General features: G+C 46.4%; 51 protein-coding genes, 1 rRNA gene and 3 riboswitches (1 of these 55 running past the window's edge). Of the genes, 31 read left to right on the top strand and 21 right to left on the bottom strand.

Going from position 1 to position 57671, the window contains the following annotated elements; genetic code table 11:
* Window position 1 precedes the first annotated feature (1 nt).
* A 5S ribosomal RNA gene (gene rrf / locus AC6EJC_RS20690) occupies window positions 2–118 on the top strand.
* 187 nt (window positions 119–305) lie between these two features.
* Here the strand turns inward: rrf and AC6EJC_RS20695 are convergent.
* On the bottom strand, window positions 306–464 hold the full coding sequence (locus tag AC6EJC_RS20695; RefSeq protein ID WP_180984517.1) for a hypothetical protein: 159 nt from the start codon (window positions 462–464) through the stop codon (window positions 306–308).
* 294 nt (window positions 465–758) lie between these two features.
* On the opposite strand from AC6EJC_RS20695, the gene AC6EJC_RS20700 reads away from it, so the two are divergent.
* From AC6EJC_RS20700 to AC6EJC_RS20720, 5 genes are all read left to right on the top strand, one after another.
* Window positions 759–2090 (top strand): extracellular solute-binding protein, encoded by a 1332-nt coding sequence (locus AC6EJC_RS20700; RefSeq protein WP_444955586.1) that lies wholly within the window; start codon window positions 759–761, stop codon window positions 2088–2090.
* Between the two features lie 230 nt (window positions 2091–2320).
* The gene (locus AC6EJC_RS20705) at window positions 2321–3211 is read left to right on the top strand and encodes a carbohydrate ABC transporter permease (protein WP_444955587.1); all 891 of its coding nucleotides are present in this window, start codon (window positions 2321–2323) and stop codon (window positions 3209–3211) included.
* 5 nt (window positions 3212–3216) lie between these two features.
* Window positions 3217–4050: a carbohydrate ABC transporter permease gene (locus AC6EJC_RS20710; RefSeq protein ID WP_444955588.1), complete on the top strand. Its 834-nt coding sequence runs from the start codon at window positions 3217–3219 to the stop codon at window positions 4048–4050.
* 30 nt (window positions 4051–4080) lie between these two features.
* Window positions 4081–5877, top strand: coding sequence for a cache domain-containing sensor histidine kinase (locus AC6EJC_RS20715; protein WP_444955589.1), 1797 nt, complete (start codon window positions 4081–4083; stop codon window positions 5875–5877).
* A complete protein-coding gene (locus AC6EJC_RS20720; RefSeq protein ID WP_444955590.1) occupies window positions 5858–7042 on the top strand; it encodes a response regulator in 1185 nt (394 codons plus the stop codon). Before AC6EJC_RS20715 ends, AC6EJC_RS20720 begins: the two co-directional genes overlap by 20 nt.
* A 70-nt stretch (window positions 7043–7112) precedes the next feature.
* Here AC6EJC_RS20720 and AC6EJC_RS20725 read toward each other — a convergent pair whose 3' ends face one another.
* Complete coding sequence (locus AC6EJC_RS20725) at window positions 7113–8018, bottom strand: LysR family transcriptional regulator (protein WP_444955591.1); 906 nt, start codon at window positions 8016–8018, stop codon at window positions 7113–7115.
* A 161-nt stretch (window positions 8019–8179) separates the two neighbouring features.
* On the opposite strand from AC6EJC_RS20725, the gene AC6EJC_RS20730 reads away from it, so the two are divergent.
* The 6 genes from AC6EJC_RS20730 (at window position 8180) to AC6EJC_RS20755 (ending at window position 14857) form a co-directional block, all read left to right on the top strand.
* Complete coding sequence (locus AC6EJC_RS20730; protein ID WP_444955592.1) at window positions 8180–8770, top strand: UbiX family flavin prenyltransferase; 591 nt, start codon at window positions 8180–8182, stop codon at window positions 8768–8770.
* Between the two features lie 28 nt (window positions 8771–8798).
* Window positions 8799–10217, top strand: a complete 1419-nt coding sequence (locus AC6EJC_RS20735) for a non-oxidative hydroxyarylic acid decarboxylases subunit C (RefSeq protein WP_444955593.1) — start codon at window positions 8799–8801, stop codon at window positions 10215–10217.
* Between the two features lie 40 nt (window positions 10218–10257).
* Window positions 10258–10494, top strand: coding sequence for a non-oxidative hydroxyarylic acid decarboxylases subunit D (locus tag AC6EJC_RS20740; protein WP_444955594.1), 237 nt, complete (start codon window positions 10258–10260; stop codon window positions 10492–10494).
* A gap of 59 nt (window positions 10495–10553) precedes the next feature.
* Window positions 10554–11015, top strand: a complete 462-nt coding sequence (locus AC6EJC_RS20745; protein WP_444955595.1) for a pyridoxamine 5'-phosphate oxidase family protein — start codon at window positions 10554–10556, stop codon at window positions 11013–11015.
* A 165-nt stretch (window positions 11016–11180) separates the two neighbouring features.
* Window positions 11181–12341 carry a serine hydrolase domain-containing protein gene (locus tag AC6EJC_RS20750; protein WP_444955596.1) on the top strand — a complete coding sequence of 387 codons (1161 nt, stop codon included), beginning with the start codon at window positions 11181–11183 and terminating at the stop codon, window positions 12339–12341.
* A gap of 179 nt (window positions 12342–12520) precedes the next feature.
* Window positions 12521–14857 carry an Ig-like domain-containing protein gene (locus AC6EJC_RS20755; RefSeq protein WP_444955597.1) on the top strand — a complete coding sequence of 779 codons (2337 nt, stop codon included), beginning with the start codon at window positions 12521–12523 and terminating at the stop codon, window positions 14855–14857.
* 156 nt (window positions 14858–15013) lie between these two features.
* On the opposite strand, the gene sdaAA is transcribed toward AC6EJC_RS20755, so the two are convergent.
* Window positions 15014–15913, bottom strand: a complete 900-nt coding sequence (sdaAA, locus tag AC6EJC_RS20760; RefSeq protein WP_444955598.1) for an L-serine ammonia-lyase, iron-sulfur-dependent, subunit alpha — start codon at window positions 15911–15913, stop codon at window positions 15014–15016.
* Window positions 15903–16592 carry an L-serine ammonia-lyase, iron-sulfur-dependent subunit beta gene (sdaAB, locus tag AC6EJC_RS20765; protein ID WP_444955599.1) on the bottom strand — a complete coding sequence of 230 codons (690 nt, stop codon included), beginning with the start codon at window positions 16590–16592 and terminating at the stop codon, window positions 15903–15905. The genes sdaAA and sdaAB overlap by 11 nt, the downstream gene beginning before the upstream one ends.
* 209 nt (window positions 16593–16801) lie before the next feature.
* Window positions 16802–16916, bottom strand: a riboswitch (glycine riboswitch).
* A 215-nt stretch (window positions 16917–17131) separates the two neighbouring features.
* On the opposite strand from sdaAB, the gene AC6EJC_RS20770 reads away from it, so the two are divergent.
* From AC6EJC_RS20770 to AC6EJC_RS20800, 7 genes are all read left to right on the top strand, one after another.
* Window positions 17132–18736, top strand: coding sequence for a DUF6359 domain-containing protein (locus tag AC6EJC_RS20770; RefSeq protein WP_444955600.1), 1605 nt, complete (start codon window positions 17132–17134; stop codon window positions 18734–18736).
* A gap of 325 nt (window positions 18737–19061) precedes the next feature.
* Window positions 19062–20093, top strand: a complete 1032-nt coding sequence (locus AC6EJC_RS20775; RefSeq protein ID WP_444955601.1) for an ABC transporter ATP-binding protein — start codon at window positions 19062–19064, stop codon at window positions 20091–20093.
* Complete coding sequence (locus tag AC6EJC_RS20780; protein ID WP_444955602.1) at window positions 20071–20997, top strand: ABC transporter ATP-binding protein; 927 nt, start codon at window positions 20071–20073, stop codon at window positions 20995–20997. Before AC6EJC_RS20775 ends, AC6EJC_RS20780 begins: the two co-directional genes overlap by 23 nt.
* Window positions 20998–21011: 14 nt before the next feature.
* Window positions 21012–21980: an oligopeptide ABC transporter permease gene (gene opp4B / locus AC6EJC_RS20785; protein WP_444955603.1), complete on the top strand. Its 969-nt coding sequence runs from the start codon at window positions 21012–21014 to the stop codon at window positions 21978–21980.
* A 31-nt stretch (window positions 21981–22011) separates the two neighbouring features.
* Window positions 22012–22917, top strand: a complete 906-nt coding sequence (locus tag AC6EJC_RS20790; protein ID WP_444955670.1) for an ABC transporter permease — start codon at window positions 22012–22014, stop codon at window positions 22915–22917.
* 42 nt (window positions 22918–22959) lie between these two features.
* Window positions 22960–24780, top strand: coding sequence for an oligopeptide ABC transporter substrate-binding protein (gene opp4A, locus AC6EJC_RS20795; RefSeq protein ID WP_444955604.1), 1821 nt, complete (start codon window positions 22960–22962; stop codon window positions 24778–24780).
* 88 nt (window positions 24781–24868) lie between these two features.
* Complete coding sequence (locus AC6EJC_RS20800) at window positions 24869–25783, top strand: LysR family transcriptional regulator (protein WP_444955605.1); 915 nt, start codon at window positions 24869–24871, stop codon at window positions 25781–25783.
* 27 nt (window positions 25784–25810) lie between these two features.
* Here the strand turns inward: AC6EJC_RS20800 and AC6EJC_RS20805 are convergent, their stop codons facing one another.
* The 4 genes from AC6EJC_RS20805 to AC6EJC_RS20820 form a co-directional block, all read right to left on the bottom strand.
* The gene (locus AC6EJC_RS20805) at window positions 25811–26461 is read right to left on the bottom strand and encodes an amino acid ABC transporter permease (RefSeq protein ID WP_444955606.1); all 651 of its coding nucleotides are present in this window, start codon (window positions 26459–26461) and stop codon (window positions 25811–25813) included.
* Between the two features lie 14 nt (window positions 26462–26475).
* Window positions 26476–27135 carry an amino acid ABC transporter permease gene (locus AC6EJC_RS20810; RefSeq protein WP_444955607.1) on the bottom strand — a complete coding sequence of 220 codons (660 nt, stop codon included), beginning with the start codon at window positions 27133–27135 and terminating at the stop codon, window positions 26476–26478.
* Between the two features lie 139 nt (window positions 27136–27274).
* The gene (locus tag AC6EJC_RS20815) at window positions 27275–28105 is read right to left on the bottom strand and encodes a transporter substrate-binding domain-containing protein (protein WP_444955608.1); all 831 of its coding nucleotides are present in this window, start codon (window positions 28103–28105) and stop codon (window positions 27275–27277) included.
* A gap of 42 nt (window positions 28106–28147) precedes the next feature.
* Entirely contained in the window at window positions 28148–28885 is a 738-nt protein-coding gene (locus AC6EJC_RS20820) for an amino acid ABC transporter ATP-binding protein (protein ID WP_444955609.1), read from the bottom strand.
* A 329-nt stretch (window positions 28886–29214) separates the two neighbouring features.
* Between AC6EJC_RS20820 and AC6EJC_RS20825 the strand changes: the two genes are divergently transcribed.
* On the top strand, window positions 29215–29679 hold the full coding sequence (locus AC6EJC_RS20825) for a cupin domain-containing protein (protein ID WP_444955610.1): 465 nt from the start codon (window positions 29215–29217) through the stop codon (window positions 29677–29679).
* Between the two features lie 76 nt (window positions 29680–29755).
* Here AC6EJC_RS20825 and AC6EJC_RS20830 read toward each other — a convergent pair whose 3' ends face one another.
* The 5 genes from AC6EJC_RS20830 to AC6EJC_RS20850 all read right to left on the bottom strand — a co-directional run bounded on the left by AC6EJC_RS20830 (window position 29756) and on the right by AC6EJC_RS20850 (window position 37202).
* On the bottom strand, window positions 29756–30460 hold the full coding sequence (locus AC6EJC_RS20830; RefSeq protein WP_444955611.1) for a GGDEF domain-containing protein: 705 nt from the start codon (window positions 30458–30460) through the stop codon (window positions 29756–29758).
* Between the two features lie 53 nt (window positions 30461–30513).
* Complete coding sequence (locus AC6EJC_RS20835; RefSeq protein WP_444955612.1) at window positions 30514–31164, bottom strand: class D sortase; 651 nt, start codon at window positions 31162–31164, stop codon at window positions 30514–30516.
* A gap of 106 nt (window positions 31165–31270) precedes the next feature.
* On the bottom strand, window positions 31271–34894 hold the full coding sequence (locus AC6EJC_RS20840; protein WP_444955613.1) for a collagen binding domain-containing protein: 3624 nt from the start codon (window positions 34892–34894) through the stop codon (window positions 31271–31273).
* A 352-nt stretch (window positions 34895–35246) separates the two neighbouring features.
* The gene (locus tag AC6EJC_RS20845; RefSeq protein ID WP_444955614.1) at window positions 35247–36056 is read right to left on the bottom strand and encodes a transglutaminase-like domain-containing protein; all 810 of its coding nucleotides are present in this window, start codon (window positions 36054–36056) and stop codon (window positions 35247–35249) included.
* 13 nt (window positions 36057–36069) lie between these two features.
* Window positions 36070–36150, bottom strand: a riboswitch (cyclic di-GMP riboswitch).
* A gap of 40 nt (window positions 36151–36190) precedes the next feature.
* Window positions 36191–36270, bottom strand: a riboswitch (cyclic di-GMP riboswitch).
* A 107-nt stretch (window positions 36271–36377) separates the two neighbouring features.
* The gene (locus tag AC6EJC_RS20850; protein WP_444955671.1) at window positions 36378–37202 is read right to left on the bottom strand and encodes an AraC family transcriptional regulator; all 825 of its coding nucleotides are present in this window, start codon (window positions 37200–37202) and stop codon (window positions 36378–36380) included.
* Between the two features lie 679 nt (window positions 37203–37881).
* Between AC6EJC_RS20850 and AC6EJC_RS20855 the strand changes: the two genes are divergently transcribed.
* Genes AC6EJC_RS20855 through AC6EJC_RS20865 form a run of 3 tightly spaced genes read left to right on the top strand, consistent with a single transcriptional unit; the run spans window position 37882 to window position 42424 of the window.
* A complete protein-coding gene (locus AC6EJC_RS20855; protein ID WP_444955615.1) occupies window positions 37882–39138 on the top strand; it encodes a DUF445 domain-containing protein in 1257 nt (418 codons plus the stop codon).
* 30 nt (window positions 39139–39168) lie between these two features.
* Window positions 39169–39369: a hypothetical protein gene (locus tag AC6EJC_RS20860; RefSeq protein ID WP_444955616.1), complete on the top strand. Its 201-nt coding sequence runs from the start codon at window positions 39169–39171 to the stop codon at window positions 39367–39369.
* Window positions 39362–42424, top strand: coding sequence for a hybrid sensor histidine kinase/response regulator (locus AC6EJC_RS20865; protein ID WP_444955617.1), 3063 nt, complete (start codon window positions 39362–39364; stop codon window positions 42422–42424). Before AC6EJC_RS20860 ends, AC6EJC_RS20865 begins: the two co-directional genes overlap by 8 nt.
* Before the next feature lie 78 nt (window positions 42425–42502).
* On the opposite strand, the gene AC6EJC_RS20870 is transcribed toward AC6EJC_RS20865, so the two are convergent.
* Window positions 42503–43666 carry a response regulator gene (locus AC6EJC_RS20870; RefSeq protein ID WP_444955618.1) on the bottom strand — a complete coding sequence of 388 codons (1164 nt, stop codon included), beginning with the start codon at window positions 43664–43666 and terminating at the stop codon, window positions 42503–42505.
* 205 nt (window positions 43667–43871) lie between these two features.
* Complete coding sequence (locus tag AC6EJC_RS20875; RefSeq protein ID WP_444955619.1) at window positions 43872–44546, bottom strand: NAD(P)H-dependent oxidoreductase; 675 nt, start codon at window positions 44544–44546, stop codon at window positions 43872–43874.
* 188 nt (window positions 44547–44734) lie between these two features.
* Here AC6EJC_RS20875 and AC6EJC_RS20880 point away from each other — a divergent pair, with 188 nt between their 5' ends.
* The gene (locus tag AC6EJC_RS20880; RefSeq protein ID WP_442437019.1) at window positions 44735–45118 is read left to right on the top strand and encodes a winged helix-turn-helix transcriptional regulator; all 384 of its coding nucleotides are present in this window, start codon (window positions 44735–44737) and stop codon (window positions 45116–45118) included.
* A gap of 126 nt (window positions 45119–45244) precedes the next feature.
* Here AC6EJC_RS20880 and AC6EJC_RS20885 read toward each other — a convergent pair whose 3' ends face one another.
* Complete coding sequence (locus AC6EJC_RS20885) at window positions 45245–46492, bottom strand: stalk domain-containing protein (RefSeq protein ID WP_444955620.1); 1248 nt, start codon at window positions 46490–46492, stop codon at window positions 45245–45247.
* Window positions 46493–46642: 150 nt separating this feature from the next.
* Here AC6EJC_RS20885 and AC6EJC_RS20890 point away from each other — a divergent pair, with 150 nt between their 5' ends.
* Window positions 46643–46813, top strand: a complete 171-nt coding sequence (locus AC6EJC_RS20890; protein WP_444955621.1) for a hypothetical protein — start codon at window positions 46643–46645, stop codon at window positions 46811–46813.
* 118 nt (window positions 46814–46931) lie between these two features.
* On the opposite strand, the gene AC6EJC_RS20895 is transcribed toward AC6EJC_RS20890, so the two are convergent.
* The 4 genes from AC6EJC_RS20895 to AC6EJC_RS20910 all read right to left on the bottom strand — a co-directional run bounded on the left by AC6EJC_RS20895 (window position 46932) and on the right by AC6EJC_RS20910 (window position 52410).
* Window positions 46932–47681: a YcnI family copper-binding membrane protein gene (locus AC6EJC_RS20895; protein WP_444955622.1), complete on the bottom strand. Its 750-nt coding sequence runs from the start codon at window positions 47679–47681 to the stop codon at window positions 46932–46934.
* Between the two features lie 31 nt (window positions 47682–47712).
* Window positions 47713–49431, bottom strand: a complete 1719-nt coding sequence (locus tag AC6EJC_RS20900; protein ID WP_444955623.1) for a copper resistance CopC/CopD family protein — start codon at window positions 49429–49431, stop codon at window positions 47713–47715.
* 253 nt (window positions 49432–49684) lie between these two features.
* Window positions 49685–51535 carry a bifunctional diguanylate cyclase/phosphohydrolase gene (locus AC6EJC_RS20905; protein ID WP_444955624.1) on the bottom strand — a complete coding sequence of 617 codons (1851 nt, stop codon included), beginning with the start codon at window positions 51533–51535 and terminating at the stop codon, window positions 49685–49687.
* A 281-nt stretch (window positions 51536–51816) separates the two neighbouring features.
* Window positions 51817–52410, bottom strand: coding sequence for a DUF5317 domain-containing protein (locus tag AC6EJC_RS20910; RefSeq protein WP_444955625.1), 594 nt, complete (start codon window positions 52408–52410; stop codon window positions 51817–51819).
* Between the two features lie 202 nt (window positions 52411–52612).
* Here AC6EJC_RS20910 and AC6EJC_RS20915 point away from each other — a divergent pair, with 202 nt between their 5' ends.
* Window positions 52613–53842 carry a multidrug effflux MFS transporter gene (locus AC6EJC_RS20915; RefSeq protein WP_444955626.1) on the top strand — a complete coding sequence of 410 codons (1230 nt, stop codon included), beginning with the start codon at window positions 52613–52615 and terminating at the stop codon, window positions 53840–53842.
* A 52-nt stretch (window positions 53843–53894) separates the two neighbouring features.
* Here the strand turns inward: AC6EJC_RS20915 and AC6EJC_RS20920 are convergent, their stop codons facing one another.
* Window positions 53895–54371, bottom strand: coding sequence for a hypothetical protein (locus AC6EJC_RS20920; RefSeq protein WP_444955627.1), 477 nt, complete (start codon window positions 54369–54371; stop codon window positions 53895–53897).
* A gap of 278 nt (window positions 54372–54649) precedes the next feature.
* Here AC6EJC_RS20920 and AC6EJC_RS20925 point away from each other — a divergent pair, with 278 nt between their 5' ends.
* The 5 genes from AC6EJC_RS20925 to AC6EJC_RS20945 all read left to right on the top strand — a co-directional run.
* Window positions 54650–55216, top strand: coding sequence for a sigma-70 family RNA polymerase sigma factor (locus AC6EJC_RS20925; RefSeq protein ID WP_444955672.1), 567 nt, complete (start codon window positions 54650–54652; stop codon window positions 55214–55216).
* Entirely contained in the window at window positions 55206–55805 is a 600-nt protein-coding gene (locus AC6EJC_RS20930) for a DUF3600 domain-containing protein (RefSeq protein ID WP_444955628.1), read from the top strand. The genes AC6EJC_RS20925 and AC6EJC_RS20930 overlap by 11 nt, the downstream gene beginning before the upstream one ends.
* A gap of 96 nt (window positions 55806–55901) precedes the next feature.
* Entirely contained in the window at window positions 55902–56252 is a 351-nt protein-coding gene (locus tag AC6EJC_RS20935) for a metal-sensitive transcriptional regulator (RefSeq protein ID WP_013308456.1), read from the top strand.
* Between the two features lie 55 nt (window positions 56253–56307).
* Window positions 56308–56508: a copper ion binding protein gene (locus AC6EJC_RS20940; RefSeq protein ID WP_254326865.1), complete on the top strand. Its 201-nt coding sequence runs from the start codon at window positions 56308–56310 to the stop codon at window positions 56506–56508.
* 114 nt (window positions 56509–56622) lie between these two features.
* A protein-coding gene (locus tag AC6EJC_RS20945) for a heavy metal translocating P-type ATPase (RefSeq protein WP_444955629.1) crosses the window boundary here: on the top strand, window positions 56623–57671 show its beginning. The gene runs 1417 nt beyond the window's last position; only the first 1049 of its 2466 coding nucleotides appear in the window; the start codon lies at window positions 56623–56625; the stop codon falls past the right edge of the window.

Here is a 57671-nt window from a genome sequence, read left to right on the forward strand (position 1 = left end):
GTTTGGTGGCGATAGCGGAGGGGTTCCACACGTACCCATCCCGAACACGACCGTTAAGCCCTCCAGCGCCGATGGTACTTGGACCGCAGGGTCCTGGGAGAGTAGGACGCCGCCAAGCACGATAAAAGAGCACAGCCTTAACGGGCTGTGCTCTTTTTCCTATAACCAATCATCGATCATTTATCATTCACATGAAAGATTATCATCATGGACTCGGTCAAAAGCTTTACGGTATCCTGGTTGTGCTTTGTATAGTGCTGACTAGTTAGCTTTTTTAACTGAGGTACAGTATTAACTGGGGGAAGTTAATCTATTTCAACCTGTTCTGTCTGGAGGACACTTAAGGCTTGAAGTTTACGGGTAATTTCCTTTTGCCACTTTGTATCTCCGACTTGTACGGCAAGATTGAGAAGATCCAAATAATCATCAATATGCAGGGAGGTTTTACTAAAAGCTTCTTTCACTGCGGTCCTGCCTCCTTTAAAGTCTATGTGTATTTATCATATAATAATGATAATCATTATCAAACAATGATCTTATTCATATTATGCCTGTGTTCGAGATAAATTGCAAGTTATGATATGAATGAATTTTGAAGCACGCAAATGAGGGCTTGAAAAAACAAACCCTTCTCCTTAAGTTCACACATTGTTCACGTCTTTTCTATGGAACATAATGAAAAGAACAAGCGGGCATTGAGTGTCCACCAATTAGGAGGGCAAATTGCGCAATGCTTCAACAAGAGGAGGAAAAAGATCATGAGCAAAACAAAAATGAAAGCGTTTTCCGTTGTGGTGGCGAGCGCCTTGGCATTGACGCTGACAGCTTGTAATAACGGACAAAGCGCAAGTCCGGGAAATTCAGGAGAACAGGGCGGAGGCACCGAAACGAAAGATGTAACGATTACCTTCCAGAACATTAATCCTGATCCGAGCACCCCTTCGTACAAAATGATTAAGCAAATTGTAAGTCAATACGAACAGGATCATCCTCATGTCAAAATTGAATTGGATTCGCTAAATACAGATCAACAAAAGCTCAAGCTGAAAACACAAGCAGCAGCGAAGGAAGTACCGGATATCACAATTGTAAACCCAGCTGCACAGATGAAGCCATTCGTAGATGCCGGGCTACTGGCCCCATTAAACGATGTGGCTGATAAAGAGGGATTAAAGGATACGTTTCAGGATGGACTCCTTAATTACTATAGCTTCGACGATAAGCTTTATGCTTTTCCGGACGGTAACAATATAGAAGTGGTGTTTTATAATAAAGAACTGTTCGAGCAGTCGGGAATCAAGAAGTTGCCGACCAGCTTTGATGAGCTGATTACGACGGTCAAGACGCTGAAGGCGAAGGGAATTACTCCGATTGCGATTGGGGAAAAGGATTCATGGACCGGTTCTCTCCTTTTTATGAACATTTTGTTGCGTACGAATGAAGGGCCGAATTTTCTCAATGATGTGCTGGAGGGCAAAAAGACGTTTAACGATCCCGCTTTTGTGGAAGCTGTGGAAGCATTTCAGGAATTGGTGCAGGCAGGGGCTTTCCCGGATGGAGCCACATCAATTGACTATAATGCAGGCGGTAATATTTTTAAAACAGGAAAAGCTGCGATGTATATCATGGGTACATGGGAGACGGGGTCTATTGATGCTTCTCCGGTAGCGGGGAAGGTAGGAGCGTTTCAATTCCCTACGGTGAATGGCAAAGGCAATGTGAATGAGTATGTAATTGCGCCGGGCAGCGCATTTGCGGTATCTGCGAACAGTGAACATTTACAGGAGACGAAGGATTTCCTGCACTATTTTATTACAGAGATGCCCAAGATTCAGTTTGATCTGAAAAATGCGATTGGCAGCGGTCAGAAAATGAAAGGCGATCTGAAGGAAGCGGGCTATTCCGAGTTAGCGATTAGTCTCAATGAGCTGTTCAAAAATGTAAAAGGGGGCGACCTCGCTTTTGATAATACGATGAATCCGGCTATTGCGCAGGCGCATCTGAGTAGCATTCAAAACCTATTCGTGCAAAAAGAAGACTCTGCACAAGTTGCCAAGGAACATCAGAACGCTTTTGAAGCGAACAAATAAGTGAGGATTTTGCAAAAATCCAATAAGCGACTTCCAATGAACAATATATAGATCGAAATGGCCTAGTTCGTCTAGATATTGCACTTTGGAGCGACTGGAATCGAATTTTGCAAAATCCTGAAGTAGCAGGTACTAAGGGAGGGAGCGGCTTGTTCCTTCCCTGATTGGGAATCAAATAGGGGTGTGCATCCTCAGAAGATGTTCAGAATCAACACAAAGGAGATTAGAGCATGAATGTACTGAAGGTGCCGGCACGCACCATTGCCGTTTTCGTGCTACCCTGCCTGTTGCTGTATACCTGTATGGTATTTGTTCCGATCCTGGTGTCGGTGTATTGCGGTTTGCTGGATTGGAACGGGATCGCAGAGGCAAAGTTTGTGGGGCTGGCTAATTTTGAGCGGATTTTTACAGCCGATCCAGTGTTCTGGCCGTCCGTGAAGCGGACCATGCTGTTTGCTGTGTTTTCCATGCTGGAAATTCCGCTCTGCCTGCTGCTGGCTATTTTACTCAATCGCTATGTGCGTAAGGCAAATACGCTGGTTACGATGTATTTTCTGCCGGTCATTCTGTCAGTGGTCATTATCGGGCAGCTGTGGAAGACAATCTATAATCCTGCCTCGATGGGTGGGATGCTGAACGGTATTTTGATGGCAGTTGGGCTGGAAAGCTGGACACGCTCATGGCTGACGGAACCGCAGATAGCGATGTACGCTCTCTATTTTGTATCATTGTGGCAGTATTTTGGCTATCATTTGCTTATCCAGTTTACCGGGGTGCAAAATATACCGAATGAACTGTACGAAGCAGCCAAAATTGATGGAGCTGAAGGGTTCAAAGCAGACCGTTACATTACGCTGCCGCTCATTGTGCCTATTTTCAAAATATCAATTGTATTAGCCTTTATCGGCTCCCTACAATCGTTTGATTTGATCTGGGTGATGACGGGTGGAGGGCCGGCCCATGCGACAGATACAGTATCCACGTATATGTACAATATGTCCTTTTTATCTATGAAGTATGGGTATGGCAGCGCATTGGCTTCGTTTCTGGTGGTTATCTGCTTGTCATTTACAGTTGTGATAAATTTTGTTTTCAAACGAATCGAAAATAGGGTAAGCTAAAGGAGATGGAATTGTTGAACGCCTTGAAAAAAACGGGGGTCTTTTCCTTATTGGCAATCTTAATTGTCACGCAGCTGTATCCACTCTTTTGGCTGCTGACCTATTCGTTGAAGACGAATGAAGAGATATTGAGCTCAAGCTTCTTTGCACTCCCTCAAGTGCCCCAGTGGCACAACTATCAGGAAGCCTATGAATCAGGGAGCTACTTGCGTTATTTAGGAAACAGTGTGTTGGTGACCGGGGTTACGATGATTTTCGTCATTTTATTAAGCTCGATGACTGCTTATGCGATTACACGTTTTCGCTGGCGCTTCGGGGCTGTTGTGCTGACCTTGTTTCTGATCGGGATGATGATCCCGATGCAAGCTACACTGCTGCCGCTGATGGTGATGTTTAAAAACGTCCATATTCTGAATACGTATTTCTCACTGATTTTACCCTATATTGCTTTTCAGACACCGATTGCGGTCTTCATCCTATCCGGCTTTATGCGGTCCATTCCCCACGAAATTGAAGAATCCGCTTACATTGACGGAGCAAGCATTTATCGTATCTTCCGCAGTGTAATCTTACCCATCTCGATTCCACCTATCATGACGGTGTGTATTTTAACTTTCATTAACATCTGGAATGAATACATTATGGCTGCCACCTTTATCTCGTCCGAGAAGCTCAAAACTCTCCCTTTCGGCGTATATACGTTCGTCAGCCAGTATTCTGTGAACTACGGTAATATTGGTGCTTTTCTAGTCATGGGAGCCTTACCGGTCATTATTATTTATTTTGTCCTGTCCGAAAAGATCACCAAGGGCATGGTTGCGGGAGCGGTTAAAGGATAGGCGGCTAATGCGAAAGGAGCGCACGGAGGTATGATGCGCCGTTTTCAATCCATTCAATACCGCTTGTTTGTTCTGTTCCTATTGAGCATGTCCGGCATTGTGCTGGCGGTCAGTCTATTATTTTACAACCGTACTACGGTGCAGTTCCACGATAAGGTCAGCGAGCTGGCGCGTAAAAATGTATCCCAGACGGCAGGACTGTTCGAATTGCTGCTTGGCAGCTATAACAGTCTCTCCAAATCGATCAGCAACAATATGGATTTGGTTCGTCTGCTGACGACGGATAGCAGTAATCTGCCTGCTGTCAATTACATCAACGAACGTACGATTACGAATATTCTGGGAGCTATCTATTATTCGCGGGAGGATCTGATCGGCATTCATGTCATCACAGACACAGGCAAGGTATACAACTATGGCAATTATATGAATGTCATTGATACTCATTACGAACATACGGAATGGTATAAGGAAATTCGAAAGTCGGCGGGCAAAATTGCATGGCTGGGCGTTTATCCTCATTCTGTCATTGATCAGGTGGAAACCAGACCTGTGTTTGCATTCGGACGACAGCTCTATGATCTGGATGAACACAAACCGATTGGTATTGTACTGTTTGAGGCTGAACCGCATTCTGTTCTGTCCGCTCTCCACAATTTGCGGCTGGGCACTAATAGTCAGGTATATCTGTTGGGCCATGAAAATCGAATTGTATCGGCTACTTCCTCTTATCCGCCACCAGATTTGCGATACTTAGAACAACAGGTACCGGAGGAGGATGTAATTGTAAATCGGAATAATGAGAAAGTTGTAATCGCTTCCAGGTTGCCGTTTGCCGATTGGTCGGTGATTAGTGTGACACCCAGTGAGGATCTGAATGTCGAGCTGGTGCAAAATCAAAGGTACTTATTTATCGTGGTACCTATACTCATTATTGTGTCGGCGTTAATTGCGTCCATCGTCTCCAGGGGCATTTCCCTTCCGCTTAAGCGAGTCATTCGGGAAATGAAGCGTGTAGAGACAGGAAATTTCCGCCACACGGTAAACATCGAATCCTATGAAGAAATCAACCAGCTGGCTACCTCTTTCAACCATATGGTAAGGCGGATTGCAGAACTGATCGAGCTGGTACGTATATCATCGGTCAGTGAAAAAAATGCGGAGCTGCACGCGCTACAGACGCAGGTCAATCCCCATTTTCTTTACAATACGCTGGATATGATCTATTGGATGCTGGATGAAAAGGGACAGGATCAGCTCGGAGAGGTCGTTCTCTCCTTATCTCATATGTTTCGTTACAGCAGCCATTGGAAAGAGGGGGCCGATGTAAGCCTTCGTGAAGAAGTGGAGCAGGTCGGCCACTATCTCACCATTATCCAAGCCCGGCTGGAGGGCAGGGTATCTGTAGACATCAGCATTGAAGAACGATGGCTGGATATCCGTTTGCCGAAAATGACTTTACAGCCATTGATTGAAAATGCGGTGAAGCACGGACTGGAGCCTCTTCATGCGGATACAGGTGGCAAGCTGCTCGTCAGAGCGGAGGAATATGGCGGTGTATTAAGCCTGCACATCATCGACAACGGTGCAGGGATGGAGTACGAACGATGGGAGGTGGTCCAGGTCGCTTTGGCAGAACCCGGCAAACAGGCGGGCAGCGGGCAGGCGGGAGGCATCGGCCTGCAAAACCTAAATTTACGGCTACGGCACATGTTCGGAGAAGAGTACGGCCTACGGATCTCCAGTGCACCTGGGGCCGGAACGACAGCCACAGTAAGTGTGCCTCTGCCACAGAAGGAGGAGAAACATGAATATTCTGATAGCTGACGATGAAAGTATGATTCGGCAGGGGATTCGGCGTACTATTGGCCAAGCTCTACCAACCTGCGGCATTCATCTCGCTGCTTCCACCGAGGAAGCAGCAGGCATTCTGGCGGAGCATCCTGTAGATATTGTATTGACTGATATCCTGATGCCCGGTATGGATGGTCTGGAATTCATGCGTATTTCCAAGCGAAAGCATCCTCATCTGCAGTGGGTTGTCATTTCGGCCCATTCTGACTTCCAATATGCGCAAAGAGCAGTAAAGCTGGGTGCCAAAGACTACCTGTTAAAGCCGATTGGTAAAAAGAAGCTGCTTGAATGCATTAAAGTGTTGGCAGCCGAAGCGCTTGTGGCCTCACAGCAGGCGAACGAGGGCAGGCTTCTCAAATCCAATATGGTCTATTTGCGTGAAGCCGTTTTCCAACGTTATGCACTTGGACTGGATACGGGAAAGCTGGATATACAGCCTTTCATCGAAAATTATCCGGAATTCCATCTCTTCATGGTTCGCATGGAACCTGATCGCAAGCAGACGCATCTGGAACATTTTATGATTGAAAATGTACTGTCCGAGCTCATTGAGGCAGGAGGCAGCGGCTTTGTCGTCAGTCTAGACCGCCATAGTCTGTTGGGTATTGCAAGGCTAAGGGATGAAGCAGAGGCCGCACGGCTAGAGACGTTGCTCGAATCCCATTTGAAGCGTTATGTGAAGGTGCCCCTGCAAATTACGCGTTCGGGTGTTCACCACAATTTTGCATCCATACCTGAAGAGGTGGCGCGACTAAGACGGACGCCAGAGGAGATTGCAGCCGCAGCAGCGGATACAGGAGAATGTCTCCGCAAAGGTATGCATACGGTAGATGTGGCGTTGCAATACATTCGGGCTCACTTTACAGAGGAGCTGTCGCTGGAGAAGGTAGCTTCAATCGTATTTTTGAATCCGGTGTATTTTAGCCAGTTATTCAAGCAAAAGACGGGACAAGGCTACAAGGATTACGTCATTTCCTTGCGTATGGAGGAGGCGAAGCGGCTGCTCAGTGATCCTCATCTGCGGCTGGCTGATATTTCCGAGCGGATCGGCTATCAGGATATGCGGCATTTTACACAGGTGTTTCGACGAAAATGTGGAATGACTCCGACCGAGTATCGGCATCAGGGAGTCAAGTAGGCGGAATCAATGACGGAATGAAGGAGTCCATCCAGCATCAGGCTGTTTCATGAGTAGAGCGGTAGAGCATCTACTCGGGAACAGTCTTTTTCGTGTCTCCAGCTTGTAGCTGTTCAACCAATTTGCGAGCTGCATTGGATAAATAACGATCCTTGCGCCATACGACGGCAGGCCGTGTGAAGGGGAACGGCTCCTTAATGGAAAGTGTGCGAAATCTGTCCCCGTATTCTTGTCCCAAGCCAGCGTCTGGCATGATGGTAATTCCCATGCCTGTGGATACGAGCGAGAGAATGGTCGATATTTCAGGACAGTCCAGTACGACGTGCGGAATAAGATGATGTTCCTGAAATTTGCGGATGACGGTTTCGTATAGCCCATGTCCTTCTGTTCGGCGTCCCAACAAGAGGTCATAGCTGGCAGCTTCCTGTAACGTGATTTCCCCACTGGGATGACGATCTGCCCATTCACACGGAAGTACCGCAACAAAAGAAACACCCTCCAGTTCAATCGTATGGTACGATTTGTCATCTACCGGGAGCAGCAACAAGGCCAGATCAACTTTATTTTGGTGCAGCAGTTCTTCCAGATGATGTGTGTCTCCGTGTCCTATTTTAACGTAAACCTCCGGATAATCCTGATGAAAGCGGCTGAGTTGTTCGGTAATCAGAGACATACAGACGGATGAAGTGCCTATGGACAGGGTGCCGGTTACGTTGTTTTCGAACTCCCCAATTTCTCTACAGGTGTCCTCCATTTCAGCCAATAATCGCTTGGCGCGGGTATACAGTGCATATCCGGCCTCGGTAACCTCCCACTTCTTTCCTTCACGGTAAATCAGCTTTACGCCAAGCTCGTCCTCCATATTTTTGAGTTGTTGACTCAGGGGAGGCTGGGCCATATTGAGCGTTCTGGCGGCTTTGGTGATTTGCCCTTCCTCCACGATGACGCAAAAGTAATGCAGATGCTTCATATCCATTGGGGGATTCCTCCTTATTTCTACACAACGCTCCGATTTGAATACTTTTAAAGTATGCATTACATATATTATATATATTTTTCGTGTGCAAGGAACAGGCGTATAATTTTTGACAGTGATGCATTGGTGAACATAGACGATGGGGTGGAAGGAGGGAACATATGAAAAAAATCATTATAGGAATATCGGGAGCGACAGGGTCGATCTTCGGTATCCGTATATTGCAACAATTACGTGAGGCCGGAGTCCAGAGCCATCTGGTGTTATCTCCGTGGGCTATTGCGAACATTCCCTATGAGACAGGCTATACGGTGAAGGAAGTGGAGGCCATGGCAGATGCAGTTTATTCATATAAGGATCAGGCTGCACGTATTTCCAGCGGCTCCTTCCGGGTTGACGGCATGATCGTCGCTCCTTGCAGCATGAAGACGCTCGCCTCCATTCGTATCGGTATGGCGGACAACCTGCTCACCCGATCAGCGGATGTGATGCTGAAGGAGCGAAAGAAGCTGCTGCTCATGACCAGAGAAACACCATTAAGCAGTATCCATCTGGAAAATATGCTGGAACTGTCACGTATGGGCGTGATGATCCTGCCGCCGATGCCTGCCTTTTATAATCATCCTGCAAGTATCGAGGAATTGGTAGATCATATTGTTTTTCGCGCATTAGATCAGTTCGGTATCGTCACAACCGCAGCCAAACGCTGGGATGGAATGAAGCAGGCTGACTCCAGACTGCACCAGAATTGAGAAATCGAAAGACGAAGGAGAATGAATGATGGCTTATAAAGACTTTCGCGATTTTCTACACACCTTGGAAAAGGAGGGACAATTGCTCACGATCAGCGATGAGGTAAAGCCGGAGCCGGACCTCGCAGCAGCTAACAGAGCATTAAACAACCTTGGAGATAAGACGCCTGCTCTCTTTTTCAACAATATCTATGGATATACGGATGCTCGTATTGCAATGAATGTGATGGGCTCCTGGCCCAATCATGCCCTCATGATGGGAATGCCAAAAAATACGCCGCTCAAGGAGCAGTTTTTTGAATTTGCCAGACGCTATGAACAATTTCCGGTGCCCGTGAAGCGGGAAGAAAACGCTCCTTTTCATGAAGTCGAGATTACAGAGGATATTAATTTGTTTGATATTTTGCCGTTGTTTCGTTTGAACCAGGGGGACGGAGGATTTTATCTGGACAAAGCGATTTTAGTTTCACGCGATCTGGATGACCCGGACACCTATGGCAAGCAAAATGTTGGCTTGTACCGGATGCAGGTGAAAGGCAAGAATCGTTTGGGTATCCAGCCTGTACCGCAGCATGATATTGCAATCCATATCCGTCAGGCTGAGGAGCGCGGCGAAAATCTGAAGGTCGCTATTGCCCTCGGATGTGAGCCTGTTATTACCACGGCTGCTTCTACGCCGCTGCTGTACGATCAATCCGAATATGAGATGGCGGGCGCTATTCAGGGTGAGCCTTACCGTGTGGTCAAAGCGAAGGATGCAGATCTGGATCTGCCATGGGGAGCCGAGGTCATTCTGGAAGGTGAAGTGTTAGCAGGTGAACGTGAGTATGAAGGTCCATTCGGTGAATTCACAGGTCACTATTCCGGTGGTCGCGCGATGCCAGTCATTCAGATTAATCGTGTATATCACCGTAAGCAGCCTATCTTTGAGCATTTGTACATCGGAATGCCTTGGACGGAAACGGACTATATGATTGGTGTGAATACAAGTGTACCGTTGTTTCAACAGCTCAAGGATGCATTTCCTAATGAAATCGTAGCCGTTAATGCCATGTATACGCATGGGCTGGTGGCTATTATTTCCACGAAAACCCGATATGGGGGCTTTGCCAAGGCTGTGGGGATGCGTGCGTTAACGACTCCGCATGGATTGGGGTATTGCAAGCTGGTCATTGTGGTGGATGAGGATGTCGATCCGTTCAATCTGCCGCAGGTCATGTGGGCTTTATCCACCAAACTGCATCCGAAGCATGATGCTGTCATTGTTCCGGGCTTGTCTATTTTACCGCTTGACCCCGGCTCTGATCCGGCAGGTATGACGCACAAAATGATAATGGATGCGACGACACCTGTAGCACCGGATATTAGAGGCCATTACTCGCAGCCGCTTGATTCTCCGCTGGGTGTAGCAGATTGGGAGAAAAAGCTGAGCCAAATGCTTCGTTAAATATGTTTGAAAATAAAGAAAATTAAAGGAGTGCTGACAGATGCATATTTGTCCCCGTTGTGAGTGTAATCGTTCAGAAGTTGTTTCCCATTCGCCGGTTGAAGGTGTCTGGGAGGTTTTGTTGTGCCCTGTCTGCCTGTTCACATGGCGAACCTCGGAACCGGATAGCATTACTGATCCGGCAAAGTATAAATCGGCGTTCAAGGTAAATCCCCAAGATATCCCGAAGGCTGCCCATGTTCCTCCTATTCCAGAACGGATACAGGGTCGTTCGTAAGCAACCGTAAATTATGGTACTTTGAAGTTATAGGCCAAATGTAAAGGGGATTAAACTTCATGCAGATACCAAGGATCGGTAAGGAGCTGTTCACGCTGCTGGACGGCAAGGGGCTGGAACATAAGCAACATGAAGCAATGATGCTGCTGACGGTCACGGAAGATCAGTGGCCGCACATAGCGATGATTAGCGTGGGAGAGGTTGTAGCGCTGGACGAGAAAAATTTGCGTCTGGCACTATGGCCGGGTACGACCACGACGGGCAACATGATCCGCACTGGGAAGGCGACGCTTGCGGTGTTTATCGGAGGTAAGGCGCATTATGTGCGGTTGTCGCTGGAACATCTGCCTACTTTGCCCGGAGCCAAGCATGTACGTGAGCGATTTGCGGCACAGGTCTTTGCAGCCAGAGAAGATTCGGCCCAATATGCGGATATCTTGACAGGTGTCATGGTTCGTCTCAAGGAACCGGAATCGGTGATCAATCGCTGGAATGAAACGGTGGCAGAACTGTTAATGTAAAGCCATCTGATTATGACAAATAAGCTTGGTAATTACCAAGTTTACCGTTAAAATAAATGCGGGGGAATAAGCGTTTACAAGGAATCAGGTTGAGCTTGTTGGAACAGGAGATTAGAGCGCGAGAGGAAGCTTGTTTCTTTTGAAGGAAAAACAGGAGGGATGTATATGTCTCGTTTTGACAAGGTAGATCAGCTATTGCAACAATTCGTAGCGAATGGGCCGGCAGGGTGTGGTTGTGCCATTGCACAAAATGGTCAAGTCTTGTACGAAGGGTATCACGGATATGCTGATCTGGAAGCTCGAAAGCCAATCACTGAGGATACAGTATATCGCTTGTTTTCCATGACAAAGGTTGTTGTATGTGCGGCTGCACTTATGCTGTACGAACGTGGGCAATTTTTGTTGAATGAGCCTTTGTATGAATATTTACCCGAATATCGTAATGCGCATGTATTCAAAACCGCTCCTAACGGATACACCTATATTGATAAAGCGGAGAACCCCATTTTAATTAAGCATATATTCAATATGAGTGTGGGTCTTCCTTACGCTTCCGAGTCTTCAGATACAGGAAAAGCTATGCAGAAGGTCATAACAGCATTAAAGGAAAAGCAGGGGAAATATGACTTGCGCACAGAAATTAAAGCGCTTTCTGAAGTTCCGCTAGCATTTGAACCGGGAACACGATGGCTATACGGATATGGACATGATCTTGTTGCAGGTCTTATTGAAGTGATTTCAGGAAAATCATTAGGGCAATTTCTAAAGGATGAAATATTTGATCCGCTTGGCATGAACAATACAGGCTACCGCTATCGTGAAGATATTGAATCGCGGATGGCCTCCATTTATCAACGGACAGACGCCGGAGAACTTAAAAAAATTGAGGGTTTTTTGGATGAATATCATCAGCCAGACGCTATATATGAAAGTGGAGGCGCAGGTTTGTATTCGACAGTTAAAGAGTACCTCACATTTTCACAAATGCTGTCGAATGGCGGCATGGTAGACGGTGTAAGGCTATTGGGGAGAAAAACCATTGATTTAATGCGCACAAATCATCTGAATACATCCCAACTATCCGATTTTACGAATTCATATCATACAGGTTATGGTTACGGACTGGGCGTGCGCACGTTAATTGATAAAGCGGCTGGGCATGCAAACAGCTCTATTGGAGAATTTGGCTGGACGGGAGCAGTGGGCACTTGGGTTTCTATAGATCCAAGCGAGCAGTTCTCGGTCGTTTATATGCATCAGCTGGATCCCAATATGGAAGAATACCACCATTTGAGAATTCGTGCAGCAGCTTACAGCTGTTTGTAAAAGTGAGGTTATATTTTACGACTTGATCTTTGTCTCTGTCAGTACTCGACTCTAGTTAATAAGGACCTAATTTTCTTTAAAGCCTAAACTATTCTTTTCCATATGTCGACATAAAATGTAGGTGTAAGGATTTTGCGGAATCCTTAATTTTAAGTTTTGAAATGGGAGGGAGTTAGATTTTGAAGAATAGGTGGTCTGGTTTTCTGGCGTTGGTCATCCTGATCTCAAGTTTTACATCATATGCAGGGTTCGCATACGCGGCTGATCCGGTGCTTTCCAAGATTGTCCTTTCCTCTAACGAGGTAACTGTGCAACAGGGAGATACGGCTGCGTTGACGGCCACAGCTATTTATAGCGATGGGACGACCTCAAATGTAACCGTAAGCACGGATTGGAAAAGTGATAATACAGCTATTGCTACGGTATATAACGGTACCGTTTCAGGTAAGGGCGAAGGGGAAGCAACTGTGGTAGCGACCTATAAAGATAAGATACAATCGGTTCAGGTACATGTAACAAAGAAGGTTAAGGCACTAACATCCGATGTACAAAGCCTGAGCTTGCGTTCAAGCGGCACAGGACAGATTGGTCTAACAGCGACTTACAGTGATAATACAACAGCTCAGGTTTCGGGTGATGCTACCTGGACCTCGGATAACCAGAAGGTAGCAACTGTAGTTAACGGATTGGTTACCGCTCAGGGAGCAGGTACAGCCAATATTAAGGCCGTATACGGTCAACAGACTGTAACCATTACTGTGCAGGTGGAACAGGTCAAACGTTTGGATGTCAGTCCATCGGAGGTTTCCCTTTTGTTGAAGGATACTGAGAAGGTCAAATTGACAGCGACGTTCCCGGATGGAACGGTTCAGGATGTTACAGAGTCTGCTGAGTGGAGCTCCAGCAATGCAGCCGTGGCGGATGTACTGAAAGGTACTATTACTGGCTACAGCGCGGGAAAGGCAACGATTACAGGTAAATATGGTACGATGTCCGCTACCATTTCGGTGGATGTGGATCAAACGAATAAGCTGAAAGCTAGCGAATCGGATGTTTTTCTGCGTTTGGATGAATCCAAGAAAGTACAGGTTTCCGCTGTTTACCCGGATGGGACGGTAACAGATATCACAGATAAAGCTACTTGGACATCAAGCGATGAGAAAATTGTAACGGTGAATAAAGGAACGATTATGGCCATTGGAGCGGGTTCAGCTACGGTGACCGCAAAGTATGGTGATAAGACAGTTTCGATCAAGACAGACGTTGAAACCTCCAGATATCTGGATTTAAGTGAGGACAAGCTGAGCCTGAATGCCAAGGAAACCAAAAAGCTCAAGCTGACCGCTACGTACGTAACAGGTACGGAAGAAGATATTACAGGCAAGGCAGAGTGGAAGTCCAGCAATGAAGATATTGCATTTGTCAATAAGGGCGAGGTAACAGGCTATAAAACAGGTGAGGCAACGATCACAGCTTCTTATGGCGGCAAAACAGCCACAGCGACAGTATCCGTGAATGTGCCTGGTGACTTGGCTTTGTCCTCCAAAACCGCAACGATTGATGTTAATGAAGACTATACTGCAACTTTGACTGCTACTTATGCCGATGGGCGTAAGGAAGACGTGACACAGGATGCGGAATGGACCTCAAGTGCGGAGGATATTGCTTCCGTATCCAAAGGAACGATTACAGGTAAATCAGCCGGTAAGGCGGTTGTTACAGCAACCTACAATGGCAAAAAACTGACAATAAACGTACAAGTAGGCCTTGTAGACCGTTTGGAAACCGAATCGCGCGTAATTGCGCTCGCTGCCCAGGAAACGAAGCAACTGAAGGTAACAGGCGTCAAGAGTGGCGGTACAAAAACAGATGTAACCAAGGATGCCACCTGGACTACCAGCAATGTGAAAGTGGTCGAGGTTAGCGAGGGCTTGATCAAAGCGAATGGCAGTGGCAAGGCAACCGTTACAGCTTCTTATGGCAAGCAAACCATTACGTTTACAGTGGAAGTGGACGTAGCGCAAAAAATTGAAGCGGATACGGTCGCGTTATCACTCAAATCCGGAGATCAAAAAACCATCTCGATTGTTGTTAAATCCAGTGATGGTAAAGAAAAGGACGTTACGACCCAAGCTGAATGGAAAACGTCTAATTATAAGGTAGCCACTGTTAAAAAGGGTCAGGTTACCGCAGTAAGCTACGGTAAAGCTAACATTCAGGCGAAGTTCGGCGGGAAGGTGATCAGCGTGCCCGTGGATGTTGATACGCTTAAATATTTGCAAACGGACGAAGTTGCCTTGAATTTGAAGGCAGGACAACTGGCTAAAGTGACGGCTACAGCCACGTATAAGGATGAGTCGGAGAAGGATGTTTCCAAACCGGCTGTCTGGTCCTCGTCCAGAATTATTGTTGCGACCGTCAAAGACGGTAACATTAAGGCACAGGGCAAGGGCAAAGCTGTAATTACAGTGAAATATGCAGGTAAAATCACGAAGGTACAGGTGACTGTTCAGTAATCTGTATTCGACCGAAAAGAAAAGAGCAAGCATACGTCTAGGGACGACATGCTTGCTCTTTTCTTTATAAGGCGACTGCCTCTCTCCCTAGGAGAATATGGGGTGGCAGTCGCCTTGTTTTTATAGGGTGAAAGTAATAGGTTTACCGCTTGGAAACTAAGACTTATCCTTCTTGGCCGGTGTGTTGCGTGTAAGTGATTCGGTCAAACGCTTGCCAGTTGGCGTCTGGGCCAAGCCACCTTTGGCGGTCTCGCGGTGTTTCGACGGCATCGCGCTGCCGACTTCAAGCATCACGTCAATGACTTCGTCAGATGGAATAGCGCTGCGCACACCCGCCAAAGCCATATCCGCTGCGGCAAGCGCAGTCACGGCTCCCAGCCCGTTGCGCACGATGCACGGAATCTCCACGAGTCCGGCGACGGGATCGCAAATCAGGCCGAGCGTGTTTTTAAGCGCGAGGCCTACGGCGTGAACGGCCTGTTCAGGCGTGCCACCGCGCAGCTCGACCATAGCGCCAGCGGCCATTCCGATGGCTGAGCCAATCTCAGCCTGACAGCCTCCCTCCGCGCCAGAAATGAAGGAGTTGTTCGCGATCACGTAGCCAATGGCTCCAGCGGCGAACAGTCCATGCACCATATGCTCATCATCCCAGCCGAACCGTTCCTGCGCACTGATGAACACACCGGGGATGACCCCGCATGAACCTGCGGTGGGCGTGGCGACAATGCGACCCATGGACGCATTAACCTCCGACACGGAGAGGGCATAAGCCATAGCGAGCGCGGAGGCATCGCCGGAGCAGGTTTCCCCTGCCCGCAGATACTCGGCTAGGCGCTTGCCGTCGCCGCCCGTCAATCCACTGCGGGATACGGTGTCTTGCGTCTGACCGCGATGAACGGCTTCCTTCATCACTTCATAATAATCAGACATTTGGCGGAAGATTTCTTCCTCAGGTGTATTTGTCTCTTGTACCTGCTCTTGAATCATCAGGCGGCCAATCGTGGTGGATTCTTCAGCGCATAAAGCGCTGATCTCATGCAGATGGCTAAACCGCATCGGATTCAGCTCCTTTTTTCAAATTAATCATTTTAATTTCGTACATATGAGGCAAGGACCGCAGCTTTGTGATCAATTCAGCCGTAGCAGGACTGTCCGTTTCGATGGCGGTGAGTGCTTCACCATCCCGGCCTTTGCGATCCACGTGCATATAGGCAATGTTAATGTCAGCCGCGCCGAGCGCTGAAGTCACCGCGCCCAATGTACCAGGCTTATCTGAGTGAAGAAGCACCAGCGTAGGTAGCTCCCCGGTCAGGTTGACTCGGAATTCGTTGAGTTGCTGGACATGGATGCTGCCGCCGCCGATGGAGGAGCCCAGCAGTGTGCGCTGATCCTCGTCCTTCCACAGCTCGAAACGGACGGTGTTCGGATGAGGCGCGGGTAGCCCGCTGACGGCGAATTCCACGGTCATCCCGGCTTGCTCTGCCCATTGCTCGGCATCCGGAATTCGGTGATCGTCTGTATCGTAATTGAGCAGCCCTGCGATGAGCGCTAGGTCTGTACCGTGTCCTTTGTACGTGTCGGCAAAGGAGCCGTACAGTGTCATGCGGGCACGGTCAGGCTGCGCCCCGAGCCAGTGCCGGGCAACGCGTGCGAGCCGCACCGCGCCTGCGGTGTGTGAACTGGAAGGTCCGGTCATGGCCGGGCCGATAATGGAAAATACATCTTTGAAACGCATGGTGTGGCCCCCTGTATGTTCTATACCATAGTATATGGTATAGCCGCGTCTTTGCGCGTATAGACGGTTCCTAATGCTGACGTACAATGTGAGCACAAAAAAGGACAGGATAAGGAAGTTTCCCTTATCTCTGTCCTCGTTACCTGAGAGTTTCGTGCGGTGTCCTTACCGCCTTACCCCTTGGGTGGCTTGCGCTCTCTCCAGAGTTGCGTCAGATGACGATACATGGACCTGAGAGATTATCCGCCAGCCGGGTGCTGGCGTCTTGCTCCTTCGGTGCCGCCAGAGTGTAGGCTCCCTGACAGACTCTCCCGTCATCTTCATTCGCATATACCGTTCTACATGTCTTTCTTAGCGTAATGTATGCCGTGCTCGGTGTCAATCACAGGGTTCAATTTTTACATAAACAGGCGCGTTTCCAATAAAAAAGATTAGATTTTACATAATTATGGATGAAATCAGGAAGGAATTAGAAGATTGATAGCTAATCTGATAGAGGACAATTACATTGATGGAAATAATGGGAGGGATATTGACGTATGGTAAAAGGCTTGCGGTTCACAGGTTCACGCTTGAAAGGAATGCTGCATCTGGCAGCAATCGTATCACTGCTGATCGGGATCTTCGTTCCATTCGGTCAGGCCAAGGCAGAGGGAGCATTGACAGTAGCCGAAGCACTTCAGCGCCAAGGCAGTGGAGGTACGGTGACGGTGGAAGGCTACATCGTCGGACATGCTACCGGATCGAAGACGGCTAACTTTTCTCCCCCGTTTGCGAATGATTTTAACGTACTGATTGCCGATCAGGCAAATGAACGTAATACGTCTAATCTATTGGATGTACAGCTGACATCAGCGTACAGAGGGCAATTTGGGTTATCAGGCCATCCTGAGCTGATCGGCGGCAAAATTCGTGTGACGGGTACACTCGGCGCCTACAATAATTTTGGCGGAGTGAAAAGCCCAAGTGCTGTCGAGCTGGTGAGCGGAAGCGAGCCGGGGGAACCTGGTGATCCGGGCGAACCTGATCCTGGCAACCCGGATCAACCCGGTACTACATTGCCGGATGGAAAAGGCAAAAAGGTGCTGTTCGATAATACGCACGCACAGACCGCTGGTGCAGCAGATTGGGTCATTGAAGGCGCCTTCTCTGATTTTGCCAATGGACTGCGTAATGTAGGCTTTACAGTGGACCAATTGAACCGCCCCATTCCTTTTACTTATGGGGAGCAGGCTATAACGTATGACAAGCTGCGCCAATATGATGTGTTTATCATCGGTGAAGCGAATGTTGCCTTTAAGGCATCCGAGCAGGCTGCCCTGCTGCAATATGTGAACAACGGGGGGAGTGTATTCTTCATCTCCGACCATTATAATGCGGACCGTAACAAAAACCGTTGGGATTCCTCCGAGGTTATGAATGGCTACCGTCGTGGAGCCTATACTAACCTGGCAAAAGGCATGACTGCAGAAGAAGCTGCATCACCGGCGATGCAAGGATTAACAAGCTCCGATTGGCTGGCGACCAACTTTGGCGTTCGTTTCCGTTACAATGCGCTTGGTGACGTGAATGCTACCGACATTGTAGCCGCAGATCAATCTTTCGGCATTACCAAGGGTGTTCGCTCGATTGCAATGCATGCGGGATCTACGCTGGCTATTATTGATCCTACCAAGGCTAAAGGCATTGCTTATATCCCTTCAGGCACGAAAAAATGGGGAAATGCTGTAGACCAGGGAGTTTATAACGGCGGGGGCCGTGCGGAAGGACCTTATGCCGCTATCTCCAAGGTAGGTCAAGGCAAGGCAGCATTTATCGGTGATTCTTCACCTGTAGAAGATGCTACACCGAAATATGTGCGTGAGGAAAACGGACAGTCGAAGAAGACGTATGATGGGTTTAAGGAAGTGGATGATGCCACCCTCCTGGTGCAAACGGTCCAATGGCTTGCATGGAAGCAGGACTACACGAAATTGTCCGATGTGGCAGGTTTGACTCTTGATCAGCCGACGAAGCTTCTGCCGTTCGAGGAGCCTGCGGCTTCCACGGAACCGCAACCTGAGCCTTGGTCTGCTCCGGCAGCAGGCTACAAATGGTACGATCCCAGAACGTTCAAGTCTGGCTCCTATGGAGCAGCTTCGTAATTAACGCCAAGAGTTTAATATGAGCTAGTGCTAGTTAGTCGTTTGATCCCTGTAGAGGGATCAGGCGGCTTTTTTTGTGATGAAAATTAACCTGTGGTTGGTTATTTCATTACATTTTGTGCCAGAAAGGCCGCGCTACTGCTGGATCATTGATTTTTTAAATGATGTTGATAGCATAATCTTAATTGATATATCCATATACTGGTGATAGGATGTATTCAAATTATTCCGACAAAAACGGTATGTAATGTTCATGAGAGGTTTTAAACATCAAACATGGTGAGAATAAGCGGGACAAGACCATGGAGAATGGAGGAAGCGCGCATTGGATACCGAACCCGTGTTGGAAATTAAAGGATTATCCGTCTCTTTTCGCATCAAGGATCAATATCACCCCGCAGTCGACCAACTGGATCTGACGGTCAACCCCAATGAAGTGCTGGCTGTAGTCGGAGAATCCGGCTGTGGCAAAAGTGCGCTGGCGCTTTCGATCGCACAACTGCATGACATGGAGCGCACACGTGTAGAGGGAGAGGTTCTTTTTAAAGGCACGGACCTGAATCGTCTCTCTTCAGGGCAAATGAATAAAATCCGCGGGGCGGGCATTGGCATGATCTTTCAGGACCCGCTGACAGCACTCAACCCGTTGATGAACATTGGTAAGCAGATCGAGGAAAATCTCGATTATCATACGTCACTATCTACGAAGCAAAAAAGGGAACGTGTGCTGGAGCTGCTGGAAAGTGTAGATATACCGAATCCTGTGCGTGTGTATGAGCAGTATCCGCATGAACTGTCAGGAGGGATGCGGCAGCGTGTGATGATCGCGATTGCCATAGCTTGCCGACCTTCTCTTATTATTGCAGATGAGCCGACTACTGCCCTCGATGTAACGATCCAATCGCAAATTCTCGACTTGCTCAAACAGCTTCAACAGGAAACCGGAAGCGGAATTATCCTGATTACGCACGATCTTGGCGTTGTGGCAGAAGTAGCCGACCGCGTGGTGGTCATGTATGCCGGAGAAATCGTGGAGAGCGCCGATGTTTTTGAATTATTCCGGCATCCACAGCATCCGTATACGCGTTCTTTGCTTGCTTCCATGCCGGGATCGCATACCAAGGGGGAATCGCTGCATGTCATCGGCGGCATTGTTCCCTCATTGCAAGATATTCCCCGCAATAGCTGCCGCTTTGCTCCGCGTATTCCCTGGATTCAGCAGAGAGCGCATGAAGATCATCCCCAATTAAATGAAATTTCCCCTAGTCATTGGGTCCGTTGTACATGTTACCAGCATTTTCATTTTGAAGACGAGGCTAAGGGGGAGGCTGCTCATGGCACTACTGGAGTTAAATGATTTGAGGGCCCACTATCCGGTGCGCGGCGGTTTCTTCCAGCGTGTTATCGATCAGGTGAAAGCAGTGGATGGCGTGTCGATCAGCATTGAGGCAGGCCAGACATACGGGCTGGTGGGAGAATCCGGCTGCGGAAAAACGACGACAGGCAGGACGATCATCGGCCTAAATAAGCTGACGAGCGGACAGATTCTTTTTAAGGGAAAGGACCTTGCGGCTCTGAGCCGTAACAACCGTCATCCGCTGCGTAGAGACATTCAGATGATTTTTCAGGACCCGTATTCTTCGCTCAACCCGCGTAAGCGCGTATTGGATGTCATTGCTGAACCGCTGCGAAATTTTGAAAGGCTAAGTAGTGAGGAAGAACGGAGGAAAGTACAGACACTACTGGAAAAGGTCGGCTTGAACGCCGATGCGGCCTACAAATATCCACATGAATTTTCCGGGGGTCAGCGGCAGCGGATTGGGATTGCACGTGCGCTGACATTAAACCCAAAGCTGATCATTGCTGATGAGCCGGTATCGGCGCTGGACGTTTCGGTGCAGGCACAAGTGCTTAATTTTATGAAGGATGTGCAGCGGGAGTTCAATTTGACGTATTTGTTCATCAGTCATGACCTAGGTATTATCCGCCATATGTGCGACCAAATCGGCATTATGTACCGGGGCCGCCTAGTGGAACAGGGGAGCGAGCAGGACATTTATGAGCGTCCACAGCATCTGTACACCCAACGGCTCATTGCAACCATTCCCAATATTGATCCTGCAAAACGGCTGGAAAATGCCCAAAAAAGGCGACTGCTTTTATCTTCCTACAAAACAGAGCTGCCTAAACATCTAGACGCGAGTGGAAAGCCGTTTGAACTAAAATCAGTAAGTCCATCCCATCAAGTCGCGCTACCATAAGGGGGGGATAGAAAATGTGGAAATTTACACTGCGCCGGCTGCTGGTTATGGTCCCTCAGCTCTTTGCACTGAGTGTGCTTATATTTTTTCTGGCTAAGGCTATGCCGGGGGATGCCCTGACAGGACTTATTACTTCGACACCCAATCTGAATCCGGCCGCACTGGAAGAACAGCGGCAAAGACTGGGACTGAATGACCCGGTGTGGGTGCAATATGGCAACTGGCTCGTCCAGCTGGCTCACGGGGATCTAGGCAAATCTTATGTACATAAAATCAGCGTTACCGATTTGATTGGCAGCCGTTTGGGGAACACGTTCTTTCTAGGCGTAGTAATTCTGGTTCTGACGTATCTAATCGCCATTCCGCTCGGTGTACTCAGCGGTCGCTATCAGCATAGCCTGCTGGACAAAACCGTAGTGGGCTATACCTATCTCAGCTTTGCGACCCCCCTATTTATACTCGCGTTGCTACTGCTGTATGTGTTCGGATTCAGGCTCGGCTGGTTTCCAACCAGCGGCAGTGTGGATGTAGGCGTGGAGCCGGGGACATGGGCATATTACGCGAACAAGTCTTATCATCTCATTTTACCAGCGGTGACAGGCGCATTACTCAGTACAACGGCTACGATTCAGTATTTGCGCAATGAGGTCATTGACACACGACTGAAGGATTTTGTGAAAACAGCGCGTTCCAAAGGAGTGCCCGAAGGGAAAATCTATTCCCGCCATATTTTCAAAAACTCTCTATTGCCGATTGCTGCCTTTTTGGGCTACGACCTAACGGGAGTGATTGCGGGCAACATTTTCCTTGAATCTATTTTTGGATATCCGGGGTTGGGCCAACTATTTCTCCAGTCTATCACTCAACGGGACTTTTCCGTCGTGAACGCGCTGGTGATGATTTCCGGATTCTTGGCGCTATTAGGGACCCTTTTATCTGATGTCATCCTAAGCAAGGTCGATCCCCGCATTCGAATCGAATAGCGAACAAGTCTAGAGAAAGGGAGGGATTATGATGTCTGTACAGGTGGAGGAGGTCTTCACGCCGGAAATCATTCGTAAATCACCATCCAGTTGGTCTGTACTGCGTCGTGAGCTGGTGCGTGACAAAACGGCTTTGGTTTCCATTGGATTTGTGGTTCTGTTCTTGATCTTTATATATGTCTCTGTCCTGTTTGTAAATCAGGATGTAGTCACGACGGTGGACTTGGGCGCGATCCGTGAAGCTCCAGGCTCAGTGCATTGGCTGGGTACGGACCGAGCGGGCAGAGATATTTTCGGCCAACTGGTCATTGGGGCCCGCAATTCCTTCACCATTGGCTTTACGATTACATTGCTATCCGCCGCCATTGGCTTGACGTTAGGTTTACTAGCTGGTTTTTATGGGGGACTGGTCGATAACATCATCATGCGGATCATTGATTTTATCCTGGTGCTTCCGTTTTTGATGCTGGTCATCGTATTTGTCAGCATTGTCCCCAAAAGCGGCATAGGGTCCTTTATTTTCATCATGACCGCCTTTCTATGGATTGGAAAAGCACGCCTGATTCGGGCCAAGGTGCTATCAGAGCGGGAACTGGACTATGTACAGGCTTCTAAAACCCTCGGTACACCTAATTGGAAAATCATCTGGTTTGGCGTGCTGCCCAATCTCAGCTCGGTCGTGATCGTCAATCTGACACTCAGCCTTGCGGGAAATATCGGGATTGAGACGGGACTTTCCTATCTCGGCTTTGGCTTGCCGGAATCTACTCCAAGCTTGGGAACACTGGTGAGTTACGCCAATGACCCGGATGTTTTGCAGAATAGCTGGTGGATGTGGTTGCCTGCCTCACTGCTTATTTTGGTGCTGATGCTGGCGATCAACTTTATCGGTCAGGCGCTCAAACGCGCCACGGATGCCAGACAACGATTGGGTTAACCGAAGTTCAAGGATAAGGACAATGACAAGGAGGGGTTTACAATGGTTAAACGCTGGAAAAAAGGAATTCTGGCTGTTCTATCTGCAATTTTGATACTTTCTCTGGCCGCATGCAGCGGCTCGCCTTCCGCTTCGAATGGAGGAAAATCGTCTGATGGTACAGGCGGCGCGGGGTCCGACAGCAAGCAGGTGAATACGACAGCGCTAGCGAAGGCGGTCAAGAACGATAAGGCACCGATTAAGGGCGGCATCATCAATTATGCACTCGTGTCCGATACCCCTTTTGAAGGTATTCTGAATCCTGTATTTTATGATGGCAATCCGGATTTTGAAGTTTTCCAATTTTTCTATCCTTCTTTGTTTTCAATTGACTCCAATCTGAATATTAACGATAAAGGGGCGGCGACGATTTCCTTTTCCCCAGACAATAAGGCGGTGACTGTCAAAATTGATCCCAAACTGAACTGGACGGATGGTAATCCCGTAACGGCGGAGGACTATGCTTTTTCCTATGAAGTGATCGGTCATAAAGACTACGAAGGTCCGCGTTACGATAGCTTTATGACCAACATTGTGGGCATGGAGGAATATCATGCGGGTAAGGAAAAAACGATTTCAGGCATCAAGGTGCTGAATGAGAAAGAGGTTACTATTCATTTCAAGGAACCTAATCCTTCGGTGAAATCGGGACTTTGGTCTACGCCACTGGAGAAAAAGGTATTTCAGAACATTCCCGTGAAAGACATGGCCGGATCTGATCCTGTCCGTAAAAATCCGATTGGCTATGGGCCGTTCAAAATTAAATCTATGGTCACAGGTGAATCTGTGGAATTCGTCAAAAATAAAGATTATTTCCACGGTGAGCCCAAGTTGGATGGCCTTCATCTGAAGGTTGTGAACCCGAATGTCATTACCGAGGCGTTGAAAAGCGGAGAAATTGACTGGGCCAGCTATCCAACCACTCGTTATAATGAGGCCAGTAATCCGAAAAATGTACAGTTTCTCGGTCAGGAGGAATTGTCTTATAGCTATGTAGGCTTTAAGCTGGGCAAATTCGATCAGGCCAAGAGTCTAAATATCATGGACCCGAACGCCAAGCTGGCGAACAAGTCATTGCGTCAGGCCCTTGGCTATGCGCTGAATAATGAGCAGGTCGGCAAGCAGCTCTATCATGGACTTCGAATTCCAGCAACATCCCTGATTCCACCTGCCTTTAAGGGCTATCATGATATAAATGCAAAGGGCATCACGTATGACCCGGACAAGGCGAAAAAGCTGCTGGACGAGGCTGGATATGTGGACACCAATGGAGATGGATACCGTGAGGACCCTAAGGGTAAGGAACTTGTGCTCTATTATGCAGCAATGAGCGGGGATGCGACAGCCGAATCGCTGGCCAAGTTTTATTTGCAAAACTGGAAGGATGTCGGACTTCATGTCGAGCTGGTGGATGGTCGTCTGCTTGAGTTCAATTCTTTCTATGATCGTGTGCAAAAGGATGACCCCGGCATTGATATTTTTGGCGGCGCATGGGGAACGGGTTCAGATGTAAACCCTAGTGGGCTGTATGGACGCGGAGCCAGCTTTAACTATTCGCGTTTTACGAGTGAAGAGAATGATAAGTTGTTAAAGGAAGGTGTGTCGGTCAAAGCCTTTGACGACAACTATCGTAAAGATATATACAATCAGTGGCAGGCGTATATGAGCGAGGAGGCGCCAATCGTACCAACGTTATTCCGGTACTCGCTAGAGGCAGTGAATAATCGGGTAGCCAATTACGATATTACCCGTGGCAAGGAGTACGATGGAGACACGTTTGCGAATATTACGTTGACTGCGGAAAAAGCAGAAGTAGCCCAATAATCTCAAAAAAGCGCAATAACTTTAAAAGAAGCGCGAACCGGAGTGATCCGATCTCGCGCTTCTTTTAACCTTTTAGTGTAACCATTCTGTGGATTTGCGAAGGGAGAGAAGGAAGACGGAAATACGTCAGCTTCAATACTTCATAGCCGTATGCGAGGAACTGCATTTTACGAAAGCTTCGGAAAAGATTGGAATCTCCCAACCCACGCTCAGCTTGCAAATTAAGGCGCTGGAGGAGGAATTGGGGATGACGCTCTTTGACCGTGCAGGCAAGAAAATTAAAATGACAGATGCCGGGAAATTGTTGCTGCAACACAGTGCACATGCGCTCAAGGATTTACAGCAAGCGAAGGCTTCCATTGAGGAGTTGCGCACCGAGCAACGCGGGAGTGTACGGATTGGTATCGCATTACCGGAGCTGGAGGAATCATTGCAAGAAATGCTTATCCATTTTCATCAGTCATTTCCTAAAATCAGCCTGCACATCCGTCCATCATTCGATTTAACAGAACAACTGCTGGGTAACCGAGTGGATGTTGGCATTACGCTACATTCGGGTACGGATGAAAGGCTTGTCCAGCTTCCTCTTCGCACGGAGAACTACTGTCTTATTATTCCGGTGAAGCATGTGTTTTCCAACCGTTCTTCCATTACGCTGGATGAATTGAGGCATTTACCCTGGGCGATGCAGCCAGAGTCTCATCCCGGCAGGAAGCTAATTGAGAAGTGCTTCCGCGATCGCGGGTATCCCTTTGCAACCGTCTTGGAGACAAATTCCATACCTTCAATTCTGCGCTGGGTGCAGGAGGGACTTGCCGTAACCCTACAGACGAAGTCCCTTGCGGCAGAACTGAATCCCTCACACTTTTGCACTGTGCCTATTTTGCATGGATCGCCCCAGGGTAAGCTAGAGTTGACTCATCGGTCTGACCGTTACCAGGGAGAAGCAATGAAACAATTGATTGAAATGATACAAGCTGTGCTGACAGAGCGTGCCAACTAGTGGCAACCCTGATGAGTGATAATGACATTAATGTGTACGAACTTCCAGCCTGCGTGCAATCAGTGACATACTGTAATTGACAGCAAAGTACAGGAAAGCGGCGAACAGCAGAGCTGGAATGACAAATGACTGATTTTGTCCACCGACAATCTGAATGTTATGCGTCAGCTCCGGCAAACTGATAATGACAGCCAGAGAGGTATCCTTGAATAGGGAAATGAACTGACTGACAATGGGTGGAACCATGCGGCGCAGCGCTTGGGGCAGAATGATATGCCATAAGGTTTGAGAATAGCTTAGACCGGAGGAACGTGCGGCTTCCACCTGTCCTTTATGGACCGAATTGAGACCGCTGCGCACAATTTCTGCGATCATGGCCCCCTCGAAGATCGACAGTCCCGTGATGGCTGCCCACTTGAGGGAAATGGAAATACCGATAGATGGTAAAACCATGCCGATGAAGAAAATAATGAGCAATAATGGAAGATTGCGAATCAGATCAATTAAAAAGGCGGCAACCTGTGAAATGACAGGTAAGCGGGTATAGCGCAGGATGCCAAACACAATACCGAGAGCGAAGCTGAATACGATAGAGTAAATGGCGACCTCCAGCGTTAGCAGGAAGCCCTCCAGTATAAAGCGCACATTAGGCCATACAAACAATCCACCGAAATCCATACGGGCTTCCCTCCTTAGGATGTTTTGGATAGACGTCGCTCCATATACAGTACAAGAAAGCTGAGCGGAACCGTCAATATAAGATACAACAACGCCGTGATGGCATAGACTGTGATGGGCAGGAAGGTATCCGAGTTAATTAGATCCGAGTAATACATTAGATCCATTCCGGCCACAATGGCCAGCACGGAAGAGTTTTTGACCAGATTGATGAATTGGTTGCCGATCGCAGGCAGCACAATTTTGATGGCTTGCGGTAAAATAATGCTGATCATCGTCTGGTTGTAACTCAACCCGGAGGACCTTGCCGCTTCAAATTGCCCCTTCGGTACAGATTGAATGCCGGCACGTATGGCTTCTGCAATAAAGGAGGCCGTGTACACAGTCAAACCAAGCGTTCCAGATACAAAGCCGTCCAAGGGGACGCCCAAAGTGGGAAGCCCGAGATAAAAAAACAGCACGACGATCAGCAATGGAATATTGCGAATGACCTCCACATAGACGGTACCGATCCAGTTTAGCCATTTAAAAGGCGCAATTCGGAGGATGGCGATAATAGCTCCAAGAATAAAGCTTCCGATCAAGGCGATGACACTAGCTTGAACGGTATGAAGCAGGCCTTCTCTGAAACGGTCGCTATGATCGAAAAGTACGTTGATATCAAAAGTAAGCATCTGCGAATTTACCTCCTTATCCAGAGCTATAGGGTATTCAAGAGTGGATAGAGTTTCCCGAATTTAGGTTGTACTGTTGTGGTGGGATGTTGCTTAAAGAAAGGAAGGAGCACGCAATTGCGGCTCCTTCACAAGAATACTATTCGGGTTTAACCCCAAGCCATTGCTCGTGGAGCTTATCGTATTCGCCGTTGCTTTTCAGTTCCTTGAGCGTATCATTAATGGCTTGCAGCAGTTCGGGCTGTCCCTTTTTCACTGCAATGCCGTAAGGTTCCTCTGTGAAGTTCCCGCCTACAAGAGTATAATTTGGATCTTGCTGTTGCATGCCGAGCAGAATAGAGTTATCGGTAGTCAACGCTTCCCCTTTACCTGCCTTGAGGGCGTTGAAAGCATCCTGATAGTTCTCGAATTCCAATATCGTTGCTTTGGGTGCTTTTTCACGGATATTTTTTGCTGAGGTAGAACCTTTAACGGCGAGTACCTTGGTATCCGGGGTCAGAGACTCTAGCCCGGTGATCGAGCTTCCTTTTTTCACGAGCAGGGATTGCCCGGCGTTAAAGTAGACGTCGCTGAAATCGACCTGTTTTTTGCGTTCATCCGAAATGGTCATTGTTGCGACAATGGCGTCGATGTCCCCGTTTTGCAGCATTGTGATACGTGTTTTGGACGTGACTTCCTTTAATTCAAGCTTGGTTTCATCGCCAAAAATATGTTTGGCTACAGCCTTAGCGATGTCGATATCAAAGCCTTCTACTTTTCCGCTGGCCGGATCTTTCAGACCGAACAGTTTGGTATCGTATTTCACCCCAACGACCAGCTTACCACGCTGTTTGATCGCTTCCAGCCCGTTGGCTGCTGCCGTCTCAGTCCCCGACGTTGCCGCTCCTTGCTTGCCTCCACAGCCTGCCAAGACGAGTAGACAGGATAAGGCTACCAGCACCAAAGTACTCCATTGAAATCTTTTTCTCATCAGAAAAATCCCCTTTCGATTTACGCTACATTCGTAGTCTGTTTAATGATGAATCAGACGGCTTAGGAACAGGCGAGCCCGTTCTTCACCCGGGTTCTGAAAAAATTCTGCAGGTTGGCTGTCTTCCAAAATTTGTCCTTTGTCCATAAAAATCACGCGATCCGCCACTTCGCGGGCAAAGCCCATTTCATGAGTAACGATGACCATCGTGATGCCCTGATGGGCGAGCGAACGCATGACATCCAGTACTTCCCCGATGGTTTCGGGATCAAGAGCTGAAGTAGGCTCGTCAAACAGCATAATTTTCGGATTCATTGCGAGCCCGCGGGCGATCGCGACCCGCTGCTGCTGTCCACCGGATAATTGAGCGGGATAGCTCTGTGCCTTTTCCTCAATTCCGACGCGTTTCAGATAGGTGAGAGCTGTTTGAGTAGCTTCTTCTTTCGAGATGCCCAGTACCTTCATAGGTGCCAGCACAATGTTCTCAATCACCTTTTTGTGGGGATACAAATTGAAATGTTGGAACACCATCCCGATATTGCGGCGGAAGGCGTTAATATCAATCTTTTTGTCATGTACAGGTATCTCGTTAACGATCAGCTCCCCATCCGATATCGTTTCCAGACGATTGATGCAGCGAAGCAGGGTGCTTTTGCCTGAGCCGGAGGGGCCGATAATTACGACGACCTCGCCCTCCTTAATCTGAAGGTTGATGTCTTTGAGTACATGAAAGTGACCGTAGTGCTTGTTTACATTGCGAAAATGGATCAGAGAGCTCACCCCTTTTAGGCTTGGATACATAGCTTAGTAGACAGACTGACATGATCAAGCTCTATCAGAATTTAAAAATTTCTCTCATGATACTATAAGCTTACAATAAAAAACAAGATTATATGTCATAAAACTTTACGTGCAGTATATTTTGGTATGTTTTTTTACTTGTTAACTGCTATTTATATGATAAAATCGAAATGAATATTCACAATTTAATGTTATTTAATTTGACATGAAATAATAGTGTTCGACATGCCAAGGGAGAAACGTGACAAAAGCAACGCTATGTTTTACAGTAGGGAAGAAGGAATTTAGGGTAAAGGAAGGTTAGTACAATGACGAAAGCTATTTCACCGCTTGTAACGGCATTGGGCATGGAGCCCCATCCGGAAGGCGGTTGGTACAAAGAGATGTGGAAGGCTAATTTTCAAATTCCAAAACCTGTGCTGCCTGATGTATATTCCGGTCCGCGTTTTGCAGCTTCGTCGACTTATTTCTTGCTGCATCCGGGTGAGTTCTCCGAGTGGCATGTTGTGCATTCAGATGAGCTGTGGCTTTATCATAGCGGGAGTCCTGTGGAGTTGAAGCTGGGTGGAAGCGGAGAAGAGCCCGGCGAAGAAACCGTAATTATCGTCGGTGCCGATGTGGAGGCTGGACAGCATCCGCAAGCGCTGGTACCAGGAACAGTATGGCAAACGGCACGTCCGCTTGGGGATGAGCCTGTGCTGGTAACCTGTGTTGTTGCACCGGGATTCCACTTTGATGATTTCAAGCTGATTGCCAAAGGTAAACTGGAATAAGATGTGATTATCGGCGGGTAATCCTGGCTGTATAGGAATTGCCCGCCTGATTGTTGTTACTGGTATCTTTGTGGTCTTAGAGCGCTGCCATCTGTTGTATTCTTTGTATTTTTGTTTTTTTTCGAATACCAGACTTTTTAACCCATGCAGTACCATATGAACCGACGTTTGATCCCCGTTTGATCTTCTGGTATATAGCATAGCGGTTTCTCCCCATTCGTTTGGCTTGGTACATGGCGATATCGGCTTCTTTGAGCAATGAAAGCAGAGACTCCTTCGGAGAAGGATGCATGCTAATACCAATACTTACTGTAACCTGCAGTTCGACTCCTTGGATGTTGTAAGGAACACTGATTTTTTGTAAAAGTAATCCTGCTAGAATTTTGACCTGATTGGAATCATAATTTTTCATAATAAGCAGAAACTCATCCCCCCCGATCCGAAAAGCCTTCTGATCTGAGTTGGTCACCTGGAGTAAATGATGGCTTACCTGCCTGAGCAACATGTCACCTATTTCATGCCCATATGTGTCATTAATGGTTTTGAATCCATCCAGATCAAGATACATAACAGCAATGCCTTCTTTGCTGCTGTTTCTTTTCCGAAATAGTTCAAGTGCATTCCGATTGAGCAGACCCGTTACAGGGTCCTGATAAGCAAGTTTCCGCAGTAAGGATCTCTCCATCATCACGGAACGTAAAACAATAAACGTATATATCCACAGCGCCAGAGTTAAGCCTATTAAAAATAAGGCAGTATAAGAGGTCAAAGATACACTCAAATTGGGTCACCACCAAGATAATTTATTAGGTTATTCCGCTACCATTAGCGGTATTAGGTCAGTTGTTTGGCATGAACGATGAGTCGATGTGTCGGGTTTACAAGAGGATCACATGTAATCAATGTGAGGAGCTTTTGTTTCTTGATGCTTTTTAAAACGGAGACGTTTGTAGGAGTGACAATTGAAATGTTGTAGACCTCGTATACGTATTTTTCACCCCGAGTGTGTATTAGAATCTGATCTCCGATTTTCACCTCATTAAGTCGGTTAAATAAACGTCCAGTCGTTCGTGAACGATGAGCGGCTATAGCAGCATTACCTACCTGGCCCAGTGTCGCGGTTTCCGACATATGTACGGCTGCATATCTCATATGGTCGCGGGTCACCCCTTCTAGCACAGGAAGCTTCAACCCGATACGATCAATGCGGATTGTAGCAATGGGAGCTTCTTCTTGAACCGATGGAGAAGTGGTGGTGTCAGACAATTGTGATCCACCCGCCGTTGCAGAAGTCGTCAGCCAGTTGGACAAATGTGTATAGCCTTTAATCATTTCGGGGGTCAGTGTCGATTTATCTGTTTTTGATAATGATTCAGCTTCTTGCAGTAATTTTTTTTGTTGCTGATTCTCAATCCATTCATTCACGGTAGGAAATAACATGATGATGATTCCTAAAATGATGGTCACGTACGCCAGCTTACGCAATTGAAAAGCCTCCCTATAACAGTAATCCAATGAATGGATCATGTAAAACAATTCCCCTTCCTAGCTAGTAGTGAACTTAGAAGGGGAATTGTTTGATTGTAAAATGTTATTTATTTTTATGCATTCGTCTATAACCCAGGTAGGCCCCCAGAAGAATTAAGGACATACCACTTAAATAGAAGGGAGCAGGGCTGCTTTCCCCAGTCTTTGGTAATGTATCCACCTTGGGTGTATGACCCGGATCACTTGGATCTTCAGGCTCTTCTGCCGGTAAGCGAATTCCTCCCGCAGGTACAGGGTCATCCTCAATCTTCACTGGTGGAGATGTTTCCTCGTGAGGATCGGTATCTGGCGACTCTGGCTGCGGCTCTGGTTGCACCTCTGGTTCTACAGGTGGTTGCTCAATGACGGGAACGCCCAACGGAACATCTTCATCTTCGATGATTTGTGGCTCATTGGTTACGGGTGTAGTAGGCGTCATCGAAGGTTCAGTTATTTCAGGGTCCTTATCACGTTTTTTGCCTGAGCCCGGATTCGTAGGTGTACCCGGATTTGTAGGTGTACCCGGATTTGTAGGTGTGCCTGGATCTGTAGGTGTACCCGGATCTGTAGGCGTACCTGGATCTGTAGGTTTACCCGGACCCGGATCAACAGGAGTCTCCTTTTTGTTGGTGATCACTATTTGTTTAATACCTGAACTTTGTTTGATTGTTGCATCTATTTTGATTTCTGTTTTTGGAGCTGTTATTTTGTAGCCTTCAGGAGCTGTAAGTTCTTCCAGAATGTAATCATCATAGCTCAATGAAGAGAATACGATTTTCCCGTCGGTATTGGTAGTTTGGACGAGAGGGGCTCTTTTCTGATTCTTGTCATAGAGTGCAAAACGTGCCCCGGGTAGTACCTTGCTATGATCGTCCTCATCCACCTTAGTAATCTCAAGGCTTCCCGTAGTGCCTCCGCCTGATCCCGAACCGGAGGAAGTACGTACAATGATTTCTTTACTTGTTTCCCTTGTTTCAGTAGTTAAACGGTCGCCCTCGAAATAAACCTTATTGCTCACTTGTGCTTTGTCTTCGGCTTGAATCAAGGATTGATATTCCAAAACATAACCTGATGATATAGCCTTCGAAAAGGTAAGCTCAAAGGATTGCTGCCCTTGATCATTCGTTGTTATTGTTAACTTATAATCCTGATCCTTGACTAATTCGATATCCTTAACAGCTTCTCCGTTTGCAGATACCTTGGTGGAATATAAATGGAAGGATTCTCCAATCAGAATCTGATTATTGCTGGGCGTATCCACGATCTTCGCGTTGGAGACATAGGATTGTCCTTCGTTGATATGGATGTTCCAATCGATTTTATTTCCGTTCTGGACACCGGATTTCGTCACGTATTCTCCACCGTGGGGTACAGTTACTTTGGCTGCCCACTCCGAATCTACATCTTTTCCATCCATAAGCTGAGCCTCATTATTGATCTCTTTATCAATCAGCGCCCCTTCCAATGTCGTTTGGAAAGTGATCCAATAAGGAGAGTTGATTGATTTGTTAAACCGGATGCTCAGTTCGTTGTTATTATCGGCGGAAGGCAAAATAAGAGTGTATTGGTTCGAAGGCAACTCAGCCCCCTTTTGTACGCCATTCCACCATCCGAGCAGTGTCATATCGTAAACCTTAACAGAGCCTGGAACCAGTCTTTGCCCCTGTAATAATGTATCCCTTATTTCAGCATGATTCAGAGTTTTACGGTTATAGTTGGCCTGAATGTCCCATGTAATTTGCTTGGAGCTGGCATTGTAACTACCTAACTTAGCTCCGTTTTGCTGGGTCATCTTGTCCGGCCATAGTCGAGCTTGAGCCTCAGCAGTTTGTGTTGTTCCGTTGTATAACCAAGCGATAGAGGCTTTGTTCCAGAATTCCGGCTTGATCTTGTCTATTTTCCATTCATTATTAAATGTAGTTGTATAGCTGATTGTATACGTGTCTTGGATTGTTTTATGAAAACGTATCGTGAACCCTTTTTTATAATCCAGCGTCAGAGGGATCAGTTCGTAGTCTGTCGGCGATGTTAGTGTTGTTTTTCCGTCCGCGCTTTGGATCTTCAATGTGTTTGGCAATAACGCCAGACCGCCATTTGGAAAGACATCGTCGATAACGACCTGATCCATTGTATACTTATCTGCATTGATGGATATGACCCAAGGAATTGTTTTGGTGTTATAGTTTGGCTCCTTATAGCCCTTGGTGATAACCCCACTTTTCAGTTCTTTGGTAGTTTCTTTGGTTACTCCATCCGATGTTACACTGTTCGTAATTTTATCATTTTTGAGTACACGTTCTATAGATTTGGTTTGATAACGGATTGTATACGGTGCATCAATATCCTTACTAAAAAGTAAATCGAAACCGTTAGTACCGTGGTCGTCGGTAACTGTAGTGACTGTATATTCTGATACAGGAAGCTCCTCTTGTGTGTCCCCTTTATACACTTTTAGCGAGCCTGTGACGAATTGTTGGCTGTTATTAAAACGATCACTCAATATTGCTTTTGCTGCGGGAATTTTTTTATTGCCAAAGTTATATTTGATTGCCCACGAAACGGTTTGCGTGACCGGGTCATATTGCTCTACTTTTTTACCCAGAAAATCTCCGCGTTTAATGGTTACTGTAGCTGATGAGGAGGCATCTTTCATATTGTCTCCTGAAAAAGTGACTGTGTTGGAGAAGCGGGTATCCTCGCTTGAGATGTTCGTGGAGTATTGGATCCGGTACGCGTTGTGTATGTTCTCTTCGTTAAAGCGAACCCTAAAGCCAGTACCGGCCGGATCAGCTTCAAGTGTATACTTATCTGCATCAACGGGGTCCCGAAGCACGGTCGATCCGTCAACATTGATTTGCAAATGGTATACCCGAATAGAGTCTCTGATTAGTTCCAATCCTTGGGGAGTTGGATCAGTTACTACGGCGTGTTTTACAGTATCCAGTTGTTTATTCGCGTCGATTGTCCAATTAATTTGATTTTTTCCATCGGAAACACCTTGCTTTTCCAAAGTGGGGCCAGCTGCAGGCTTAATATTTACGATAGCCGTCTGCACGCCGCCTTTGATTGGAACCGCAATAATGACTTCTGTACTGCCTTTTTCTACTTGTTTGCTAAACTCTGTTTTGACTTCCAACTTACCGCTGATATTAGAGTGGTTCTCTACGTAATCGTTAAAAGTCATGGTCACTTTGCCTTGGCGGTCTACAGTGAAAAAACCGACTTCTCCATCCGTGTTAGTCAGAGGAGATGCGATGTCCGTGTAGATTTGGAATTGCTCCGGTAGTTGAAAGGTAAAGGTATCTCCGGCTTTATACGTATTGTTCGGCAGCTCCCATTCATAGCCTAAATGGACTGCGGAGCCAATTTCCACACGACTATCGGGATTATACACCGCATCAATGACACTCCCAGTGGAATCTGTTAGGGTTAGTTTTGTTAAAATATTTTCCTGAGCCGTTCTCGTTTCGGAAGTTGAGACGGCAGCTGTCTGAATAGCTGTAGGTGGGACGCTAATCGGTTCTGAGGGCTGTTCATATACATCGTTAGTCACACTCTGAACCGAGTCAGTTCCTGTAATCACTGGCGAAACGGATTCGGGATTTTGTGCATAAGCTTGTGTTGTACTGAAAAAACATTGTAAAAGGAGTAACAACGCAACGATTGTTGCATTCCATTTTTTTCTCATAAGGTAAACAAATCTCCTGTCTTAAAGTACTTTTATTCAGCGGCTAATGGTTATTCCTTAGATCGGATGTATTTATATATTCATCATTTATAGACGCTGAATTAGCTGTATAAAGCCTATCATAATTATGATAATTCACATTTTCGGACTGCAATATCTCCTCCTTATTTGTCTTTGGAATTAGGATATCAATAGGTTAGATTTCAATGTCTTTATGGATTAGAATACATGCTACATCTCAACAATTTCTCAACAGGGATAGAAAAAGAGCCTTGATCATGTGATCAAGGCTTTACAAGAAGTATGATATCAATTCTTTATTTTTTAAATAATATTAATAAAAATATTGATATTAATATTGCTTTGTTTTAAAGTATTTGGAGGGTTCTTTGATCATTTCAAATTTTTGTTTTCCATTATTCAGTGCTGCATCTACTGTAGTATCTATGATCACCCACTGATTGTCGATATAGACTTCATTCCAGGCATGGTAGGTGTCTACGTAGGATGATTTACCCATAACCAGCTTGGTGGGCACATTTACACTTCGTAACATAGCAGCCACCAGTGAAGCGTAACCGTAGCAGATATCTTTTTGCGAGTGTAAGGTACGATCAATTTGCGGCAGATAGTCAGTCGTTAAGGCGAAGGCTTGATTAGAGTCGTACTTAATATTTTTAATGACGTAGTCATAGATTCTTTGAAGTTTCTCCCGATCTGTTGTTGCGCCTTGAGTTAGTTCGTGGGCTTTTTGAATCGCCTGATTGGTGTCGCTCCAGTCAATGTTTTGAACGGAATTAAGATATACCGCATTGCTATCATTCAGCTTTAACTCTATAGTATCTTGTCCTATCACTTTATATTGGTTGCCACTAAGCTGTTCCAAGATACTAATGTTGTAATGACCATTACCCATTTGAAGAGGGAACACTTCCTCGGATTTTCCGGGTGTCAGGTTATAAGAGTATTTTTGCGCATCTTTGGCAACCAAAATCTTGGTTTTAACGTTAGGTTTAACAGAGTAACGCACACTGACCGTACCATGGTTGACATTGTTTTGATCCAGCCATACAGCACTATCGGCAGCGTAAGTTGTCGATTGTAAGGATGTTGTGGACAGCATAGAAAACAGGAGGAATGCTGAAAATACCGTTTTCCTCATGGAAAAACTTCCTTTCGGTGGCCAGGCTGCCATCTTAATAGAAGGCCCTATAGCTTTGCGTCCCTGCCTTTCGACAGGTTTGCCGTTATCGTATAAAGTTTTTAGGTAAAAAGGCACGACAAAAAGCCACTTCAACCGGTAGCTGGCTGCCATCTTAATAGAAGGCCCTATAGCTTTGCGTCCTTGCCTTTCGACAAGTTTGCCATTTATCCTGAATAGCTTATATGTTTCATTCTATCAGTTAGATGCTATATTAGGCAAGTTTAAATCTCAAATTTCCCTATTTATCGACAAAGATAAGTCGAAGATATTACATAGGCCTCATTTTATACAGTTTCGCCATTTTTTGCGGAAAGAATGAGGCGTTTCTCCGATATGCTCTTTGAACAGGTTTATAAAATGGCTTGTGTTGGGAATGCCCACATATTGTGCGATATCTACAATTGACACATCACTGGTTTTGAGCCAGCCTTGAGCAGCAGTGATACGAACATTAATGAGATATTCAATAGGAGAAAAGCCAATCTGTTTTTTAAAGTTTTTAGCCAGATTGAACTTGTTTAATTCGAACATTTCAGCCAGCGAGTCCAACGTGATCCGTTCACAATAGGACTGATCCAGATATTGCTGTACCTTGCGTACCTCCGCGGTCCCATCTATATTCGCGTTAGAATAAGTGTAGGGATGCTGTAAAATAACCGTCAGTAAATCAACGATAAGCTTGGATGTGAGCAGCTCAGCGGATATGCTTCTGTCAGACTGTACATGTAATAAGGTATTCAGCTTGTCCAATACAACACTTGAATCCTCTATTGAGGTTACAGGCTTGTTGTGCTTGATAAATTGTTCGTAGTAATTATCAATCAGATTGCCGTACAGATTTACACTAATGAACTCCCATGGCTCGTGACAGGCAGTTCTGTACTGTACATATTCTTCGCAATTAATAAAAAGCATGTCATTAGGCCTTAATGTATGTTTTTTCTCCTGATACTGCAATTCCCCTCTCCCGGACAAGGTGAAAAGGAGCAAAAACGAGGTGAGCTTTTTCCGTTCCATTGCATAAGCATGTGTTGTTTTGAAGTAACCTATTTCCTGTATATAAAAAAGGGATGTCTTAGCGAAAGCAGAGGGGGTACGTTCAATTACAACTGGATCTTTTCTCCAGAGTCCCTGGTTATGTTTTTGATTTGTTGTTGTCATATCCAATTCCTTTACAAAAGAGCAATTTTAGCAAGCTAATTGTAGTTTGTTTCATGAATACCCTATTCTTAAACCAAAGTTCCTATTTTTAAAAACTCATTTTATCACATTAAATATGTTCATGGAGTATATATAATTTAGGGATTTTTTTACAAATATTTAGCACGTATCAATGTGAAAAGCACAGTGTGTTCTTTCGGTTTTTCACGTCGTTAACTTGGTGATTTGCAGGATGAAGGTTAAATATGCCCGGGGTGTCAAAGGTCACGTCCTTTCTGATATAAATAAGGACCTTACGTTAAATGTATTATACTTGCCCATTCCACTTTGGGCGTCCATATCCTTTCGCTTTTTAGAAAAATGGGACTTTGTTTCAGGAAAATGATTCGTAAGACTCACTTTATGAGGAGGAGTTCCGGGTCTAATGTTGCGATTTTGTTTCGCGCATATCTATAGAGAGGTGTAGATATGTGAAACTCAATTTGTGTTGACATGTTAAAACTAAATATCGCTCGTTTTACGGAAAATAGAGTGTGGTACGCTTTGGAATTCGTACAGGCAATGATATGATGGGTACTACAGATGTAATATATATTCGACAGTCAGTTTGGAGGATTACAGGATGGGAAAAACAAAAAACACGAAAACAGCAGCGACCTGGTCGCTTGTTATGATGGGTGCGGGCTTTGCTGCTACGTTACCTTTTCAACAATTTGGCTGGGCCCGTCTATTGGCCGGTTCTTTTGAGGCCGGACTTGTCGGAGGATTGGCAGACTGGTTTGCCGTAACCGCACTGTTCCGTCATCCGCTAGGTATTCCGATTCCACATACAGCGCTTCTCCCCAAAAATCGGGGAAAGCTGACCGATGCCCTGGTAAACACGGTCGAAAACAATTTACTTCATAAAGAAAGTATTGCGTCTAAAATTGCCGATATCCGGCTGGCCGATCTGGTGCTGAACAGCGTGGAAAAAGGAATGCGCACGCCGGAGGCGATCGCTTTTATAGATGTTCTAGCCAAGCGAATTGTCCGATCACTTCCGCTGTCGGAGCTGGCCCCGGTGATCACCAACGAAATTAAGCGGCAGGCAACTGAATTCGATATTGGGCCGTTGCTTGAGGCACTCGTTCGGCAAGCTGGAGAGAGGGAGTATGACCAACGCGCACTGGATTATACGCTGGAGCAGACGGAGTCATGGTTGCTGCGAGCAGACACCGGGTTTATGCTTGGAACCCTAGGGATGCAGGCTGTTAGCAGTTTGCAGGTTAGCGGGCTCATGCAGTTTGCTCTGAACGCTTTTCTCGGCTATTTGAATGAGGAGCGTATGGGCGAGATGATCCGTCACTTTCTGCTGGACCGTGTAGCAGAGCTTCAAGACAATGGACATCCGCGCCGTCAGGCCATGCTGGTTGGTATTAACACACAGCTGACCCGCCTGGCTACAAAAGATACTGTCAGGGAGGGACTGAACCACTGGAAAAACACCCTTATCGATAGTTGGGAAGGTGATGTGGCTGTATCGGACAAGCTCGAAGAGCTGCGTGGTCATTTGCTAGATTCTATGGAAGACGGCAGTTATGTGACGGCGTACATTTTACCGTTGCTGGATCGAATGCTGGTTGATTTACGGAAAAATGAGGAACTGCTGGATAGGATCAACTCGCGGATCGTGGCAGGTATTATCGGCGTGTTGGAAGCGAACCACAGCCAAATTGGTAATCTGGTCCGCGAAAATGTTAATAAAATGGATAATGCTTCCCTTATTTCTTTAATGGAGGACAAGCTGGGACAGGATTTACAATGGATAAGGATTAATGGCGCACTCACAGGTTGTCTTATTGGCATAGCGCTTACAGGGGTCCGTATGTTGCTTGAATAGATACGGACAATCTGTGGGGAGGAACAATTAGTGAAAAATGGTGTAGATAAAGGTTGTGAAACCATGGGGATTTGGCATGAGGCGTTGCTTGGTAAACTGTCCCGACCAAAGCTGCTGGAGCAGCGCTGTGAGTGCGGTGCGTTGCGCGGGGACGGTTGGGGCAAGCCGTACGCCACAGTAAATGTGTATTGGATGTTGAATCATGGTGGGGGATCACTAGCAGATGAATAAGCGGAACGTTTTAATTACGCTGTCATTCCTGATCGTGATTATCGGCCTGCGTGTGCTGTGGTTTCAGTATTACCACCATCAGGATTATCCTCGGGCCAAGGCGGGTATTTTGGATCTGAAGGGCCTGGATTTGCAGCAAATCAAGACCTTACCATTAAATGGTGAGTGGGAGTTTTATCCGGGAACATTATCTTCCCCTGCCGAACTGAATTCCTTATTAATGAAGAAGCAGCGTCAGACCATTCAGGTACCGGGAATATGGAGTGAATCGGTATCTCCAGTGGATCATACGGCATATGGAGTTGGAACCTATCGGCTGCTTATTTTAAGTGACAGGCCGGAAGCCACTTTATACGGTCTTCGGATTGGGAGGATTAGTACGGCATCGAACATATTTGTGAACGGCCGTTTAGTTAGTCATAGTGGCCAGGCCTCTAACAAGGTCGAACAGCATACAGGATCAACTGTTCCGTTCTCTGCTATGTTTGATACAAACAGGCAGGCTATTGAGATTGTCATCCAAGTATCCAATTTTGATTTCCCTGCCAGCGGAGGGATCGTGAAGCCTATTATTTTCGGAAGCGCTGAGGCTGTGAATAGCCGAACCAACTTTGCGATCACGATGCAAATAATGGTGTGTATTATTTTGCTGCTTCACGGGTTATATGTAGTAGTTATATTTTTTATGAATCCACAAAAGAAGGCGCTACTATATTTTGCAGGAATTGTGGTATGCACGGTATTATCCATTCTGACAGACGATGACAAGCTTTTATGGGACTGGTTCCCCATCAGTCTGAATCTTTCGTTAAAAATAACCATACTTTCCTATATGGGAATCGGCATGTGTGTACTGAAGCTAGCACAGGCTCTGTTGGTTCGATCTCGAATCATTCAGATTGTTTTTTTAGGCCACTGTTTTTTTGCGGTCCTGGTTTTATTTGTACCCTCATCCAGTCTTCATGCATTTCTTTTGGCTCTTTTAGTATTTTTAGGCATTTCCCTATGTGTTACGGTTCCCACACTTGCTTTTCTTAAAACATTCAGAGGGCAAAAAGAGGCTGTTTTTCTGTTGCTGGCAACCCTTAGCATCGCGTCCAGCATATTGTGGGGCCTGTTCAAAACGAATGACCTCCCCTATTACCCTTGGGATATTGTGCTTGCCTTTGTAGCGTTTGCGTCCTACTGGTTCAAACGGTTTTTTAATACGAACACTGAGCTGAAAAGGCTGTCGGACAGACTGCAGCGCGCTGATCAGGTAAAAAATGAATTTTTGGCCAACACCTCTCATGAGCTGCGAAATCCTTTGCATGGAATGATCAATATAGCACAGACCGTACTGGAGAATCAGGACGGCACCCTGGATGAACCAAACAGGAGAAATATGCAATTGCTCGTTACTGTCGGTCGCCGTATGTCATTGCTATTAAATGATTTGCTGGATGTTACACGTCTGCGCGAAAAGGATATTCTTCTGGAAAAAACAAGCTTGAAGCCACAAGCCGTAGCCTCGGGTGTGTTGGATATGCTTCAATTCATGACCGATGGAAAACCTCTAAACATGGTAGTAGACATCCCTGCTGATTTTCCAAATGTATTAGCGGATGAAAATAGGGTGATACAAATCATGTTCAATCTCCTTCATAATGCGGTCAAATATACTGCCGAAGGGACAATTTCTGTCCATGCACAAATCCAAAGCGATATGGCCAGTATTCAGGTGCGGGACACTGGTATTGGGATGGATGAGGAAACCCAAAAGCGAATATTTCAGCCATATGAACAGGGAAATTCCCAATTAACGGTTATTGGGGACGGGCTTGGACTAGGTTTAAGTATCAGTAAGCAATTGGTGGAGCTTCATGGAGGATCCCTGAGTGTACACTCAGAACTTGGGAAAGGTTCGACCTTTTCTTTCACGCTACCGCTTGATCCCTCGCCTATCACCGACGAGTCTCGAGATCATGGACAGGTGCGCAATGATGAAGCAGTAGGTGCGATCTCTTTAGCCTTTCAAAAAGAAACTGTGATGCAGGTTGCGGCAGGTTCTGTAAGGCCCAGTATACTCGCGGTAGATGATGATCCAGTTAATTTGAGGGTGTTAGAGGGAATTCTCGCATCGGAGCCTTATGATATTGTCACTGTAACCAGTGCCCAGGATGCCTTGCATATGTTAGATCGCCGGGAATGGGATTTAATTATAGCCGATGTCATGATGCCCCAAATGTCGGGTTATGAGTTAACTCGACGTGTAAGGGAATACTTTAGCATTTCGGAGCTACCTGTATTGCTGTTGACGGCACGTAGTCAGCAGGAAGACTTGTATACGGGGTTTCTTGCCGGGGCTAATGATTATATTATGAAGCCTGTGGATTCTATGGAATTAAAATCAAGGGTTCGTGCCTTGACTGAAGTTAAAAAATCGGTAAGAGAAAGGCTCTGGATGGAAGCCGCATGGTTACAGGCGCAAATCAGACCACATTTTTTATTTAATACCTTGAATACTATTACATCCTTAAGTCATGTCGATCACACCAGAATGGTGGCTCTTATTGAAGAATTTGGCAAATATTTAAGATCAAGCTTTAATCCTCAAAACCTCGATCGGGTTGTCTCACTGGAATATGAGCTTGCACTCTTGCAATCCTATCTTTATATCCAAAAGGAGCGTTTTGGGAATAGACTAAACATTGTATGGGAAGTTGACGAGCAGGTGTCCTTGCAGCTACCACCGTTATCGATCCAGCCGCTTGCGGAAAATGCAATCAGGCATGGTATCATGAATCGAATAAATGGAGGGACATTGTGTATTCGTATTCAACATCGGGAGGATGGTGTGGAAATAGCCATTATTGATGACGGTGTGGGTATGAATCAAGAGAAGCTGGATAGTCTACTCAATCATCCAAAAGAACAGGATGGCGGGGTTGGATTACGGAATACGAACCGACGTCTGAAGCAAATATACGGTAAGGGGCTTTATATCAGTAGTCATCCTAATCAAGGTACAACGGTGAGCTTTCATATTCCCCGAACGCGAAGCCATAAACGCTGATCCGCAGGACCTCATACAGAACGGGCTGAAACAGCAACGGTTCTGATGAGGTTCTACGGGTTTCTGGAGAAAATTACTTCAGCCGTGCGAGCGGGTATGTGCCATTTGCCACTCTTTATACCAATTTGTGATTTGTTCACTGGGTTTCTCGTGGAGTTCCTCCCATAAGACTGACGATAACAAATTGTAGCACTGGTTTACCAAGTTATTTTTTTTCATATCAGCATAGGTTTTCATTAATCCCCAATAGGCATCCTCTGCTTGGGGGTGACGACTACAGATGTCCTTATAAATAGTAACGGCCTCTTCAGGTTGGGCGTTTTCTCTATACCACTCTGCCATCTTGAGGGATGTAGATAACCATATTTTATGCAATCTCTGGCGTTCACTTTCAGCCCACCAAAAATCATATTCCTGTAGATAATCTCCTTTGTATAATTCCATTACTTTAACATAGTACTCAATTGATTCTAGATTAAGCGAAGGAGCGGATGAAAGATGGAACTCCCATCTTTCTGTATCTAACAGTACGTTTTGCGTATGCAAAATATAACCGCCATTAGTGTTGGAGATCTCCAAAAAGTTGTGATATGGTCCTATGGTTTTTCTGACGTAATAAGCCGCAGTATATAAAAGAGAGTAAGCCTTATCTTCTTCATATTCCGGCCAAAGCAATTCAATCAAGGTTGATTTCCGGACTAATTGGTCATGATTTTGGAGCAGGTACAAAAATAACTCCTGGGACTTTTTGGTCCTCCACTGAATAACAGTGGGCTGCTGATCTGTTAATTTGAAGATGACATGCTGAAAAACTTGTAAATGGAGAATGGGCTGCTGATCGGCAGTTATGGGAGCAGCGTTATCGTTACGCTTCAGAATACGATTCATGGTTTTGAGAAGACGATCTGGCGTGACCGGTTTGACCAGATAATCCATCGCATTAAGTTCGAAGGCCTGAATAGCGTACTCATCATAAGCAGTAACAAATACAATATAAATATGGGGTTTGTGCTCCAAAATTTGATTTGCTAATTCAATTCCATTTATTTCTGGGAGTCTTACATCCAAAAAGACTACATCTATATTGTCAATAAGAATATAGTTCTTTGCCACTAATGGATTCATAAAAGCTCCTGCAATATGTATACCTTGTAAATTTCCAAGCAGACGTTTCATATAATCCAAAGCTAACTCTTCATCATCGACAATAACAATCCTTGTCAATTTCTCTGATCTTTCCACGTGTGCTTTCTCCTTTTTAGGCAGATACATCTTATTATATAGGATAACCTAGCTGCGGTGAAAAACAAAAGTTGTGTAGGAGTAAAGAATTTAATATAAACAGGCGGGTTGCGATAGGCCACCGTTAAGATGAATGATCGCAAGTCCGCCTGTTTATGATTTTTACTATACTTAAAGCTTAGCTAACAGTATTGGAAATGACATTTTACCAAACCCAGCGTGTGACCTTTTCCAGCGATTGTCTGGATTTTTCCCGCTTGGGTTCATGAGCACGATAACCGAAGGCAGCAATGACTGAAATATCCAGCAGCCCGTTCTCCAGCAGTCCTTCTTCCTCCAAAATAGCATGCACCTGATCGTAGTTAAAGCCCTCAATCGGGCAGGAATCAATACCGATCTGAGCCGCAGCCGTCATCATATTGCCTAAGGCAATATAGGTTTGCTTGGAAGCCCAGTCAAATAACGTACGTTCGTTTTCCAACAGCCGTTGATTTTCACCCTGGAAAATTTTATAGCGACCCGGTAGTGAGGCAAAGTCTTCCTCAGACATACCTTTAACCTCTTTGTACATATACTCCACGTAAGGAGAATCATAACGGACATCCTTGCGCGCCAAAATCAGGACAACATGGCTAGCCGCAGGAATCTGCTTTTGACCTCCGCTGGAAACTGCAGCCAGCTTTTCTCTTAATGTCTGATTTTGTACGACCACAAACTGCCACGGTTCAAAACCGACGGAGCTTGGGGAAAGTCGCCCGGTTTCGAGAATGAACTGAAAATCCTCCTCCGGTATGATGCGATCGGGATCGAATTCCTTCGTGGCATGTCTGAACAGAAAGGCATCCAGAATTTCCTGTTTTTTAGCTGATGTATTGGACATAAAATGTACTCCTTTAAGTTTGAGTTTAGTTGGTACTCTATTTGTTTTCTGCTACTATAATGAGAGCTGATATCGAATATATAGTCATCATATAGAAAGTTTTTTGAGGGAACAAGTACGCACATATTTGTTCCTTGTCATAAGTCTGGGGTTATGATCTACACATCCTGCAGAAAGAAGGGGAATACATGGCACAGGAGATGGAACATGCAGTTAGCGTTAATTTTGGATGTCCGGTAGCGAAAACCGTTGGGGTTATAGGCGGCAAATGGAAGGGAGTCATCTTGTATCATTTGACCACAGGACCTCGGCGTTATAACGAAATTCGACGGACCTTGCCCAATATTACGCAGCGGATGCTAACCTTGCAGTTGCGTGAATTGGAGCGTGATGGTATTGTGCACCGTGAAATTTATAACGAGAATCCGCCGCGTGTGGAATACTCGCTTACCCCGTTGGGAGATACGTTAAGGCCGTTGCTGGACTTTATGAGAGACTGGGGTGTCTTTTATGGGGAACAGAGTGGCGACCCTGTGGCGACAACATCTAATTCGGGAAAGCATTTTTGTTAAGGTGGGGGATAAGGAAAGCCCGCTGATGATTTCATACAAGATGCATGAGATCATCAGCGGGCGAAATCAGGCTAGGATTATTTTTTAAAAGTATACACCTATTTAAACTCGATTATTTAAATTTGCTTATTTAAATTCGATGGCCTCGTTCATTTTTGCCCAAGCTGTTTCTCCAATGATGCCTAGACGCCAGATGGCGATGCCTTTGAGGTCATAACGTTTGGCTAAACCGATCTTGGCGTTAACAGTGCTGTCTTTTTCGCTACCCATCGAAATCCCCAAAATGAGCTTGTCCCGCGAGGTTTCCTTCAAGGCCAGTTGTATGGCTTCATCCACTTTATCCAAAGGCTCAGGCGTAGCCTTTTGTCCGTAATCATAGGCCATGATGATCAGATCGTCCGCCAGATTGCCCAGCGTTTTGTAGTCATAGCCAGAGTAAGAGCTGTTCAGCGGATGCAGAACAACGGTGAGCTTGAGTCCGGCCTGATGCGCTTTGGCCGATAGCTTTTGAATAAAGGCGTTGTAGTCTGAACGCGCTTTGGCTTTATCGCCGCTCCAGCCCAATCCTTCAAGATCTAGCGTAATGCCTTTAAATTGTTTGTCGGTGGCGGTGCTGACGATTTGGGAAATGGTTTGTTCTTGAAGCTGAGCATTGTCCAAAACCTTGGTCAGCTCGTGATTGCCATCTCCAGAATAGACCATCAGGTAAGGGGAAGTCCCCTGGCTGTCTGCCTCCTGCACAATGGACTCCGGAGTTACGGTTCCAGCGGCTTGAGGCCATTTGTATTCTTTGCCGCTTGTCGTAAATTGTCCGTTCGTATCAATTCGACTCCAGCCGAAGGCAACTGCGTTAAAATCCGGTATTTTGGATTTTTGGTCAAAGGAAGACAGCGCATAGAAGCCTACTGTATACATAGCTTCACGTGGCGATGTAATGGAGACCGTCCGTGTTCCCTGGTTCCAGTTCACCGTGGCTCCAAACTGCTGCCCGAAAAAGCCCAGCGGAATCATCGTGCTGCCGCGCACGGTTTGCGGAGCGGCTGTTAGTTGAACCGTTTGTCCGTCCACTGTGGCATTACGGCTACCCATCTTTAGAACCACCTGCTTGGTAGCAGAGCCTTGCGCTTTGGTAGCAGTGATGCTTTGGCTGGCTTGATCCCATTTCACTGTTATGCCAAGAGCCTCAGAAATAGCGCGAAAGGGAACCATGGTCGTGCCGTTCATCATGGCAGGTTGTACGGGGAACGGTAATGGATATCCGTCCAGCATAATGCTGATCTTGCCGGTCTCGGCTTGTGCCAAAGGGCTATAGAAGCCCGCTGCGGTACTCAGAAAAATAGCACTAGATAACAGAGCCTTATTTACGATTTTCATCCTATGATCTCCTATGCTCAATAGATTGCAATGCTATCATGTTAGAATCGTGAGGTATCTACCATTTTACCAAAAAAATGATAGATAGGTGGATGTGATATTAATAGGATGAGATGAATCCGAATAGATAAAAGTTACGAGGTGAACAGTATGAGTGAGAAAAACGCGATGAGCGAATGCGTTGCGCCGATATCAGGCTTTCTGCATATTGTTTCGGGGAAATGGGCTTTTTCGGTCATGGCGGAGCTTATGCTAGGAAAGTGGTTATTACGACATGGACTTGAAGAAGATCAACGGCGAATGGGAAATTACCCATCATAGGGTTGTTCTGGATTCACCTATTCTGTTTTAAGCCTTATCAAACTAAAAAAAGCTGGTGCCTGAACGAACGGCACCAGCTTTTTCTAGTATTTAAGGTTTTATTGCCTGTAATCAAAGATTACTTGCGGCGCTTGAGCGCAATGCCGACCGCTGCCGCACCAAGCACGACTGCAATGATTGAGAGGATAAGTGCTGTCGTTTGTGCAGCAGAGCTGGCTGGAGCAGAAGCGGCAGGCGCAGCTTCGACAGCATTGTTCGAAGCAGGTGCGGGGCTACTACTATCTTTAGCCGTACCTGTGCTCGCATGGCCTGCTGCAGTGCCCGCCGAATCGTGTCCGCTGTCTGCGGTAGGAGCAGGAGTTTCGGATGTAGCATCCGCCGTGATTTTGGTAATGGAATGAGGATTGTTGCTTTCTTCATCGCCTGTCCATTCCACGATACTTCCGTCACTGTAATATTGGAAGGCGTCCCAGGCTGCTGCGGTATTCTGGTCTGCATTTTGTGCTACAAAGCTGAAGCGTTGGTACTGACCCGCTTGAATGCCGTCCTTTTCAGTCGTCCACGTAACGGTGGTTATTTTGCCGGAGCTGTCTTTTTCGGTGGCTACCTTCCAATCCGGTACAGGCTCATATTGCTTGAAAACGACCTCTTTCGGAATTTTCAAGGCGACTTTGGTGGTTGGAATGTTTTTTTCCACGGGTACTTTCAACGTGTACGTTTCCCACGCATTAGGTTGTGAAACGGAAGGCTTAACCGTCACATGTGCACTGGCCATACTTGCAAAAAGCAAGGCACCTGCTGCAATTAGGCCCACGGAGGTTGCAAACCTGGAGAACTTGGATTTTGCTGTTTGAATCGTTGTATTCATATTCATTTCGCTCCTTTTAAGTATAAAATAATTATTTTTTACCGCTTACATGCAGGGTGAATTCAGCATCAACCGCATCGAGTGATGCCGTCAGAGCATGTACTTTTACAGCCCATGTTCCTTCGGAGGTCATTAATTCCTGACTGCGGAATGGCTGTTGTTGCTTTACGGGGAGGACGAATTCCTGTTGATCTTGGTCAGGGTCTGCTGGAGTGAGTGTTAATGTGACCTGCTGGATTCCTGAAACTGCAGCACCTTTGCTATCCTGAACGGATACCTTAAATTCATTGCTGCCCACAGCATTGGGGCTGACTGCCAGCGTAACGTTGTATTCGCCCGTAGTACGAGTCTCCTCGAACGGTACAGCAGGTGGCTGCCCGGGTGACAGGTGAGTGAGCACCGCAGCCAACAGCATCACGAGCAGGCCGACGGACACCTCGGCACGCAATCCCCCGGCGGCTCGCTTGCTCGCCGTCGCTTGCCGTGCGCTGCGGAACTGGCTGGCCGCGAAGGCCAGCATGACTAGCAGCAGCGCTGCTTTGCCGAGCAGAACGAGTCCGTAGGACGTGTTCAGCAGCATGGAAGGAGCCGGAATATACAGCACGGCTCCATATATACCGGTGGCGAGTAGGGCCGCCACCATAGCAAGGCCCCAGCCGGCGAAGCGGCGCAGGGCTGCTTGTCGCAGAGTTGCCCGCTCGTATACGGGCAGCTCTGATCCGGCAACAGGCAGGCACACGACCATGACGGCAAGTGTGCCGATCCAAAAGGCAGCCGCTGCGAGATGGACGAAGTCCGCCGCAATGGCTGGAGCCAGATGGGTGGCCGCTGCCGGATGACCGACAAAGGCCTTGGACAGCATGAGGCTCAGCGTTAGGAGAACTGAGCTGTAGTCCCAAAGACGGCGCTGGCGATTGGAAATGCTGTGATCCAGCGCGTAAATTAGCGTTACGCTCAGGAGCAGCACGAGAATCATCTGGATAAACCAGATTTGCCCTGCCCCAGTAAACTGGAGAGCTTCTCCCAGAATTGGGAGTGAGAAGCCCTCCCCGATGGAAACCCCGGCATCCCATGAAGCCTGAAGTGGCAGGCTGATCAGAATGGCGGCAGACGTTATGCCGTAGCCGCTCCATAGCAGCTTAGTCCAGCGGGGCAATGTGTCAGAGGCCCGCTGATTAAGCTGCTGCTGTTCACTTACATTCTTGTCTCTGCTTATGTTCGGTAAGATGAACAATCGGAAACAAATCGCTCCAAATAGCAGCGACAGTCCTATGTAAAGGAACCAACGGACAGCGATTAAGTCGAGTCGTGATGCCCCTGAACCTTCAGATGCGGTAGCTTGATGGGTATACGCATTGGAACCGCTACCTACTTGAAATGGAATCACTCCATTGACCGGGTGTCCGTCTGCGGATAAAGCTCTCCAATTGACGGTGTAAATTCCATTTTTCATCCCTGGAATCAACTTGATTTCCATGGTGGCTTTGTGCTCCGGGTTAAGCTGTGCTTTTCCCGTGTCGACCCGCTTGCCTGTTTCATCGGTCACTTTGATCGACATGAAGGCAGATTGCAAATCTTCATTGAAGGTAATAGTCACCTGAGAAGGCGACTTGTCCAAAACCTGATTTTCGGTCGGACTGGATTCAACGACAAATGCATGAGCCCACGAAGAGTGAGGAAACAGGATAAGAAGGGGGAGACACAGCAATAAAAGACAAGCCGCACGGGCTGGTCTGGACAGGTACAACATGCCTGTGAAGTCACCTTCTCTCGATTACTTGAAGCGAGGATATCCTCATTTGTAGCATTTTATACGGACAAACCAATGGCTATCTTAATCATAGTGCATATAGCGTGAATAGATGGAGCGAATTATGACATTTATATGAAATTTGAAATAATAATCATTATGCAAAATGCCAATCATATGAAACCCCCTACCGTGATTGAAATCGCCCAGATTTCAATCACGGTAGGGGTTAAGAGGAAGAGCCTATGAGAAATTAGAGGCCTGTTTCCATGGAATCCGTGAAAGCAGGTTGCTTATATTGAATATAGTGGATAAAAATAGCCGTTAGTTCGGGATCGAATTGGCTACCCGAGCAGGCATGTAGTTCTTCAATGGCCTCCTCGAATGTTTTGGTGGGTTGGTAGGGACGCTCGGTTGTCATCGCATCAAAAGAGTCAATGATCGTCAGCATCCGACATAGCCGTGGGATTTGCTCGCCCTTAAAGCCGAACGGATAGCCTCCCCCGTCATAACGTTCATGATGCAGCTCCACAAAAGGAACCAAGTCTATGAATCGTTCGTTGGCTTCGACAATACGCTTGCCCCACATGACATGCGCTTGCACCATCTGCCATTCCTCGCCGGACAGCTTCTCTTTTTTATTGAGGATATTCCAGGGAATCTCCAGTTTACCAATGTCATGAATGAGGGCTCCCAATATTAAACGCCGCTTATCCTCCGGTCCGAGCTGAAGCACATCGCTCATGTCTGCTGCATATCTGAATACCCGTTTGGAATGCTTGAAGGTGTTAATATCCTTGTACAAGAACAGATTAAGCTGCTGCTCAAGATCACGAATATCCTGTCCCAGATCGACCTCGCGCTCCACTTCATTTAAACTGCCGTGCGTATGAACGATGTTTTTGCCCTGTTTCTTGGCGTAGTACAGGGCTTTATCCGCCAGATCGACCAACTGTGATTTGTCGTAGATGTCGATGCGGCTTTGTGCAATGCCTGCGGAGAAGGAAAGACAGCCATGCGGAAAAATTTCGACACCCTCGTAACGAGAATCATTCAGCCTTTTTCGGATAGCATTGACTGTTTCATAAGCTTGTTCAGCGGTATGATTGGGCATAAGCAGGGTGAATTCTTCTCCACCATAGCGGGATACGGTGATGTGGGTGCCGGAGGTTTCTTTTTTAAGAAACTCACCTAGAAATCCCAATAGCTGATCGCCTTTGAGATGACCGAAATGATCATTGTATTTTTTGAAATCATCAATATCAATCAGTGCCAGACTTAGAGGAGTATTCTGGGATTTGGATATATTCAGTTCAGTTTCAAGTGTATTTTCAAAGTAGCTATGATTGTATAGTCCTGTTCTACGATCCATGTTGGCCTTTTCCTCGATTTCCCGATACATGGTGAACATCTGCTTGAACGCGTGAGACAGGAGCATGCTTAGCCCAAGGAACAGCAGAAGTCCCAAAATGCCGTTGAAATAAATCAGCGTGGTCAATACCAGAGACAGGATGAGCGTACATAAATATACGAGCAGGGATTCAGCCAAAAAAGCCTGTTTGAGCTCATTGAAGGACCCTTTGTATGCGACATAAAAGTAGATTCCCAGTGTGATTGTGTTCACCGCAAAGTAGCAGATCAACGCGAGCAGGTAGGAAGCAAAATGATCTTCGTTTAAGGCCCCCTGCGTTCCGCCGCTTAGTTCAAATACTGTTGAAGACAGGAAAATGGAAAGTGCGTAAATGGAAAAATTGACGGCATGCTTCCACCAGGACAGCTCTGTGTGCCGGAACGCGGCAATGATTACATTTAACAACAAAATCAGAATTGCAATTTCGGTGCCATGCACAAAAATACAAGCAAGGTACACGGAGGAATCCATGGACTGCTTGTTACTGGCTGGTGGTAGCTGGAATGTAAAATGCTCCAGAATCAGAACTGCTCCCAATAGGGAATAGATCGTGACCCACTCTGTTGTCGAATAGTGCAAAAAGGACCATTGGTTCGTATACAAGAGAACGATCACGCCTACCATACAGATGAAAAACACGTATATTCCCGTAGCGGTAACCCGTTCTTGCAGCTTTTTTAATATACTCATCATTTCTTCTCCTGCCTTGTCGTATCTTGATGTCAAAGCTACCAGGGGTGAATGGGATAATTTACAATTTTGTAATCGAAAATTTCACATGAAAAAACAGGCCGGAATCCAGCCTGTTTTGTTAAGCCTGTGCTTCCTTTTTTCTTATCGGTGACTAGCCCCCGATTTTGTAACCGGAAGTCAAAGCGATTACGACAGAAGCAACGATAATAGCATTGATAATCACACGGGAGTATTTCAAGTTTTTCATAGGATTCCCTCCCTTCCTTGGAATAAGGTACGCACTAGGCGTGGCGGGGATTGATTTCTTGCTGATTATCCTTCTTTCTTTTCACGACCATAACATTTTGGATAAACAGAAACATCCCGAAGTTCATGACGACATCTCCAATACTAATCACCTGCGTGCGGGGATAGGGCTTGGAGAGGGGAATGATGTCACCAAGCAATGATAAACGCGTGCTCGCATCCATCATGTAATGTTTCGAGATGACACTTCCGGATTTAAGCATATCTGTATAATAGGGACCCAGCACCTCCGAAGCACTCAACGAGACCGGCATCCTGCCGCCATTCACCGCCATAACAATAAAATTCATCAATACGCCGATTAAAATAAGCTTGAATCCCTTATGGTGTCTGTTCAACCAGAGAAATATTAATCCAACCACGTAGACTCCCATAAATAGATACCCGTTAATGGATGCCAGCCAAGCCCACTTTTCCTGAGCATAATAAATAATGAACTGCACCAGCAACAGCACGGGGAACATCCAGCCGGCTATGAGGCGAATTTGACTGAAACGGATCAGACCTTGCCGCCAGCCTCCTCTGAACAGACCTACAATGAGACCCAGTAGCACTCCATCATAGACCATTATTATTCTCCAGATTCCACAAATTTTTTGTTTTGGTTACAGTATGATTCGACCTGAAATTGGTAAATTCCTGCCTGATATATAGCAGTTTTCAAAAAAAATTGCGGATTAGCGTGTAATTATTCGAAGCAGGGCGAAATGAATGATATCATAATATATTGAAGTAATTATTTATATTTTTGTGAAAAGGATGATTATTACTATGAACCGGTTATCCAATACTGTAATGGTTGCCGCAGATATGACCAAATCGAGAATATTATGGATTGCCTTTGTCCTGGGTGCTTTGAGTGCTTTCGGACCCTTGTCCATAGATATGTATTTGCCATCACTGCCTACATTAGCTGACAATTTGCATACGACTACTTCGTTGGCGCAGCTTAGTTTGACCGCCTGCCTGTTGGGTCTGGCAGTTGGTCAGATCGTTGCTGGTCCGCTTAGCGATGTAAGGGGTCGCAGAGGACCGTTGGTGATCTCGCTGATTTTGTACGCTGCTGCTTCGCTGCTATGCGTGTTTGCGCCGAATATCGGTATGCTCATTGCGCTTCGCTTTATTCAAGGGCTTACGGGGTCGGCGGGGATCGTGATTTCCAGAGCTGTGGCGCGTGATCTATACTCGGGGAAAGAGTTGACGCGCTTTTTCTCACTGCTCATGCTGGTGAACGGCGTGGCTCCCATTGCTGCACCTGTGCTGGGCGGAGTAATTTTGAACTTTGTTTCCTGGCGCGGTGTGTTCATGGTGCTTTGTGTAGTCGGCGTGGCTATGCTGATTGCCGTCGTGTTGGGTTTGCCAGAAACGTTGCCAGCTAACCGCCGCTCATCCGGTGGCTTAAAGCAGACGCTAGGAACACTCGGTCATTTGTTTGCCGATCGACGCTTTATGGGCTATGCCTTCTCACAGGCGCTGATTACAGGGGCGATGTTCGCGTACATTGCTGGCTCGCCATTCGTGCTTCAGGATATTTTCGGGGTTTCCCCTCAAACGTATAGCATCATTTTTGCGGTGAATGGTTTGGGAATTGTGCTGTTTTCCCAGCTGACGGGTAGACTCGTGGGGCGCTTCAGCGAACGACAGTTGCTCTTGTCGGGTCTGGTGATTGCGGCTGTAGCCGGGATTAGCTTGCTTACTGTAGCCTTTACCGGAGGCCAATTGTCAGCTGTTTTAGTTCCCCTGTTTTTTGTCGTTTCCTGCGTAGGGATTGTGAGTACAACGACGACTTCATTGGCAATGCAGAGCCAACAGCGTTCCGCCGGTAGTGCGTCCGCCATGCTTGGCTTGCTGCCACTATTGCTGGGCTCCATCGCTTCACCGTTGGTGGGCTTGGGTAGTGGAACAACCCCCGTACCGATGGCGGTCGTTATAGCTATAGCGGAGGTTGGTGCGTTGCTAAGCTTTATCGTACTTGCTAAGGAAACGCGCGCGAAGGCTTGAAATAAGGCGAACTTGAACTGAAAAACTCCCATGGACTGATACGTGAACCATTTCAGTCCATGGGAGTTTTTTCTAATGTTCTGCATTCGAGATCTCCGGTTTCCTTTACGGGGAAAGGTGTCTGTTTTAAGTACATACGAGATGGTTTGTGCACCAGAATTGAAATAAGCATGCAGATATGAACGGGAAAGAAAGGGTCTATTCCGTTGATGTTTAAACCAAAAATGGATACGAAAAGCAGTAAAGTAAGGGTAAGTTTATACTTTTTTGTCGCAATAAACAGCAGGATCATTATTGTAGGAAGTAATCGAAAGAACAATTTTCCGAATACAAATCCGACCATATGAGCGGTAGAACCTTCAAGTGGATGTGTGATGGATAGCGTGCGGGAGGCCATATGGATTAACCGCGACTCTCCACCTGTCGGTTGAGCTGAAATAAATATACATCCAGCGATAATGATTACAAGGATTTTAAACCACAACAGGCCTTGGATAAGCCGTAACAAGGGTGTAATCTTTATTTTCATTGACTTCTAATAAGCTCCTTCGATGTATGATTTGTTATTATTGCTCGTTTGGATAGATATACAAGCCAAGTGGGAATTGTACTTTAATATTATATCAATATATTACCAAAAGAGTAGTCCTGCTAAAGAATGATTATGCGGAGACTATTTTCCTGTTGTTGAGACAGAATCGAACGATATTTCGGTTTCCTGCCAATATATAGTGTGAGATGAAAGAAAGGGGGAGATCAGGATTGGACAACGCAAGGAGGTGGGCAAATTTGACAAAGGATGATTTGATGATTGCTCTTGTTACGGAAACGCTGGCTGGTAGTCGTGAAGCTTACAGGGAACTGTATGATCAAACAATCCATACAGTCTATAGAACGGTGTATTTTCTGTTGGAAGAGAAAGTGGATGCTGATGATGTGGTGCAGGAAATTTATATTCATGTATATAAATCACTTGAGCAATTTGACGAAAGACGTCCTTTTCAGCCTTGGCTAATGGGAGTCGTTATGCGTCAGATCCGGGCTTACCGGAGAAAACAATGGATGAGGCTACGAATCACAAGCAGAGCAAAAAGGCTCGAACTTCATACATCTCATGATTTTTCTGAAGAAATTGTGAGCAAGGTATCAAATCATGCGTTGTTATATGCTGTTCAGCAGCTTTCATTCAAGCTTAAACAGGTCATTGTGTTGCACTATTTGCAGGAATATTCCCAAGAGGAAATCTCCAACATTTTAGAGATACCATTAGGCACGGTGAAATCACGAATTCACGCGGCTTTGCAAAAGCTTCGTTCGAAAGAGCAGCAGGAACATTTTCTAATCGGAAAGGTGGAGAAGATACATGAAGCTTGAGCAAGAACTACGTAGGGTGATGCAGCAGGATGATAACCACGTATTGGCTCCGGCTGAATTAAAAGAAAACATTATGAGTCAAATTGAACGGATTGAAAAAGGAGGATCTAAACCGATGAAAAAGTATATTGTGATAACTCTTCTAGCAGCGGTATTACTGATTCCGACAGGTGCCTTTGCTGCTTACACTTACTTGGCGGATACAATGTATGGTTCACAGGAAAAGCTAATTGAAATGGGGGGATCGCCAGAGGAATATAATAGATTAGAATCCAAGTTGCAACAGGCGCAGGGACATTTAACGAAAGAGGAGTTCACTGTTTTTATGGGGTTATTGAGAGAACTCGGGGCCTATAATCTGAAAATGACGGATGAAAACGGCGCACTCCACAAGGAGCGCTTAAGCGCAGAGGAACAGCGTGAATACGATCATATATCTGCCAAGCTGGAGCCGTATTTTGAGAAGTTGAATCAGGGAAAAGTGCTAACCCAAACGGACGATGGTAAAAAAGATGGCGGTGATTCTGCCATTACGGGCACATCAGATTCAAAAGCCCACGCAGGCATCGATTTAAAGGCAAAAAAGTGACATTTTCATGTAATGTTGACATACCCCATGGGGGTATATTATGATAGGGATATAACAAATGCATGAATGCATATACACAACACAGGAGGCTGATGTATGGCTGAGGAGCAACCTGTTTCCCACACTGAAGTCCATGAGAATCACTGTGGAACAGATGGGGAAAAGACAGTTAGAAAAAGTCATCATTCGGCAGAATTCAAGAACAGTCTCGTATCCCGGTTGAATCGTATTGAAGGTCAGGTTCGCGGAATTAAGGGCTTGATCGAGAAGGATACCTACTGTGACGATGTACTGAACCAGATTGCGGCTGTCCAGTCCGCCCTGAATGGTGTCGGCAAGCTGCTGCTGGAAGGGCATATGAAAAGCTGTGTCATTGAGCGCATGCAGGCGGGAGAGCAGGAAGTGATTGACGAGCTGCTGGTTACGGTCAAGAAGCTAATCCGTTAAGAGTAGTATTCATACACATTATGGGTATTTAAGTACCCCTGAGGAGGAAAAGAAAATGGCACAAGTTACATTGAACGTAGAAGGCATGAGCTGCAATCATTGCGTGAAAGCAGTAGAAGGGGCTTTGGAGAAAGTTGGCGCTATCGGCAAGGTCAGCCTCGAAACGAAACAAGTGAATGTAGAATATGACGAGTCCAAGCTGAACGTTGAAGCTCTGAAAACAGCCATTGAAGACCAAGGCTATGATGTTGTTTAAGCCTGAAGATGTTTTATGTGTGAAAAGATTTGTTTCGAAGGAGAAGCTTCCATATTAGAAGCTTTTTCTTTTTGGATATGATATACCCCACTGGGGTATAGGAGGAGGGTTACCATGGAAAACCGTGCGACCGACGGTGACAAGCAGACAACGCTTCACATTACGGGGATGTCCTGCGCCGCCTGCGCAAGCCGTATTGAGAAAGGTTTAAATCGAATAGATGGTGTGGCACAGGCTAATGTGAATTTGGCTTTGGAGCAGGCGTCAATATCCTATGATCCCAAGCAGGTGGAGATCCCTGAGTTTCGCGATAAAATTGCTTCTCTTGGTTTTGGAACCGTGAGCGAAGAAGCAAATCTGAATGTGACGGGCATGACCTGCGCGGCTTGTGCAACCCGAATTGAAAAGGGATTGAACCGGATGCCGGGTGTGACAGGCGCTACGGTAAATCTGGCAATGGAAACGGCTCATGTGGAATATGCGGCAGGGAGTATTGCGGTCGGTGATCTGGTGAGCAAGATTGAGCAGCTGGGCTACGGAGCGATCCCGCAGAGCGCTGAGGACAATATCGCGGATGTCCGCAGTAAGGATATCCATCGTAAAAAATGGAAGTGGATTGTGTCCGCAGTGCTATCGTTTCCGTTGTTGTGGGCGATGGTGGCTCATTTTTCCTTTACGTCATGGATTTATGTGCCGGAACTGTTTTTGAATCCGTGGTTCCAGCTTGTGCTGACAACACCGATTCAGTTCGTCATCGGATGGCAGTTTTATGTGGGCGCGTACAAAGCGCTTCGCAATGGCAGCTCGAATATGGATGTGTTAGTTGCACTGGGTACGTCTGCGGCTTATTTTTACAGCTTGTACCTTACTCTGCGTCCGTCTGATGTCATGGAGGGCATGAGGGGGATGGCGGGAACGCCTGTCATGACCATGCCTGAGCTGTATTACGAGACAAGCGCGGTGCTAATTACGCTTATTTTGGTCGGTAAATGGTTCGAAGCGGTAGCCAAAGGACGTTCGTCCGAGGCGATCAAGAGCCTGATGAGTCTACAGGCGACGACGGCACGTGTGGTACGTGATGGACAAGAGCTTGATGTACCGATCGAACAGGTACGTGTGAAGGATATCTTTATTGTACGTCCGGGCGAGAAAATCCCCGTCGA

It is taken from the genome of Paenibacillus sp. TY11 (assembly GCF_059772165.1).

What these genes read in the sequence shown, in the direction of transcription:
- AC6EJC_RS20740 (WP_444955594.1), top strand. Translation starts at nt 10,258, where the DNA reads ATGCATATTTGTCCCCGTTGTGAGTGTAATCGTTCAGAAGTTGTTTCC.
- AC6EJC_RS20745 (WP_444955595.1), top strand. Translation starts at nt 10,554, where the DNA reads ATGCAGATACCAAGGATCGGTAAGGAGCTGTTCACGCTGCTGGACGGC.
- AC6EJC_RS20700 (WP_444955586.1), top strand. Translation starts at nt 759, where the DNA reads ATGAGCAAAACAAAAATGAAAGCGTTTTCCGTTGTGGTGGCGAGCGCC.
- sdaAB (WP_444955599.1), bottom strand. Translation starts at nt 16,592, where the DNA reads ATGCGTTTCAAAGATGTATTTTCCATTATCGGCCCGGCCATGACCGGA.
- AC6EJC_RS20925 (WP_444955672.1), top strand. Translation starts at nt 54,650, where the DNA reads ATGATTGCTCTTGTTACGGAAACGCTGGCTGGTAGTCGTGAAGCTTAC.
- AC6EJC_RS20910 (WP_444955625.1), bottom strand. Translation starts at nt 52,410, where the DNA reads ATGGTCTATGATGGAGTGCTACTGGGTCTCATTGTAGGTCTGTTCAGA.
- sdaAA (WP_444955598.1), bottom strand. Translation starts at nt 15,913, where the DNA reads ATGCGGTTTAGCCATCTGCATGAGATCAGCGCTTTATGCGCTGAAGAA.
- AC6EJC_RS20720 (WP_444955590.1), top strand. Translation starts at nt 5,858, where the DNA reads ATGAATATTCTGATAGCTGACGATGAAAGTATGATTCGGCAGGGGATT.
- AC6EJC_RS20885 (WP_444955620.1), bottom strand. Translation starts at nt 46,492, where the DNA reads ATGAAAATCGTAAATAAGGCTCTGTTATCTAGTGCTATTTTTCTGAGT.
- AC6EJC_RS20770 (WP_444955600.1), top strand. Translation starts at nt 17,132, where the DNA reads ATGGTAAAAGGCTTGCGGTTCACAGGTTCACGCTTGAAAGGAATGCTG.
- AC6EJC_RS20780 (WP_444955602.1), top strand. Translation starts at nt 20,071, where the DNA reads ATGGCACTACTGGAGTTAAATGATTTGAGGGCCCACTATCCGGTGCGC.
- AC6EJC_RS20825 (WP_444955610.1), top strand. Translation starts at nt 29,215, where the DNA reads ATGACGAAAGCTATTTCACCGCTTGTAACGGCATTGGGCATGGAGCCC.
- AC6EJC_RS20730 (WP_444955592.1), top strand. Translation starts at nt 8,180, where the DNA reads ATGAAAAAAATCATTATAGGAATATCGGGAGCGACAGGGTCGATCTTC.
- AC6EJC_RS20865 (WP_444955617.1), top strand. Translation starts at nt 39,362, where the DNA reads ATGAATAAGCGGAACGTTTTAATTACGCTGTCATTCCTGATCGTGATT.
- AC6EJC_RS20890 (WP_444955621.1), top strand. Translation starts at nt 46,643, where the DNA reads ATGAGTGAGAAAAACGCGATGAGCGAATGCGTTGCGCCGATATCAGGC.
- AC6EJC_RS20750 (WP_444955596.1), top strand. Translation starts at nt 11,181, where the DNA reads ATGTCTCGTTTTGACAAGGTAGATCAGCTATTGCAACAATTCGTAGCG.
- AC6EJC_RS20935 (WP_013308456.1), top strand. Translation starts at nt 55,902, where the DNA reads ATGGCTGAGGAGCAACCTGTTTCCCACACTGAAGTCCATGAGAATCAC.
- AC6EJC_RS20920 (WP_444955627.1), bottom strand. Translation starts at nt 54,371, where the DNA reads ATGAAAATAAAGATTACACCCTTGTTACGGCTTATCCAAGGCCTGTTG.
- AC6EJC_RS20815 (WP_444955608.1), bottom strand. Translation starts at nt 28,105, where the DNA reads ATGAGAAAAAGATTTCAATGGAGTACTTTGGTGCTGGTAGCCTTATCC.
- AC6EJC_RS20875 (WP_444955619.1), bottom strand. Translation starts at nt 44,546, where the DNA reads ATGTCCAATACATCAGCTAAAAAACAGGAAATTCTGGATGCCTTTCTG.
- AC6EJC_RS20790 (WP_444955670.1), top strand. Translation starts at nt 22,012, where the DNA reads ATGTCTGTACAGGTGGAGGAGGTCTTCACGCCGGAAATCATTCGTAAA.
- AC6EJC_RS20725 (WP_444955591.1), bottom strand. Translation starts at nt 8,018, where the DNA reads ATGGATATGAAGCATCTGCATTACTTTTGCGTCATCGTGGAGGAAGGG.
- AC6EJC_RS20915 (WP_444955626.1), top strand. Translation starts at nt 52,613, where the DNA reads ATGAACCGGTTATCCAATACTGTAATGGTTGCCGCAGATATGACCAAA.
- opp4A (WP_444955604.1), top strand. Translation starts at nt 22,960, where the DNA reads ATGGTTAAACGCTGGAAAAAAGGAATTCTGGCTGTTCTATCTGCAATT.
- AC6EJC_RS20805 (WP_444955606.1), bottom strand. Translation starts at nt 26,461, where the DNA reads ATGGATTTCGGTGGATTGTTTGTATGGCCTAATGTGCGCTTTATACTG.
- opp4B (WP_444955603.1), top strand. Translation starts at nt 21,012, where the DNA reads ATGTGGAAATTTACACTGCGCCGGCTGCTGGTTATGGTCCCTCAGCTC.
- AC6EJC_RS20905 (WP_444955624.1), bottom strand. Translation starts at nt 51,535, where the DNA reads ATGATGAGTATATTAAAAAAGCTGCAAGAACGGGTTACCGCTACGGGA.
- AC6EJC_RS20900 (WP_444955623.1), bottom strand. Translation starts at nt 49,431, where the DNA reads ATGTTGTACCTGTCCAGACCAGCCCGTGCGGCTTGTCTTTTATTGCTG.
- AC6EJC_RS20940 (WP_254326865.1), top strand. Translation starts at nt 56,308, where the DNA reads ATGGCACAAGTTACATTGAACGTAGAAGGCATGAGCTGCAATCATTGC.
- AC6EJC_RS20810 (WP_444955607.1), bottom strand. Translation starts at nt 27,135, where the DNA reads ATGCTTACTTTTGATATCAACGTACTTTTCGATCATAGCGACCGTTTC.
- AC6EJC_RS20715 (WP_444955589.1), top strand. Translation starts at nt 4,081, where the DNA reads ATGATGCGCCGTTTTCAATCCATTCAATACCGCTTGTTTGTTCTGTTC.
- AC6EJC_RS20880 (WP_442437019.1), top strand. Translation starts at nt 44,735, where the DNA reads ATGGCACAGGAGATGGAACATGCAGTTAGCGTTAATTTTGGATGTCCG.
- AC6EJC_RS20855 (WP_444955615.1), top strand. Translation starts at nt 37,882, where the DNA reads ATGGGAAAAACAAAAAACACGAAAACAGCAGCGACCTGGTCGCTTGTT.
- AC6EJC_RS20735 (WP_444955593.1), top strand. Translation starts at nt 8,799, where the DNA reads ATGGCTTATAAAGACTTTCGCGATTTTCTACACACCTTGGAAAAGGAG.
- AC6EJC_RS20710 (WP_444955588.1), top strand. Translation starts at nt 3,217, where the DNA reads ATGGAATTGTTGAACGCCTTGAAAAAAACGGGGGTCTTTTCCTTATTG.
- AC6EJC_RS20845 (WP_444955614.1), bottom strand. Translation starts at nt 36,056, where the DNA reads ATGAGGAAAACGGTATTTTCAGCATTCCTCCTGTTTTCTATGCTGTCC.
- AC6EJC_RS20705 (WP_444955587.1), top strand. Translation starts at nt 2,321, where the DNA reads ATGAATGTACTGAAGGTGCCGGCACGCACCATTGCCGTTTTCGTGCTA.
- AC6EJC_RS20895 (WP_444955622.1), bottom strand. Translation starts at nt 47,681, where the DNA reads ATGAATACAACGATTCAAACAGCAAAATCCAAGTTCTCCAGGTTTGCA.
- AC6EJC_RS20840 (WP_444955613.1), bottom strand. Translation starts at nt 34,894, where the DNA reads ATGAGAAAAAAATGGAATGCAACAATCGTTGCGTTGTTACTCCTTTTA.
- AC6EJC_RS20930 (WP_444955628.1), top strand. Translation starts at nt 55,206, where the DNA reads ATGAAGCTTGAGCAAGAACTACGTAGGGTGATGCAGCAGGATGATAAC.